We start from the raw sequence: 57671 nt of genomic DNA on the forward strand, positions 1-57671 counted from the left end.
ACGGGAGGACTCCGCGTGGTGACAAGCCTCTTACAATTTTGCAATTCTCTGAAGATCTACGTATATTTATGGATATGCATGATATTAAGAAAGCACATATCCTTGGTTTCTCTGATGGAGCAAATGTCGCAATTCGTTTCGCTATAGATCATCCAGAACGTGTTGATAAGCTCATACTTAACGGAGCGAATATCAGGTATAGAGCCCTTAGATTCACTGTTCGTATTGGAATTGAGCTGCTCGAACTCATCAACGCTACTTTTAGCGTAAGCCTTGAAAAGAGGAGGCTTAGAGCTGAGAGACTTAAATTAATGAAGAATGAACCAGTAGTAAGTGCCGATGAGCTGAAGGGGATAAAATCTAAAACTCTTGTTATTGCGGGTACATTTGACCTAATGTACGGAAGTCACACAAAGTTTATTGCTGAGCACATACCAGATGCCCAGCTTGAATTTATTCCTGGAAAGCACACCGTTGCACGTTGGAACTACAAGAAATTTAATAGCGCTTTAAGTGAATTTTTATCAAAAAATCCCACTGTAAAAGAGAAAACGAACAATTTATATGATAAGTTAGTATAGAAAGGATTAGTTCTGGCGCAGGTATAGTCGCTCATTGGATACTACAAGCAGGGAGGAACAATATGTTAAATAAGAAAAATGTCATCATCATATCAGTACTGCTCGCAATATCTGCTTGTATATATGGAATGCAGATTTTCATATTTAAAGATGTGAGAAATACAGAGTTCTATATATTCCAAGATATGGCATTCATACCTATAAGCATTGCAATTACAACAGTTGTTGTCGGTGAACTCCTTGATATAAATAATAAACGCGACAGTCGTAAAAAGACGCGAATGCTAACGAGCACATTTTTTAGCGATATAGGTTTCGAGCTTATGAGTATGCTTGCACTTATATCTAATATAGATGAAGAACTACTGTACACAATAAATGCCACAGAGCTACCTGAATCTGATAAAATCACCGCTATTAAGAGTAGCGGACTTACGGTCAATGCTAATATGGGGATGTATACAGTAATCAGCGATATAATCATAGCATCGAAGACAGATATCTTGATTCTTTCTTCAAATCCTATGCTATATGACCACGAGTGTTTCTCTGACCTGTTGTGGGAACTGCTACACCTAATGGATGAATTTAGATTACGAGGCAATTACGTTAAGCTCACACCAGATGATTTGACGGAGCTAAATAGTGATTTTGCCCAGGTATTGGAACTCTTACTTATAAACTGGGTAGTGAATGCTAAATATCTAAAAGAAACTTATCCAAATTTTTATAGGACAATAACGTCATTCTTAGACAATTAAATAATACATTGAGAAAATAATATAAAATCCACACGGTGCTGAATATTCCATAACCTTGGTATATCGCTTGCGTGTGGATTTTTTAGTGTTGATTTAAATCAAATGCTAGTTAAACAAAAAATATAGTAGTACAACGATTCCCAGCACTATTCTGTAGTAACCGAACACCTTGAAATCATGCTTCTTAATGTAGTTCATGAGCATTTTGATGATAAATAACGATACTACAAATGCTACTATCATTCCGACAAGCAGAACTATCAGTTCGTTTCCTCCAAAATCGAATCCGTATTTTAGAAGCTTTAGTAGGCTAGCTCCAAACATTACAGGAATTGCCATGAAGAATGTGAACTGCGCTGCAGTTTTACGGTTAACACCTATAACTAGTGCACCGAGAATTGTAGATCCCGAGCGTGATGTACCAGGAAATACAGCTGCCACGAGTTGAAATAATCCGATGATAAACGCCTGTTTATATGTCAGTTCATCCAGCGAATTAGTAGTAGGCTTTAGATGCTTATTGCGGTTCTCAGCAATGATAAAGAGAACACCTATTAATATGAGCATTATTGCTACTACCTTGTAGTTGTAAAAATGCTCTTCAATCGCATCATCCCACTTGAGACCGACGATTACAGCTGGTATACATGCCACGATGACTTTGAACCACATAGACCAAACATCCTTGCGGATATATTTTTGGGATTTGTCTGATGTAAAAGGCCATATGTCATTCCAAAATGTTATTACTACGGCTAGAATCGCCCCAAGCTGAATCACAACCAAGAACATACTCATAAAATCCTTATTGACTTGCATAGGCCAAATCTCGTTAACAAGAATCATATGACCAGTACTAGAAACTGGTAGCCATTCTGTAATGCCTTCAACAATACCAAAGAAAATCGCTTGCAAAATTACAGTCATTTTAAACTCCTTTTCTCAATAACCAATACATTATATCAAAAAATCTAGAGATTTGCTTAATTGATGTTAACGTTTGCTGGGGAAAAATTACAATTATAGTTGTTATAGCACAATTGCATTTTGTAATATTAATTAAAAATATTGGACTATAAAAGTAGACTTACAGTTATAATTTTAGTATAATTGTTAAAAATTGATTTAGTATGTATAATTCACTAAAGAAGGAAGACGTAGAAGGAGAGATTGAATGAATTCTAGAGGACTAAAAAGAGTTATGGCTGTGCTATTTTCTTTTGTTCTGTTTATGGTAGCAGGAATTTCTGTCTATGCGGCAACAAATGAGACGCAACCAGCAACTAGTTCTACAGCTGGAGTTGTAGCAACGGCGGGTAGCGGTGTAGCTAACGGCGTATCTCCTGGTGTATCAAATGAAAAAATTGATATCCCTCTTAAGGTAGAGTGGACGGGTAGAGATAGAGTTCCAGTTGATGTTACACTGTGGGCTAACGGTGTTAGAAAGCAGACTGTTTATCTAGACTATCAGAAACACTGGGAGCATACCTTTAGAAATATGCCTAAGTATGATGAAAATGGTGATGAGATTAAGTACACTGTAACTCAGCCTAATATAACTACATACGGAAGCTTCAAATATAAGACGACGATTTCAGGTGATGCGGCTACTGGTTTTGTTATTAAAAATTTTTCAATGATTGATATAACTGTCGGTAAGTCGTGGAACATGATACCTAATATTGTAATTCCAGGTACACCAAGTCCTGCGGCTCCGCCTACTATGTTTTTCGTGACAAATGTTTTGAGTGCCTTTGATGATGCTATGAGCTATTCCTTGGATACAAGCCTTGCTGCTGATTCAAATACAGAAGATGAAAATTACGATGACCCTGTCAATTCTTCTGATGATGGAGAGCAACCTGATGACAGAAGTAAATCAAAGGTTGCAGTTCCCGATTCTATCACAGTTAAGCTTTTAGCTGACGGCAGAGTAGTTGATACAATGCAGCTAACAAAGGATATGGATTGGACTGGCAAATTTGAAAATCTTCCAAGGTATGATGAGAGAGATAATCACGAGATACAATATACAATTGAGGAAACACCTGTACTCGGCTATAAGACAGAATATCTTCATACTAGTGTTATCGATGTAGTGATCAATAAATCCATAATAGACATTCCCGTAGAGAAGAAATGGGTAGGTAAGAAGAGCGGTCCAGTGGAAGTTAAGCTTTATAGGACCTGCAAGGTTACAAAGTATGACTATAATCTTAACAGGAATGTAACAACTACTATAGACGAAGAAGTAGATTCTGCAGTGCTTAACGATTCTAATAATTGGAAGCATACATTTAAGGATATGTATGAATTCTATATAGAAGATGGCGAAAATCCAGTTATCTATAAATACTACGTGAAGGAAGTAAATGTTGCCGGATATGACACGGATATTACTGGCGATCAAAACGAAGGATTTATTATAACAAATACCTCAACTGATAAAATTTCCATTCCTGTAGAGAAGAAGTGGGTAGGTGAGGCTGCGGATAGTGCAAAGGTTAAACTGTTTGCAGATGGTTCAGAAGTTGGTGAGGTAGAGCTTAACGAAGCGAACAACTGGAAACACGTATTTGCAAACCTACAGAAATACAACAATAGCAATAAAGAGATTAAATATACTGTAAAAGAAGTAGGTGAAGATGGAAATCTAATTAAGTTCGGTGGTAAATCATATAAGGTTATTTATAAGGGAAATGCTGAGGATGGATTTACTGTTACAAATGAGAAAGAAAATCCTCCATCGACGACAACACCAGCACCTAAAAAGCCTTCTGTTCCAAAGAAACATATTTCACCTAGAACAGGTGATGATAGCCATCTAGCGCTATATACATTGATGCTTGGGACAGCTGCTTCGGCGCTTGGGCTATTGGGCTATAGACGTGGAAAGAAAGCTAATTAATTTACTTTTAAAACAACTTCATTAATAATTGCCCTCATTGCTCAATTTGAGCGATGAGGGTATTATTGTGCCATAATACTGTAATGAGCTTCATAAGTAAGATATATAAATCTCTTATTGCAAATATTTAAAATTAAGTTAAAATATGCGAAGTAATAATTATTATTACCAGTAATGTAAAAAAAGAAGTCCGGGGATTTGCTAAAGCTCCCTCTTAAATAGGAGGTAATGCTATTTTTGAATTTATGAAAAGGAGCGACAGAGCTCTCAATATAACATCTGACAACTGTAAACCTAGAGACAGAGCTTATTTGCTTCAGTATGAAGAAGCACTTAACGGCGAGGCTCTCAAAGATCCAATACTGGTTCATATCAAATCTAGAGATGGACTAGTGCTCAAGGGACGGCTCTATAAGAAGCAAAAAAATAAGCCCAGGGCTGTTGTAATTGCTGTTCACGGCTTCCATAGCGGAGGTCTAAGAGATATGGGCAGATTCGCTGATATGTATTCAAGGAACGGATTTGATTATCTAATCATTTCTCAGAGGAGCCACTTTGATTCAGAAGGCGAATATCTAACTTTTGGTGCAAAGGAGTCCTATGATATCCTTAATTGGGTCGATATTGTACGCAAGATATATGCACCTGATATTCCGATAATTTTACACGGAGTATCAATGGGAGCGGCTACGGTTTTAATAGCTGCGGGCATATATGATAACCTTGTAGATGATAATAGCAAACCTAATATAATCTGCTGCATAGCAGATAGCCCATATGACAATATAATCGGCCAGATAGAGTATTTATTGGGAAAGAGGAGTAATATTACTAAAAAGATAGTAATAGGTCTATTTAAGGCAAATATGCGTCTTCGAGCAAAAGCCAATGCTAGTGACGCATCTCCGATTACATCTATGGCATATATAAAGCTTCCAGTCATGTTTGTACACGGAAAAGACGATAGATATGTACTACCTGATAATTCATCAAGACTATACGAATTATGTAAGTCAGATATTAAAGAATTACTTATAGTAGAAGAAGCAGGGCATGTGTGTTCGTTTGTTGTAAATCCAGATGAGTATGAGAAGGTGTTCGCATCATTTGTTGACAGAATATTAGAGTGACTACGTGAAAGAATTTTATAAGCAAGGTTACTGAATTTGAGCCGCATGATTTGTGCGGCTTTTAGTTTTGTCATAAATAAAAGAAATTAAAGACCCTCCCAATCGGGAGGGTCTTCGAGACTTTGATCATATAATTTATTATCTCTTTACGAGATTATAATCTTATTTTGCACCAAAGAAATCCTTGAACTGTCCATATACAATCATAGCCATGAAGAGAGGTCCAATCCATCTGATGCAGAAATTGTAGAAACCTCTAGTCTTGAATGTACGAGCTCCACCGTTTTCGATTTCTTCATCGAGTGAGTGAGGCACAACCCATCCAAGTAGGATAGCCATGATGAGACCTGTCAGTGGCATCAAGATACCTTCAGCTAGACAATCCCATACGCTGAGAACGTCAGCCTGTCCGAATAGGTGGAACCAGTTCATCTTAGGGTTTCCGCCTAGGCTGTCAGCAGTAGTTAGGAAGTTTCCGACGAATGCTGCAAGTGCCATGATAATCGAAACCTTAACTCTGCTTGCAGGCTTACCAGCCTTAACTCTGGAGTCTAGGATTGCAGAGATACCAGCTTCCATCATTCCGATTGAGGAAGATAGAGCTGCGAAGAATACTAGTAGCCAGAATGCTAGCTGGAAGAACTTTCCAGTAGTACCCATCGACTGGAATACAGTAGTCATCGAAACGAACAGTAGTCCAGGGCCACCGCTTGGCTTTAGACCGAATGCGAATACAGCTGGCATGATAGCCATTCCTGCGAGAACAGCTACTATGGAGTCACCTGCTGTGATGATAGCAGCGTTAGACTCGAGGTTCTCCTTCTTGCCGAGGTATGAACCGTAAGCGATGATACAGCCAGAAGCAAGTGACAGTGAGAAGAACATCTGTCCACCAGCAAGTCTTACTACTTCGAAGAAGTCAGTCTTCCACATTGTTAAATCAGGGTAGAAGAGGAACTTAAGTCCAGGACCAGCCCCAGGAAGTGTGCAAGATCTTATAACTACAGCTATTAGTAGGAAGAATAGTGCAGGCATAGCGATTTTACAGAACTTCTCGATACCTCCTGATACTCCTCCGAATACGATTACCATAGTGAGTAGAAGGAATCCAGTCATCCATGCTACAGAGTTTCCAACATTTCCGATCATGCCGCCGAATAGAGCACCAGGATCTCCAGTGTTGAGAACTGAATTCTTCATGAATAGAGCCTGAATTGACTCAAATAAGTATTTAGTGATGTATCCACCAAATGTGCAGTAGAAGCAGATTAGGAACCAAGGAACGATAGTCTGAAGAACACCGTTGAACTTAAATCTGTGATCAGCCTCTTTGTACGCTTCGATAGCAGCCTTCTGAGTCTTACGTCCAAGAGCAATCTCGGATAGCATCAGAGGATATCCTACTACGATAGCAAGAATTGTGTAAATAATTAGGAATGCGAATCCGCCGCCAAGTCCTAGCTTATAAGGGAAGGACCATAGGTTACCAAGACCTACAGCGGAACCAAGTGCAGCCATCAAAAATCCAAAATTGGAATTAAATTGACCTTTGTTGTTTTCCTGTTCCATGTTAAATAACCTCCATACATAGAATAATCAAAGTCCTATTACAAGTACAATTTGATTATAGAATTGGTATATTGTGTTGTCAATATGACTTCATCATCACAAATTCGACACTTTTTCACTGCGTATGGCAAAAGCCTTTTATTTCAAGCAATACAGAGATATTGATATAATTTTAATTATTAAAAATTTTTGTTACATCAATAAATATTTTAGAAAATAGATAGAATTTGTAACGACATTATTAATATAAAAGGTGAGGATAAAGTTGCTTCTATGTATAGAAAAAACAGCTTCGCAGTGTTTGCGGAGCTGTTTTTTATTAAGCAATTATTCCGTTATTATAAAATTTCAACAACTAATCCAGTCAAGCTTTATGCACCAGGGATGGTAGGTCCAGAATTAGTATTTGATGTTGACTGGCTGGTATCATCATCGGTATCATCATCCTCTTCATATTGATTCTGCTGAGGAGTAGGTTTAGGTTGCACATACGTGGAACGACCTTTTTCTGTACCCTTAGTGTAGTATTCACTTCCTACCTTTACGACATCGTTTGGCATTGATTTATACTTGCCATTCTTAGCGTTAGGCACCTGATTCATAATTCTACCCCATAGTCTTGCGGCCATACCAGACATGGATGAAAGCTTTATATTAACATCTGTACCAATCCACAGTGAAGCTGCGTAATTAGGTGTAAACCCATCGAACCAAATATCATAATTACTGTTAGTAGTACCGGTTTTACCTCCGGCCTGAACACCACTTATAGATGCTGCTCCGGCAATACCATTCGATACTACCGTTCTAAGCATATCAGTCATGATGAAAGCAACTCCTTCATCCATAACTTTCGTTTTCTTTGACTTGCTCTTTAGCAGAACCTTCCCGTGCCTATCTGTAACTTTAGTGTAAGCTATAGAGGACTGACGCACACCACCGTTTGGGAAGGTAGCATAAGCCTGAGCCATCTCGAGAGGGATTACACCATTTGTAAGACCGCCAAGAGCAAGAGCCGCTGAGTTCATATCACTGGTATCGCCTTTAGTAACAATTGTGGTTAATCCAAACTTCTTTAGCATGTCTGCAGAATATTCATTCCCAACCTGGAGCTGAATCTTGACAGCGACAGTGTTGATAGATTGCTGCAATCCTTTACGCATGGTTACTGGACCTGTGAAGCTGTTACTTGCATTTTTAGGCCATACCTTTCCGTTAAATGTCATCTGTTCATCGACAATAGTGGATGAGGCAGTTAGATAGCTACCGTAGCTCTTAACTCCTTGCTTATCATGCTTGTAGTCGACAAACGGCCATGTTTCACCTTTCTCGGCATAGTCAAAACTCTTCTGGAGTGCTGCACCGTATACTGAAAGTGGCTTTATTGATGAACCGGCCTGCCTTGGGTTAAGTGCTCGGTTATACAGTCTGCTGCCGGATTGACCACGACCACCAACCATAGCCTTTATCTTACCGCTTCCGACTTCTACTACAACCATTGCCGCTTGTGGCTGAATAGTCTTTTCATTTAAAGAGTATGCGTCTGGTTTAATGATCAATGTGTTTCCAGACTTTACCATAGCCTTAGGGAAGTCCTTGAAATAACTCTTATCAATAACCAGATTGTCGTCGCTATCTAATTTCTTATACTTGCTAGGCACATTTATAAATCCACCTGAATATATGTAGAATGTGCCGTTTTCTTGAACATATTGTTTCTTGAACTCAAGGCTATAATTTACTTTTCCACCAGCCTTTGTAGTGAATATATTTAGCCTTTTGTTGCGTTTAATAGTAACTGAACCATCTTTATTAATAGTTACTTCGTCACTCTTTAGTGTGAAATCACCATCAGAGTTAAAGCTATCGTTATAGTCATATAATAATATGGTTCCGTTTGCACCTATCACATTGCCAGAAGAATCCTTGCGGATACTTACTAGGGAAGGGAAGTTAGATCCCGTTTCAAATTCCTTGGTTATTACACTTTGTGCTGTAGAATCCATAGTGGAGTGTATCTGAAGTCCTCCAGTATAAATCATCCTCTCAGCTTCTTCTGGTGAAATATTATATTTCTTCTGTAGGTCATGAGATACTTCATCAATTACGTATTCATTGAAATATGAATTAACGCTCTTGTTACTTTTAACAGATGGGTTGATAAAGTTAATTAAGTCTTTATTATAAGCTGCTTTAAATTCTTTATCTGTTATATAGCCTTGTTCATGCATCAGCTTAAGGGCGGTGTCACGACGATTTTTAGATGTGTCATTAGCTATATAAGTATCTGGGTTACGAAGGATTATGTTGGTATTTCCTTCGGTTACAGAATCTTTACCCACGAGTTTAACTAGCGCATAAGTATCAGGCGCCTGAGGCAAGGCGGCAAGCGCTGCACACTCATCGAGAGTTAAATCCTTAGGATCCTTAGAGAAGTAAGCATGCGATGCTGAATATACACCATAACTTCCAAAACCTAGGTAAATTGTATTAAGATACGCCTCGATGATTTGTTTCTTCGATAAAGATCTTTCAATCTGACTAGCATAGTACATCTCGAGGATTTTACGCTTAATGCTTCGCTGACTCTTAATCTTTGGCAGGTATACATTACGTGCAAGTTGCTGCGTTATAGTACTTGTACCACTTATATGACCAGATCCTGTAAATGACTGAACTACGGCTCCCGCCATTCTTGTCCAGTTGAACCCGTGGTGCTTCCAGAAAGTCTTGTCCTCTAGTGCTACAAAGGCGTTAATCATATTTTTTGGCATATCTTTATAAGATATGAGCTGTCTGTCTTGGTTGTAAAAGACAGTTGAAACCTTTTTGTCTTGATCATCATAGATTACCGAGCTTTGGGCTACCGAATCATAGATATTCTCGGGATCTATCTTAGGAGCAGTACTGATTACAACGAATGTATAAAGGACTGCAATCACAAACAAGATGGCAAATAAAATTATAAGATCCTTCGCAATTTTTCCTTTGCTTAAAACTTTCGGTGTATTTTTTACTTTTTTTCCATTGACAACTACCGATGCGCCGAGACTTTTGTTATAGTAGGGATTTTCCTTAAGAAACAGCCTATCTTTGAGAGGCTCGCCATTTCCCTTAATTAATCGTGTAAGAAAAGAACCTCTATTGTTTTTAGAGCCTTTGGTTTTAGATTTATTTTTTTTGTTTCTTTTGCCGCCTTTATTAGACGATACATCTTCGGCATTAGCAGATGCCTGTGACGCATCATCGCTATCAAGCGCTTCGAACTTAGATAGAAATTCATCTATTTCACGTTCTTTATTAGAAATCTTGTCATTATCAGACTTCATTAGAAACCCTCCAGTTATAAATAATAAATATAAAGCAGATTATTACATTATATAATTCATATCATTATATCACATATATTCGTATGAAAAATATTAATAGAGGCTTAAATTAAATTATTATATAAAAACGCCTCTATTCTATCTGAAATTCATCAAATAGGGCAGAAGCGTTAAATTGTTTTTTTTAATAGAATTGTTTAAAATTACAGTCTATTACATGCTAATAAAATGCATTTTAAAAATTTATTAACCCAGATTTTGTATAAGAATTTACATAGTTCAGTATAGTATTCGTTACCTTTATACCTGCATCTGGATCATCGTCATTTAGGTTAATATGAGTAATATTAGCTTCGGACTGAACACTCTTAAGCAGTGACATGGTTGTAAATTTTTGGTCCCTGTCAATTGGAATAGCGATTGTCTGTGCTGCTTTATCATTTACATTTGAGTAAATAGAGCTGAGAGCACTAGAAAGCTTTTGGTCTTTATTTTCATATGCATCATATAGGTCATAGGTCTTAATTTCTAAACCAGATAGTGATGCTGCCGAGGCATTATCCTTCATTATTTGGTCACGATATGCATTTGTAACACCTGTCGTATTCATTTTAAGATGCATAATATCACCTTCTACATATAGTTCTTCCATTGTATTTGTCGCATATACATCACCCTTTGAATACTTATGAGGAATCTTATCCTCGTCACTGAACCTATAATTGCTATTTTTATCTATATAAAGATAAGTTGTTAAATACTCAATCGTGCTTTGAGATATTGCCGTATCGGGTAACTTTGATTCATCTGTGATGATAGAATAGGTCATCTTAGCATCTGGAAAATACTTCTTGTTTGCCTTCATGAATTTCTCAACTTGGCCGTCAAAGTACTCCTTTGTATCATCTAGGTTGTATGAATCTACAAGAAGTGTAAATTCAAGAGAACTAGGATACATATTGCCGTTATTTCCAACCTTCATATCAGCAATCTGGTATGATACAGATTTGTTTTTATATTTAGATACTATGGAACTAAATACATCAAATACATCTGGTTGTTGTGAGATGTATGAGCTAGGAACATCGGTTTTGATGCCAGTAATCTTAATTTTGATACCAGTGTTCTGTGTTCTCGCTTCTGTGGTATATGGGATTGATATGTCACTCATGCCACTTGCAAACGAATTATTTGATATATATAGTTTCTTTCCGCCGCTAACATATATAACATTAGAATTAGTTGGAATATATGATTTGTTTATATTCTTTGCTCCGACATGATCATTGTTTTCGTTATTCATAAAGATTGCTATTACACTGCCTCCATTTGTCTTGGATGTCGATACTTCATGGAGTGTAGCGAGTGAGTCAGCATCAATAGCCGCAGTCTTATAATTATAATCAGCGATAACAACGGTTGCAGGAGCTGTGACATCTGATGCTGTCTTGGTGATAATTATATTACCGTGTTCATCGGTTATAAATAAGACCTTATCTTTAGCGGTTTCACTTTCGATAAATTTCTGCAGTTCAGCATTAGATTTAAAATCTTTTGATTTTGATAAGAGCTGCTCGCGAAAACTCATGTAGTTTTCCTTATTAACAAGTCGAGTCTTCGTCATTTTATAATATGCGATAATGCCGACAAATGCTAAAACAATTACGAGCACAATAGCTGTGGTTTTTTTATTAGAATTACGCATGGAAATCCTTTCAGTTTTTTATATCTTATATAGATTTCATTATACAGAGTAAGTGTGAAGATTAGAACAAGAAAATCTACTATTATGATACTTAATTATTTTCTAAATTTATCTTATAAACATAGATAAAATAAAAGTTGAATTTGGTAGTAGTATTGTTATAATTAAATGAATAGAAAAATGATAACAAAACCCTTGCACCTAGTGCAATTGTTGTGTTATAATTTTCATCGCGTTACTAGTGAATGCAACTATATTAACTGCAAGGAGGTGCGGCAAATGTCCAGAAAATGTGAAGTTTGCGGTAAGGGTCAGACTTCGGGAAACGCTGTTTCTCATTCTAACAGACATTCGAAGAGAAAGTGGAATGCTAATATTCAGTCTGTAAGGATTAGCGAGAACGGTACGGTCAGAAAGGCAAACGTTTGCACGAGTTGCCTGAGATCTGGCAAAGTAGACCGTGCCATTTAGTCTATATACCCGATTTCTTGTCTTAAACGGCTAGCCGTTTAAGGCTTTTTTTATTGAATATAATCGAGATATAATCGCTATTAATTAAATAATCGGATATAATCTTAAATATAGATTCACGGAAGAAATGGTAGTTAATGCGATGCGGAGGATATCATGCAGGTGCTTAATAAATCTCATTATGGAGCTATAAACATCAGTAAACAAGTTATGAATAAACTTGTCCTTGATGAATTACTTAAATATGAAGATATTGTATTCCCATGTAGCCATACAGGAAAACCCTTAAAAAAAGGATTCTTTTCCGGCATAAATGAGCTGCTTTCTTCTATTGAGATTCACGAGGTGGCTGATGGGACTTACATATTTTTCTATATTATAGTAAAGTTTGGTGAAAGTATTAATGAGATTTGCAATGCTATTTTTGATAGTATAGAGCGTGACTTCGAGATGTTTTCTCTCGTCAAACCTGTAGAGATAAAGGCTTGCGTTAAAGGTGTACAAGCTGAGCATCTTACGAGAAGAGATTTTGAAGTGATTAGGACGAATAAATAGAATATGAGATTAAGTGATAGTATAACGACAATCAAGGGTGTGGGTGCTAAAAAGCAAATACTGCTTGAGGCTATGGGAATATTCACTATATACGACTTACTTGAACATAAGCCGTTTAGATATCAGAACAGACTGAGTAGGGCGCCTTTTATGGATGTTCCTGAAGGTAAAGATGTTTTGATAGGTGGCATATTAATTAATAAGAGGCTTAGGTCTATAGGAAAAGGTCGAACAATGCTTGAATGTGCGCTCCGAGATGAGAGCGGTATCTTTCACGCAATTTTTTTTAATATGCCTTTTCTTGAAAAGAATTTAAGATTGGGCACTGATTACACATTGTTTGGTAAGATGAAGTGGAGAAATGGGGCAAAGACTATTGTCAATCCTGAAATGTATCCTGCGAATAGTCCTCGAGACATTCGTGGCATAATTCCTGTCTATAGGCGCTCTGCAGGAATAACCTCTAATGAATTATCTAAACTGATTCGAAGTGTACTGGAAAGGCTAGATGAATCCTGCGAGTGGTTGGGCGATGAGATTATCGATAAAAATAATCTTGCTCCCGAGGACTATGCATATAGGAATATTCATTTTCCAGAAAGTGGATCAGCCTACAACAGGGCAAAATTTAGGCTAATATATGATAAACTGCTGGCATTTCAATATTCCGTTTTGTATAACCGTAGACTACTTGATGAAGAATGTGAAAACTCAAAGATTGCTCAAGTAGATATAAGCAAATTCTTGGAGTCACTTCCTTTTAGTCTTACTGAAGGACAGCAGAGTGCAATAGATGATATAGAACATGACTTGATGAATAAAAGAGCCATGAACAGGCTAGTGCAAGGCGATGTTGGCTGCGGAAAAACTGTCGTCGCTGAAACAGCTATCTTTCATGCTGTTAGTGCGGGGTGGCAATCTGCGTTTATGGCGCCAACTGAAATTTTAGCTAGACAGCACTTTGCTAAGCTAAGTGTGGATTTTGCAAAGTTCGGAATGAAAACAGCACTTCTTGTTAGTGGACTTAAAGCAGCTGAGAGAAGAGAAATTCTTGAAGGTATTTCTAGCGGTGATATTGATATAATTGTAGGGACACATGCTCTCATTCAGTCTGATGTACAGTTTGCAAAGCTAGGTCTAGTTATAACCGATGAGCAGCATAGATTTGGTGTTAACCAGCGGAAGATTTTGTCAGAAAAGTCAGAAGCCGTTAATGTACTGGTAATGTCGGCAACTCCAATTCCCAGAACGCTCGCGGCTACAGTCTTTGGTGATATGGATTTTTCTGTAATAAAGAGTAAACCATCGAATCGCAAGGATATAATAACAAGATATGCTACCGAAAAATCTCGAGAACGTGTGTATGCAAATGTTTATAAAGAGGTAAAGAGCGGTAATAGAGCGTATATTGTGGCACCGTCAATCGAGGATAATGAAGAAAGCGATTTAATATCTGCGGAAGCGCTGTATGAAGAACTGAAATTAAAATTCAAGGGTTTAAATGTAGGGCTTATTCATGGAAAACTTGATAAATTAGAAAAAGAGCGAATAATGAATGAATTTGCTGATGGGTCTATCAATGTGCTTGTATCGACTGTTGTAATTGAAGTTGGTATAGATGTTCCTGAAGCAACTGTCATAGTAATTGAAAATGCAGAAAGATTCGGTTTAGCTCAGCTACATCAACTTAGGGGAAGAGTCGGAAGAAATGATTTGCAGTCGTTTTGCTATCTAATTTGTTATAGTGATTCTGAGAATGCAATAGCACGAATGAATGCCATGGTAGAGATGAGCGATGGATTTGAGATTAGCGAAGAAGATTATAGGCTGCGTGGTGCGGGTGATTTGATGGGGACTATGCAGCACGGGTATTCAGGTAATAGTTTTTATGACTTATTTGGATATGATAAAATATTAAAACTTGCAACTTCTGACGCAGAACAGATTCTGTCTAAGGATCAAAGTGAGATTAAAGAGCTCGTAGACATAGAGCAGCTGCAGCTTAGAACAAACAATATCATGATGCAAGATAATAGTAATATAATATAGTAGGAAATAGCAAAGGAGATATCAATGAGGATTAATTCCGGCAGGTTCAAATACAGAAAATTGGAGATTCCTGAGTGCGCTAGACCCACTACAGAGAAAGTTAGAGAAGCGGTCTTCAGCATGCTTATAAATAGGGTAGAAGGAGCGACTGTGCTTGATTTGTTTGCAGGCTCGGGATCATTAGGACTCGAAGCTCTATCAAGAGGGGCAGAGTTCTGCGTTTTTAACGAAGGTGATAGAAAAAACTATAAGATTCTAAAAAATAATATTACAAATTGTAAGGCTGAAGAAATTTCTTCAACATATAATAATGATTTTAGAAAGGCTCTTACACTTGCAAATAGAGAGTTTGATATAATATTTGTAGACCCTCCTTACCGTGAAGGGTATTATGGTGAAGTCTTTGAACTCGTTGAGGAATATGGGCTTTTGGCAGATGGTGGAGTGATCGTAGCCGAGCATTTAAACGATAATGAATTATCCGACAACATACTTGGCTTCTCTAAAATTAAGCATAAAAGGTATGGAACTATAGGTGTAGACTTCTTTGAAAGAGCTTAAAGCCTTGCAAATACAATATCTGTTTGTTAAAATACGTTGAGAGATGGTGATAAAAATGAAGAGAACTGCAATTTATGCGGGTTCTTTTGATCCGATAACCAATGGTCATTTGGATATAATTGAACGCGCAGCTAATATGTTCGATAGTTTGACTGTCGGCATAGCCGTTAACAGTTCTAAGACTCCGCTCTTTACCTTGGATGAACGCAAGAGGATAATTTCCAAGGTGACGGAACACATACCTAATATTGAAATCGATGTATTCGATGGACTGCTCGCAGAGTATGTTAACAAGCACGGTTTTGAAGCGGTTGTTAGGGGGCTTAGAGCAACTACTGATTTTGAATATGAAATTCAGATGGCGCAGATGAATGCTCGCTTATACACGGGTGGGACAGAGACTGTTTTCTTGATGACAGACCCTCGGTATTCGTTCATTAGTTCATCTCTCATCAAAGAAGTGGTATCTTATGGTGGCGATGTAGATGGGTTGCTACCAGACTATGCAAACGAAATGATTAAAACAAAAGTTGATAATCAATAAACTAGGAGGAAATCGTTATGAGCGACGCATCAATTAGAGTTATGACACTACTTGACGATCTCGAGGAAATTCTGGCTAATGCATCTAAGGTTCCTTTTTCGGAGAAGGCAATTGTAGATAGCGATGAAATTAGGAGTATTGTTGATGATATCAGGCTCAGTATGCCTAAGGACATTCAGCAGGCAAAGTGGGTTAAGGACGAGCAGGACAGAATTCTTAACGAAGCAAGAGGCGAGTACGATAAGGTAATCATCGCGGCAAAAAAGCAGGCTGAATATCTTGTTGAGAATGATATTATCAAGAAGGAAGCTGAAAAGAGGGCAGATGCTCTTATCTCTGAGGCTGAAAATCATAGCAGATATATTAAGCTTCGTTCTTATGAGTATGTAGATAAACTTCTTTTCGACATGCAGAATGACATTGCGAAGGTTGCTACAGAGTACATTCAGCCAATGAATGATTACTTTACTGATATGCTCGGCGAGATGAATGGAAGAGTAAATGGAAACCGTCAGGAGATGAAAGCACTTGCTGAACGAATTCAAGGCGGAGCCTCATATAGCGAAGGTCAGCAGACAGCTCCTGAAGCAGAAGAAGAGGAGCAATAATTACCCGATGAAAGTTTTGGGAATTGTTGCTGAATACAATCCTCTTCATAATGGACATTTGTATCATATCAATAAGGCAAAGCAAGAAACTGGTGCTGATGCAGTAATAGTCGCTTTAAGCGGAGATTATGTGCAGCGCGGTGAACTTGCTGTGACTAACAAGTGGGTTAGAGCAGAGTCCGCAATTAAGAATGGAATAGACGCAGTGTTTGAGATACCTGTTTATGCATGTCTCGGCAATGCGTCTGTTTATGCTTCTACGGCAATTAAACTTCTCTCTGCAACTGGTTTTATAGACGTTATATCATTTGGTAGCGAATCGGGTAATTTAGAAAAATTGACAGAGACTGCCTCTAATCTGAATGACATAAGGATAGGCGAGAGGATTAATGAACTGTCAAAAGACGGACACAGTTATCCAAAGGCGCGTTTAATTGCGTACGAGGAGCTATTTGGTGATAGTTCTAATGAAATTTTAAGTAGACCAAATGATACACTTGCACTTGAGTATATCAAAGCAAATGCAGTCCTTAAGAACTCAAATATTGATCTTCATACTGTAAAACGCGAGTCATCTGGGTATTCAGCAGCCTTTGATAATCGTATGAAATTTCAAAGTTCATCTGGAATTAGAAAAGCCATTCGAAATAATATTGATGTATCTGATTTTATGCCTGAAGATTCAGTGAAGTACATGAAAAATAAATCTGCTCTCACTAGAGACAGAATAGATGATAATCTATTTAACCTAGTGAGATATGCCCTTTTAAATCTTTCGTCTGATGAAATTGACGAGTTTCCACAGGGTGGAGAAGGTATAGGAGCAAAGCTTCTGGATTCAATTAACAAATGTAAGTCGGCAGATGAACTTATTATGGCGGCAAAGAGCAAGAGGTATACATATACCCGCATTTCAAGGCTTTTGATGCAGGTTTTACTAGGGATTAAACGCACCGAGTTTGATGGAATGAATCCAGGATACCTTAGGCTGCTTGCTGCTAATGAGATGGGGAGAAAGCTTGTTAGAATGGCAAAGAACGAAGAGTTAAATATGCTGCCCATATTGACAAATATCAACAGGGAAGCTCAGAATCTACCAATATTTGCTAAGAATCAATTGCTTCTTGACATTAAGGCTGCGGATACTTACAATATTGTAGCAATGAATGATATGTACAAAGAATCGGATCGTGTAAAAAGTCCGACAATGCTTTAAATTTCATTGACATAGATAGATGTTACGTATATAATATTGACTTGTAATGCGTGAAACGTAATTTCAATATTTGAGATAATCACATTTGTAAGGAGGTGTCGACAATGGCAGTACCAAAGAGGAAAACATCGAAAGCAAAGACTGCTAGCAGAAAGGCTGCTAACATGAAGATGGGCGCTCCAGGACTTTCAACTTGTCCTCAGTGTCATGAGCCAAAGCTTCCACACAGAGTTTGCCCAACATGCGGATTTTATGATGGAAAAGACGTCGTAAATAACGCTGAATAGTTAAGACAAGCCCATGATCCGAGATATCTCGGGTCTTTTTCTTTTTTTGCAAATATACTTTACAAATAGTATAATTAAAGGAATGTAAAATGTATAAACACGAATTGGGGAATTATGGCAGAGGATAAGAAAAAACGTGGTCCAGGTAGACCGCCCGGAAGTAAGAATAAGTCAAAGAAATCTGCATCTGCTTCTAATAACAAAAGAAGTAGCAGTAATGCGGAGAATGCTGAACAGAAGCAGATTCGTGAGATGCAGGAAAAAAGGAATTCACATAGAAAGCTTATTGATGAGATATGGGGAATTGCCATATTTGCAATAGGTGTTTTTTTGATATTTACGATGAAGAGTGATAGTACTGGAAGCTTCGGTCACGGAATACACAACATTTTACGAGGTCTATTCGGCGGGATGTCTTATGTGCTTCCATATTTTTTGATATTGGTTGCAATTTGCTTATTCCTTCAGAAGTTACAGCATTTAAATGCTAGGACAGCATCATTAACTACACTCATATATTTTATGATGTGTGCACTTAATGGATACAGATTTGTAGACTCTAGTAACATCAAATTCGGATTTGGTGACATATTGATTTTTTATCGAGATGGCGTAAAAGGGTATAATGCCGGAGCTGTCGGGATGGAGTTAGCAAATGTTCTTGTTAAGCTTATCGGAAAACCAGGATTGATCATCCTCGGTTTAGCTTTGATTGTTATATCTGTGCTCTTAGTCGCAAATACTCCTATTTCTAAACAAATACACGCATTTAGAGAAGCTAGAGAAGAGAAACGCCTAATAAGGGAATTTGAGCGTTCAGGTGGGACTATTGGACCGTCATCAAGTTTTGGAGTGAATAAAACAAATGATGCAGGGGTTACTTCTGATAGAACTGATAAAAATGAACAAATGAAGTTTGGAGAGGACGAGCAAGTAGGCGTGAGCACTACCTCTGCAGCCTCTTCAGCCGTAACTGATTATAACTTCGCTGGAAATACGAGTCATGTCTATAATGATGAATTGGAAGAAGAACCAACATCAGGTTTATTTGGTAGAATGCTTGCCAAACACCTTAATTCTAGGAAAGAAAGAGATCAGGCGAATGATATCGGAGCTACTAGTATAAAACCTGTAAAAGATAGCTTAAGTAATGGTGATTCTCAGAGCGGTGAGTCAAGTGGAAAGAAAACTGCCGCAGGATTTCCTGACGAGTCTACTAGGAGAGAATTGGCGAATATGCTCGATAATGGATCTGACTTTGGTGGAGATGAAAGTGGAGCCTATGAGGGATATAGAGGGAAGGATGTAAGCGATATTGGTCGCGGTCTTGGTACTGGAGATGATTTATCATCGCGAGGGCAAGCTGGCTATGGGCTTGATGGTGCTATAGAATCATCATCTTCAGGATCGACTGGTCTTTGTGGATATGATGGAATAAGTGATGATAGAAGCATTTCTCCTAAGTCGGGATTAGGGCTTGATGATTCAAACGCAGGAAAAACTTCAAGGTCTAGAATTGCAACTTATCGTGGCCCAGGGACACCTGAATTTGATGGATTAAAGGCACAGGAATCCGCATTGAAATCCGGTCTTGGTGCAAGTGCAGGAATAGGCGCGGCAACAGCTGCTGGAAATCTTGTATCTGGAAAATCTACAGAAGATGCCGTATATAATCAAAAAGAAGATACTAGACCGACTAAGGCTGACCATGACGAAATTGTAAAGCAGGTGGAAGAAGGTCAAGCAAAGAAGGAAAGCAAATATGTATTCCCTTCGGTAGATTTACTAAGTAGGCCTAAGCCTAATAACAATATGATGAGTGGCAATCAACTTGAAGAACGAGCTCGATTGTTAGAACAGACCTTGAATGATTTTAATGTAGAAGCGAAGGTCCTAAATGTTACACAAGGTGCGTCTGTTACGAGATATGAAGTTCAACCGGCTACAGGCGTTAAAGTTAGCAAGATTACAGGGCTTGCTGATGATATTGCTCTTAATATGAGGGCAAAGAGCATTAGAATAGAGGCTCCAATCCCTGGTAAAGCAGCTGTTGGAATAGAAGTCGAGAACGAAAAAGCAGCACCTGTACTTATTAGAGAGCTAATCGAATCTAATGAGTTTAAGCATGCAAAGTCTAAGATAAGCTTTGTCGTTGGAAAAGATGTTTCGGGAAGGAATGTCATTGCAGATCTTCACAGCATGCCTCATATGCTTATAGCAGGTGCAACTGGTTCTGGTAAGAGTGTGTGTATAAACACCATAATTACAAGTTTTCTTTACAAAGCTTCGCCAGATGAAGTTAAACTTGTACTTATCGACCCTAAGGTGGTTGAACTAGGGAGCTATAATGGAATACCGCACATGTTAATACCAGTTGTTACAGATCCCAAGAAAGCAGCTGCTGCGCTTAACTGGGCAGTAAACGAGATGCAACAACGATATAACAAGTTTGCTGAGATTGGAGCTAAGGATCTCGCATCATATAATCATTCTGTTTCTAACTCTGGAGATGCAGAAAAGGTTATGCCTCAGATTGTTATCGTCATAGATGAACTTGCAGACCTCATGATGGCGGCGTCATCTCAGGTTGAAGAAGCTATATGTAGACTAGCACAGAAGGCAAGAGCCGCTGGTATGCATCTCATAGTAGCTACTCAGAGACCATCTGTTGATGTTGTAACTGGTCTGATTAAGGCAAATATTCCTTCAAGAATTGCATTTAGTGTATCATCGCAGTTTGACTCACGTACAATTATCGATACTGCTGGAGCTGAAAAACTTCTCGGTAAGGGTGATATGCTCTTCTCACCGGTTGAGGCTAACAAGCCTATCAGAATTCAGGGTCCATACATATCAGAGACGGAGAGTGCTGCGGTAATTGACTTCGTAAAATCGCAAAGCGAAACGGAATACCGAGAAGATGTGATTCAGAGCATTGAAGTAACAGACAAGCCTGTTGCACAGGAGTCAGCAGAAGATGAACTAACTGAAGATGCAATAGAATTTATTTTAAAGCAAAAGCAAGCATCGGTTTCTATGCTGCAGCGTAGATTTAGAATTGGATATAATCGTGCAGCTCGCATCATTGATGAGATAGAAGATATGGGCATAATTGGTCCGTCTGATGGTTCAAGACCTAGACAAGTGTTAATGACCGAGGAGGAGTATTATGGACCAGCTGATCAAACGACCTTTGATAGCGGAGCACAAAATGACGATTTGGATCCTAAAGACGATGAAGTGGTAAATAGTAACGGAGATTTTTAATGACAAATACGAACAAGACGTTCTATATTGATACCTTAGGGTGTGCGAAGAACGACTATGATTCGCAGGTTTTAGCAGCTGAACTCATGAGTAGAGGGTGTACACTTTCAGATTCTCCAGAATCGGCAGATATTCTGATTGTAAATACTTGTGGTTTTATTGAATCGGCGAAGATTGAATCAATTGAACATATATTCAGTATGGCAGCTATTAAAGGAGAGACTAAGAAGCTTGTAGTAACAGGCTGTCTTTCAGAACGTTATCATGAAGATTTGGTAAAAGAGATTCCTGAGGTTGACATTTTTACAGGTGTTAATGACTACGACGAACTTCCTGAACTACTGCTATCAGCTGAAGAAGTGATGGCAGACAGTGTTAAGGGGAATGTTGGTAGAGTTCTGCCATATAAAGAAAGGATTCTTCCGAAGAATTCGTATTCTGGCGTTCTTAAAATTGCTGAAGGCTGTAATAACACATGCGCATTTTGCGCTATCCCTAAAATTCGCGGACCATACCGAAGTAAAAAAATTGAGGATGTAGTTCGAGAAGCGGAAGTTATGGCTGAGCAGGGAATTAAAGAACTAACCATTATAGCACAGGATACATCTTATTACGGTAAAGACCTTTATGGCAAAGCTATGCTGCCAAAACTCCTAGAAGAGCTATGTAATATAGATGGTATCAATTGGATTAGAATCATGTACGTTTACGATGATGGGATTACGGATGAGCTTATCGATACAATTGCTGCAAATGAAAAAATATGCAATTACTTAGATATACCAATCCAACATATTTCAGATAACGTGCTTAGTCGGATGAGGAGAAATTCAACAGGAGATTCCATCAGGGATACATTCAAAAAATTGCGCGATAATATCCCAGGGGTACATATCAGAACCACTTTGCTTGTAGGATTTCCGGGAGAGAGCGAAGAAGATTTTGATGAACTTGTAGAATTCGTAAAAGAGGCTAAAATCGATAGATTAGGTGTATTTGCATTTTCTGATGAAGAGGGTACTCTATCTCATAGACTTGATGGAAAGCTACCAGAAGAAGTAAAAGAAAATCGCAGAAATACTATAATGGAGCTACAGGTTGGTATAAGTGAGGAGCTCAATCGAAATAAAATCGGAAATATTTTCGAGGTAATGGTCGATGAAGTTCAATCTGATGGTGAATACATAGGTAGAACAAGATATGATGCACAAGAGATTGATAATGAGGTTACTTTCACTAGTAAGCTTGCTCATATGTCAGGGGATATTGTAAAGGTTAAGATTACAGAGGCTTATGAATATGATCTCATAGGTGAGGAGGTTTAGATGAATTTACCTAACAAACTTACAGTTGGCAGAATGATTGCTGTTCCATTTTTTGTCGCTGCATTCATGTTGCAGTATTACATGATAGCATTCATTATATTTATTGCTGCTTCGTTTACTGATTTATTGGACGGGAAGATTGCTCGAGCAAGAGGTCTTGTTACTAACTTTGGGAAGATAATGGATCCGCTAGCGGATAAAATATTGGTATATTCAGCGCTTTGTCTTTTAATAGGCGAAGGAACGATTCCGGCATGGTCGCTTATTGTTATTCTAGCTAGAGAGTTTGCAGTAAGTGGAATGAGAACAGTTGCAGCCTCAGAAGGACGAGTAGTTGCCGCTGGAATGAGTGGTAAGATTAAGACAGTTCTTCAGATGTTGGCAGTCCCTACACTAATTCTTGCGCTCACGCTTGATTCAGTATACGTGCTGATGACAATAGGTATGGCGCTCTTTTGGGCGTCTTTAGCAGCAACTATTTATTCAGGGTGCGAATATATAATCAAAAATAAAGACGTATTCTCAATGTAAATTTTGCTTTTCAAATATATTGCAAAATGTCAGTAGTATTAGTATAAAAATATAAATTTAATATATTAAACTTACTCGGGGTGCTCAGGTACGCCGAGTAATTGCGTAGAGGGGTAATAAGGGGTAATTAAGATGAACGTCTCGATAATAGCGGTTGGAACTGAATTACTTTTTGGTCAGACTGTAAATACAAATGCGACATATATTTCAAATCAATTGAACCTGATGGGGTTTAATGTCATGTATCACCATGTAGTAGGTGATAATCCTGGAAGGTTAAAAGAGTTAATTCAGTCTTCCTTTGTTGAAAGCGACATGATTATACTGACAGGTGGACTAGGACCAACTCAGGATGATCTTACCAAGGAAATAGTTGCAGAGGCTATGGGTGTAGATCTGTATTTTGATGAAAGATGCTATAGGGAAGTAAAATCTTATTTTGATGATAGAAATCGAATTATGGCTGAAAATAATCGCAAGCAAGCATATATACCTGTAGGCGCGGAAGTATTTCATAATGAAGCTGGAACGGCACCGGCTTTTGGCATTGAGAAGAACGGGAAATGTGCAATTTGTCTACCCGGTCCACCACGTGAGATGAAATGGTTATTTGAAAACTGTGTAGTAGATTATTTAAAAAGATTTTCAAGTAAGCAAATGTATTATAGGGTTATTAGGACTATCGGGATAGGTGAATCTGACCTAGAGACGAAGCTTCTTCCAATCATCGATAATCAGAAGGATCCTACGATAGCAACGTATGCAAAAGAAGGTGAGTGTACACTGCGTGTAGCTTCACAGCGAGAAACGATGACAGAAGCTCAATTAGCTGTGGAGAACATGATTCGTGAGATCGACAAGTTAATTGGGAAGTATATATACAGTTATAATGATGAGGAACTTGCTGAGGTTGTCGTTAGGAAGCTTAGAGAAAACAAATTATCTTTATCATCTGCAGAATCATGTACGGGAGGCATGTTCGCATCTTGTATAACTGATGTGCCAGGTGCATCTAATGTTTTTTCACACGGATTTGTCACGTATAGTGAGACTGCGAAAGCTGGAGTTTTGGGCGTTGATAGTAAAATTATAAAAGAATGCTCTGTCGTTAGTTCAGAAGTTGCTATTTTAATGGCAAAAGGAGCACAAAAGTCTTCTAATAGCGATATTGCAATCTCAATAACAGGATACGCTGGACCAGAAGCTGATGAAGGACGTGAAAATGGAAATGCTTTCATCGGGTATGCCTGTGGCAATAAACTAGGTAACAAGAGCGGTTTTATTGAGATTAACACCAAGAGAAACGATAGGAAATGGAATCGTAACTTCTTCAAACTTAGGATGCTTTTAGTTGTTTATAATATCATCAATGACGCAATTTAAGTAATTAATAAAAAGTGATCTAAATATTAAATCGATAATAGATAATGCTAGATTTCTATGTAATCTCATGAATATTGGTAAAATGTATTATAGTGTGAAAATTTACTTAAATAGTGGTTATAATATTGATTTATATCGATATTTAATTTGACCGTTATCATGCAAAGAATATATAATCTTGACAAACAAAAGAAGATTATATACAATACGAACAGATGTTCGAAATATACAGGAGGGACTATGGCAGTTAAGTCAAGTAAAGACAAGAGTTTAATCGGTAATGTTAGTGATAAAGAAAAGGCTCTTGAACATGCTCTAGATGAGATTCAGAAAGCGTTTGGCAAAGGTGCAGTTATGAAGCTTGGAGATGAAGGTCTTCATAACAATATTGAAGGGATTTCCACGGGCTCTATATCACTAGATGTTGCTACTGGTATCGGTGGTGTTCCCCGCGGCCGTATTGTTGAGATTTATGGACCTGAATCATCAGGAAAGACAACTCTTACATTGCACTGCATCGCAGAGGCTCAGAAGGCTGGCGGTAAGGCAGCGTTTATCGACGCTGAACATGCGCTAGATCCTGTTTATGCTAAGAATCTAGGTGTAGATGTAGATGATTTATTAGTGTCGCAGCCTGATACTGGAGAACAAGCGCTAGAGATTTGCGATATGCTTGCACGAAGTGGAGCTATTGATCTTATTGTTATAGACTCTGTGGCTGCACTAGTTCCAAAGGCTGAAATTCAGGGTGATATGGGGGACTCTCACGTTGGACTTCAGGCCAGACTTATGTCACAAGCCCTCAGAAAGATTGCAGGAACCGTTAACAAGACTAATACTTGTGTTATTTTTATCAACCAGCTTCGTGAGAAAATCGGAATCATGTTTGGTAATCCAGAGACGACAACTGGTGGCAGAGCACTCAAATTCTATGCTAGCATGCGACTTGACGTAAGACGTGCTGATTCTATCAAGCGTGGTGATGAGACCATTGGTAATAGAACCAAGGTTAAAATTGTAAAAAATAAAGTAGCACCTCCATTTAAAATTGCTGAGTTCGATATAATGTATGGAGAAGGTATTTCTATTGCAGGTGATGTGCTAGATACTGCTACAGCTATGAAATTCATTGATAAAGCGGGTTCGTGGTATAGCTATGAGGGTGAAAGAATAGGGCAAGGTCGTGAGAATGTAAAAGAATTTCTTGTTTCTCATCCTGAGATTCTTGAGACTCTTAAGACTAAAATCATGGATGCAATTCACGGTAATGATGAAGAAGAGCTTAAAGTTGACGAAGATGGAGTAGTAATCGAATAATAATGATTTATAATGTTCTGGGATTTGACATAAGTCCTGGAACATGTTATATTTAGACGGTTAGCCGCACAGAATGGGTTTTTAAGCGTAGCACCCGCAATTCTGGCGAGTCTGGTTTGAGGAGGAATTAATATGTACGCAATTATTAAAACAGGCGGTAAGCAGTATAGAGTACAGGAGAATGACGTACTTAAGGTTGAAAAGCTTAACGCGGCAGTTGGAGAGACAGTTACCTTTGATGAGGTTGTAGCTGTTGGAGGAGACAAACTTCAGGTAGGTACACCATTTGTTGAAGGTTGTGCAGTTCAGGCTGAGGTACTCGAGCAGGGTAAGAACGAAAAAGTTATTATCTTTAAGTACAAGGCTAAGAAGGACTACAGAAGAAAGAATGGTCACAGACAGCCATACACTCTAGTTAAGGTTACAGGCATTGGCGCAGCAGCTAAGAAGGCAGCTCCAGCTAAGGCTAAGCCTACAGAGAAGGCAGAGAAGTCTGAAGTAAAGGCTTCGCTATCAATGAAGAAGGAAGAGCTTCTAGAGATTGCTAAGAATCTTGGAGTTGAGGTTCCTTCAAAGGCTACTAAGGCTGATATTCTTTCAGCAATTGAATCTAAGTAATTAAGAATTTCAATATAGGAGGTGACTAGTCATGTCAAGTAAAAAAGGAGTAGGTAGTTCCAAGAACGGTCGTGATTCCGAGTCCAAACGCTTGGGACTTAAGATAGGTGCGGGACAGTATGTAAGTGCTGGAAGCATTCTTGTTAGACAGAGAGGAACAAAGTTCCACCCTGGTAACAATGTTGGTATCGGTGGAGATGACACTCTATTTGCAAAGATCGATGGCAACGTTAAGTTTGAGAGATTTGACAAGAAGAGAAAGCAGATCAGCGTATACAGCGAAGAAGCTTAAACTTATTGACCCCTTATTTCAAGGGGTCATTTTTAATATATTGGAGAAATAAATGTTCGTAGATAGAGCTGAAATAATTATTACATCTGGAAAAGGTGGAGATGGAGCCGTAACCTTTAGACGAGAGCCATACGTTCCAGAAGGTGGTCCAGATGGAGGCGATGGAGGCGATGGAGGTAATATTATATTTGTTGCCGACAATAACCTCCGCACACTTATGGATTTTAAATACAAGCGTAAGTATGAAGCTGAAAATGGTCAAAACGGTATGCGTCGTAAGAAATACGGTAAGCGTGGGGAGGATTTGGAGATAAGAGTTCCTGTTGGAACCATGATTATTGATAAAGAATCAGGACTTCTGATGAAGGATATGGCGCATAACGGGGATACACTTGTCGCAGCAAAAGGTGGTAAAGGTGGAAAGGGTAACGTTCATTTTAAGAATTCCATCAGACAAGCACCTAATTTTGCTGAGGCTGGTGAATTACCTAAAGTTAGAACTGTAATTCTGGAGCTTAAACTCATCGCTGATGTAGGACTCGTTGGTTTCCCTAATGTTGGAAAATCAACGTTACTTTCCGTTTCTACATGTGCTAAACCTAAAGTTGCAAATTATCACTTCACGACTATAGATCCCAATCTTGGGGTAGTTGATTTATATGACAAAAGCTTTGTGATGGCAGATATTGCGGGAATTATAGAAGGTGCACATGAAGGTATGGGGCTCGGAATTAAGTTCCTGAAGCATATTGAGCGCACAAAGGTTCTTATTCATGTAGTTGATGTTTCTGGCAGTGAAGGCAGAGACCCAATAGATGATTATAAGAAGATAATTGATGAGCTAAAAAAGTACGATGAAAGGCTGCTGGCAAAGCCTATGCTTGTAGCTGCAAACAAGATAGATGCCGTTTGCGACGAGGGAAAGCTCACAGAATTTATTGAATTTGTTGAAAATGAAGGTAAAAGAGTATTCAAAATTTCTGCTGTGGCTAGACAAGGTATACAAGAACTTCTTAATGCTACAATCAATGAGCTAGATAATTATATTGAACCAGAAGAGGAAGAAGTTGAATACTTTGATTTTGAGAAGGATGAGCTTGACGAAGACTTCAAGAAACTTAAGGCCTATAGATCGTATGACGGCGCTTTTGTTCTCGAAGGTAAGCAGCTTTCTAAAATCTTTAGATCCACTAATTTTACTGATATTGGTTCAATGCGCTATTTGTACAAATTTATTGTGGATAGAGGGGGCATTAAAATGCTAAAGAAGATTGGTTTGAAAGAGGGAGATACGGTTAGAATAGAAGACTATGAGTTTGAATATTACGATGACTAGGTAATTAATTTTCTTTCAAGTTTCTAAATCTTTCATGTGGCTAAAATTATATCTAGACACTACATGATGTATTTAATACATTGTAAGCAAAAATAGGTGGATACATAATTGCATTATTTGCAGCATGTATTCACCTATTTTACATTAAAAACCTATATAAAAAATATTTAATACTGTATTGCCAATCTAGAGTGCATTGATTTATATGGGATTTTATGTTGTAAAATAATTATAAATAATATATATTTACATGTTCCTGACTTTCTGATAGACTGTTGCAAAATAATTTTCTAAATTGTATTATCTATGTAGTTGAATCTACCCCCGGAAGGGGTAATATATGAAAAAAACAAATAATGACCTGATAAATCACTTAATTGATTGTATTAGATTCCAATTTGCGAAGGATAGAAAGCTTAAATACAAGGTTGCACTTGTTGTTATTATCTTCATTGGAGCTACAGGAATACATATGAAATCTAGCAATGCTGATACTATCAAGCTTGATAAGCCAGAAAAAGTCAAGGAAAAGGAACGACCTCAAGCAGTAGATGAATTTTACATAGATATAAGTGGCGCAGTTAATTCACCTGGAGTATATAAGGTCAAGAAAAAAACTAGAGTTTTTGAACTTATTGAAAAAGCAGGTGGTCTAAAATCAGATGCTAATCTGGACGCATTAAATCAAGCAGAGTTTGTTCAAGATGGTCAGAAAATCGTTATACCGAGCAATGGAGGTGGGGATATAACTAGAGAAAATGAGGATAAATCGAACAATGATGGTGGGATGATTAATATTAATTTGGCAGATAAGTCTAAACTCATGAGCCTCCCTGGCGTTGGGGATGCGATTGCACAGAGGATTATTGATTATCGAAAGGACCATAGGTTTTCAAAGGTTGAAGATTTGAAGCAAGTTAAAGGTATTGGAGACGCTACATTTGAGAAGTTAAAAAATATGATTACTGTTTAATGCTTAAGTGTGTGCATTAATATTAATGAAAGAGGGAATTATTATTATGGATAACAAGCATGATTCGATAAAAAATTTTTATTCTACTAAAAATAATGAATCTATATCATTTGACGCAGAAGATGCGTTATCGTTAGTGTTTGCTTCTTGTTTAAATCATGATTGTGAAGTTAGCAAGTGTACATCATTAAACTATTTCAGAGATTTGAAACTAAGAATTTTGTATGCTGAAATTAAAAAGATAATTAAATACATGGATGAAGGCGATTATGATCTAAGTCAGTTAGTAGATGATCACATCTTGAGAAGTGCATTTGCTGGTTCTGTTTTTATGAAAGATGGAATGGGGGCAAGTTATTTAATAGAAGCAGTCATAATATGTAAGCAACTGTTAGCACGTCAAAACGTTATTATTGCTGGAGAGATATATCGACAAGTTGCAGAGCGATTTCATGTATCTCCTGAGGCTGTGGAAAAGGCTATTCGATACTTTACAAAAGAATTATGGATGGTTTGTAAAGATAAAACTAAATGTCTAGCTATTTATAATTTTGTGTTTCCTAGTTTAAATTCGCCACCGACAAATAAAGAAACCATTGTTTTTATGGCTATTAAAATGCTCGAAATACAGAAACTATTAGAGGCTGTAGCTATATAAAGTACAATCTTTAGAACCTTTTATTTCGTTGAATGCACTATTGAATCGTGATAAACTGTAAATATTATATTAATTGTTCAACTTGCTATTAGTACATGAAAGTAAAGGTATGTAAGTATGAGTAGAGTAAAAAGGGTTAAAAAGACTATGGATGGCAACACGGCTGCGGCCCATGTTGCTTATGCTTTCTCTGAAGTTTCTGCGATTTACCCAATAACACCATCTTCTGTTATGGCTGAGGTAATTGATAAATGGGCTTCTGAAGGTAGAAAAAATTTATTTGGGGAAAAGGTTCGTGTTGTAGAGATGCAATCTGAGGGTGGAGCTGCTGGAGCAGTTCATGGTTCACTTAATGCGGGCGCTTTGACCAGCACCTATACAGCATCTCAGGGTCTTCTTCTGATGATTCCTAATATGTATAAGATTGCTGGAGAACGATTACCAGGTGTTTTTCACGTTGCTGCTAGAGCTGTTTCGACGCATGCACTTTCTATTTTTGGTGATCATTCTGATGTTATGGCTGCAAGGGCAACTGGCGTAGGTATGATTGCTGCAAATAGCCCACAGGAGGTTATGGATTTAGCTGCTGTATCGCACCTAGCTTCTATTAAAGCGAGCCTGCCAATTGTACATTTCTTTGATGGGTTTAGGACAAGTCATGAACAGCAAAAGATTGAAGTGTGGGATTATGAAACACTTGAATCGATGCTCGATCATGATGCTGTAGATAAATTCAAGAAGCATGCTAACAACCCATGTCATCCACATCTGATGGGATCTGCTGAACAGCCAGAGACATTTTTCCAGCATAATGAAGCTAGAAATATATTCTATGATGAATCTGTAGATATAATTAAAGGCGTAATGGATCAGGTTAATGAGAACATTGGCACTGAATACAAGCCATTTAACTATTATGGTGCAAAAGATGCTACTGATATAATCATTGCTATGGGCTCTGTCTGTGAAACTGCTGCTGAAGTGGTTGACTATCTAAATGAAAATGGTAGAAAAGTTGGCTTAATAAAGGTTAGGCTATTTAGACCATTCTCTAGCAAGTATTTACTAGAGGAGATTCCTAGAACTGTAAAAAATATCGCAGTTCTTGATAGGACTAAGGAACCTGGCTCAAATGGAGAGCCGCTTTACCTCGATGTTGTGTCTGCACTTGCAGATTCGGATGATTTAAATCCTAGATTAACAAGAGGTCGCTATGGACTTGGATCGAAAGATACTCAGCCAGGTGACATTATCGCTGTTTATGACAATATGGCTGCTGATAATCCAAAGAAAGAATTCACTATTTCTATCAACGACGACGTTACCAATCTTTCTCTAGAGAGAACTTCAAATCCGATTGTTTCTGCAAAAGGAACAGTTGCATGTAAATTCTGGGGACTCGGTGCTGATGGAACAGTTGGCGCTAATAAGAATAGCGTTAAAATTATTGGAGATCATACCGATAAGTATGTTCAGGCTTATTTCCAATATGATTCTAAAAAATCTGGTGGTGTAACAATATCTCATCTAAGATTTGGAGATGAACCTATTAGATCAACTTACTATGTGAATTCTGCAGATTTCATAGCCTGCCACAGTGCAGCGTACATGCATAAGTATGATATTGTTCAAGACGTTAATCCAGGTGGTAAATTCCTTCTTAATTGCAGTTGGACAGATGAAGAGTTAGAATCACATCTTCCTGATGCAGCAAAGAAATATATTGCTGAGAATAATATTGAATTCTACACTTGTGATGCAGTTAAACTTGCTAATCAGGTTGGGCTCGGCTCGAGAAGAACTAACACTGTACTGCAGGCCGCTTTCTTTAAGATTGCTAATATAATGCCTATTGATGCAGCTATAGAGTACATGAAGTCTGCTATCAAGAAGAGCTACATGAATAAAGGTGAAGATATTGTTAATATGAACTGTAACGCTGTAGATGCTGGGGTTACTCATGTTCATAAAGTTAAAGTCCCAGAGAGATGGAAGACTATTACAGTTTCAACGAATAAAGAACAGCTTCAGTCAGACAGATTAGACCTTAAGAAGTATCTCAATGACATTTTAACAACTGATGCTGCGATGAAGGGTGATGAGATTCCAACCTCAAAATTCCTAGATGTTGCAGATGGAATGATTCCAGCAGGAACTGCAGCATACGAAAAGCGTGGGATTGCCATAGATGTTCCTCTATGGATTTCTGAAAACTGTATTCAGTGTAACTTGTGCGCATATTCTTGTCCGCATGGAGTTATTAGAGCATTTGCTTTAAGCGAAGCCGACGCAGAGGCAGCGCAGGCAACAACTTTAAAATCAAAAGCTAACCCAGATCATAAATTTATGATTTCCATATCTACAGTGAACTGTACGGGCTGTGGGTCGTGTGTTCAGGTGTGCCCAGCTAAGGAAAAAGCTCTTAAGATGATACCTTATGAAGATGAGAGGTCAGCGGAACAGCAGAGGGTGTTTGATTATGCTAATGACCATACCGATGAAAATGTATTAGATGGCAATGTAGATACTCCTCGTAATGTAAGCTTTATTAAGCCACTACTTGAATTCTCAGGTGCTTGTCCAGGCTGTGGTGAGACGCCATATGCTAGATTGGTAACACAGCTATTCGGTGATAGAATGTTTATCGCAAATGCGACGGGATGTTCTTCAATTTGGGGTGGTAGTGCACCAAGCACCCCTTACACTATAAACCGTGAAGGAAGAGGTCCAGCTTGGTCCAATTCATTATTCGAAGACAATGCAGAGTTTGGGCTTGGAATGGCTGTTTCGATGAATACTCGCCGTAAAGAAATGAAGTCGGCTGTAAAAAGGCTCTCAGAGAAGAATGAATTTTACGATGTAGCAATGGATTGGCTCGATGGAATGGAAGATAGTCGTAAAGCTGAAAGTGCTGCTAAAAAGCTAATAGAGGCTTGCAAAGACAGTGAAGATGCTGATGCTAAATTTGTTACAAAAAATGCCGATCTCCTTCCAAAACCTTCTATATGGATATTCGGTGGAGACGGATGGGCTTATGATATCGGATACGGTGGTCTCGACCATGTAATCGCTTCCGGTGAAAATGTAAATATCCTCGTATTTGATACTGAAGTATACTCGAATACTGGAGGGCAAGCTTCTAAGTCTACTCCGGCCGGTGCTATAGCACAGTTTGCTGCAGCCGGTAAAACTGTAGGTAAAAAGAACCTTGCGGAAATTGCGATGGCTTATGGTTATGTGTATGTTGCGCAAGTTGCAATGGGTGCTAATCCTACGCAGACCTTGACTGCTCTAAAAGAAGCAGAAGCATACGATGGACCTTCCATTGTAATTGCTTATTCACCTTGTATAAATCACGGAATTAGAGCCGGAATGAATTGCTCTATGAACGAGATGAAGAAAGCTGTTCAGTCTGGTTATTGGAACCTCTTCAGATTTGATCCAAGAAAGGCTATTGAGGGTGATGGAAATCCGTTCACTCTTGATAGTAAAAAACCAACTCTTGATTATAAAGAGTTTTTAGATGGAGAAGTTCGATACAGGGCATTAGAGCAATCGAATCCAGAAAGAGCAAAGAAGCTATTTGACGAGGCAGCTAAACAAGCTGAAGCGAGATACGAAGATTTTGTGAAACGAAGCAAGGGGTTTAAGTAAATAGTTTAAACAAGTTGCATGTCATACTCGCTATGCGGGTATGACATGTTTATCTAATTAGAAAAAAAGAAAAGGTGCATGATGAAAAAAGAAAAAATTGATAGAATTAATGAGCTCGCAAAAAAAAGCAAGAGCGAAGGTTTAACAGTTGAAGAGACGTTGGAACAAGCAGAGCTCCGTAAGGAATTTTTGGCTGATATTAAAAAAGATGTAAAAAGTCAACTTGAATGCATAGAAATTGTTGATTAATTATAATTCTTAATGCTCTAATTACTTGTGAATATCGATATTTCAGTATAAAATATAAGCATTGTATATAAAGGGAGATTTTTTTTAAATGGAAAAACTTGGTCTTAATGAAATAAGAGATTTATTCCGTGATTTCTTTGTTAGTAAGGGTCACTATGCAGCGGGAAGCGCATCTTTAATTCCCAAAAATGATAAAAGTTTGCTTATTATTAATTCTGGCATGGCACCATTAAAGGCATATTTTGCAGGAGTGGAGACACCACCATCTAAGCGGATGACGACTTGCCAGAAATGTATAAGAACTGGAGATATCGATAATGTTGGAAAGACTGCACGTCATGGCACATTCTTTGAGATGTTAGGAAACTTTAGCTTTGGAGATTATTTTAAAGAAGAGTCATTAACATGGGGATGGGAGTTTATTACAGAACATCTGAATATGCCTAAGGATAAACTTTGGGCTACTATATATCAGGATGACGATGAAGCATACGATATATGGATAAAACTAGGCATGCCTGCTGAAAGGATAGTAAGGCTTGGAAAAGAAGATAACTTCTGGGAAATCGGTCTTGGTCCATGTGGACCTTGTTCCGAGATTTACTATGATCGAGGTGAAGCATATGGATGTGGTGCACCTGACTGTAAACCAGGATGTGAGTGTGACAGGTATATAGAATTCTGGAATCATGTATTTTCACAGTTTTCTAAGGAAGAAGATGGATCATATTCAAATTTAGCGCATCCTAATATTGATACTGGAATGGGACTTGAAAGACTTGCCTGCATTATGCAAGATGTAGATTCCATATTTGATATAGATACTATCAGGAAGATACTGGACTCAGTTGCACAGATGGCAGGAGTTGACTACCAAGCTGGAAATGAACAGAATGATGTTAGTTTGAGAATAATTACTGATCATTTGCGATCTATGGTATTTATGATCGCAGATGGAATTATGCCAAGCAACGAAGGACGAGGATACGTTTTAAGGCGTCTTATCAGAAGGGCGGCTAGACATGGAAGAATCTTAGGAATTGAAGAGAATAATTTTCTAGCTAAGCTTATGGATTCTGTGGTAGAAGTTTCTGGCGGAGCGTATCCTGAGCTAGTCGAAAAGCATGACTATATTAAGAAGCTTATAGCTATCGAGGAAGAGCAATTTGCAAAGACCATGGATAATGGCATGGGAATTCTTGAAGAATACATTGCAAAGCTGGATAAAAACGATAAGATGGTATTAGATGGTGTAGATGCATTCAAACTTTATGATACCTACGGATTCCCTGTAGAGATGACTGAAGAGATTTTGGCTGAGAGAGGGATTACCGTTGATATGGATGGTTTCAAGGAAAACATGGACCGCCAGAAGGAACTCGCGCGTCAGGGACAGAAATCCACAGAAGATGTAGCATGGAAGGATGCAGCTGATTACGATAAATTGCCAAAGAGTAAATTCCTCGGCTATACGGAATTTAATGCCGACGCTGAAGTTTTATACGTTAACAGTAGCGAGGGCAAGAATCTGCTTATTTTCGACAGGACTCCCTTCTACGCTACAAGCGGTGGCCAGCTTCATGATATAGGAGTGATTATCATAGCTGATAAGGAATATCACGTAAATGATGTAACTAAAGAAAATGATATCTTTTTACACTTTGTTGATGAATCAGTTGATAATGTAAACGTCGGAGATACTGCAGAGCTAAAGGTTGATGTAGCAAATAGAAATAGAACAGCTAGAGGGCACAGTGCAACACATATTCTTCAGCAAGCTTTAAAGGATGTCCTTGGAGAGCACGTATCACAGGCTGGTTCTTATGTTGATAATCACTATCTTAGATTTGATTTTAATCACTTCGAGGCTATGACTCATGATCAGATAAAAGAGGTAGAAGATATCGTTAACGATAAGATTGACGCATTCCTTCCGATTCTCATGCAGGAAATGCCAATCGAGAAAGCTCAGAAGATGGGCGCTACTGCTATCTTTGGTGAAAAGTATGGGGATATCGTCCGCGTTGTAAGCATGGGTGATTATAGCGTAGAATTCTGTGGTGGTACTCATATCGACAATACTGGTAAAATCGGTGCATTCAAGATTATTTCTGAAGCTGGTATTGCATCTGGTATCAGAAGAATTGAAGCAATTACTGGAACTCAGGTTATCGGTTATACTGAAGACAAAGAGTCAGTAATTTCTAATGTATGTGCAACACTTAAGTCTAATGCTAGTGATATTGAAAAGAAAGCAGCTCAGCTCGTTTCCGACAATAAGGAACTTGAGAAGACAATTAAATCTTTAAAGGCAGATGAAATCGCAGGTTCACTTGATGAAATCATCGCATCTGGTTCTGATATAAATGGTATCAAGTTAATAACTAAGAGGTTTGACAATACAGATGTTGCTCAACTTAGAGAGATGGCAGATGCTGTAAAGTCCAGCGAGACTAAGTCTATTTTCGTTGCTGCATCTGTAAATGATGGTAAGATTGCAATTCTTGTTTCTGTAAGCGATGAGCTTGTTAGCGAAGGCTTCCATGCTGGAAAGCTAGTTAAGGAAATCGCGCAGGTTGCCGGCGGTAATGGAGGCGGAAAGGCTGGAATGGCGCAGGCTGGAGCAAAGGATGAAAGCAAGTTAGAAGAAGCATTCGAATTAGCAAAGACTCTAGTTGCAAATAAATAAGTTAGGTAGATAATAGGTGAGTGGCTTATAATTCACCTATTATAACTAAATATATCTCGCTAAATTCTATAAAATAGGAGGAAGATATGAGCAAGGATACAATTTTGTTCGAAAGTGCAAAGATCAAACAGATTTCCAACAAAGAAGCGATGCATCAGATTTATTCATCTCTTCAGGAGAGGGGATACAATGCTATCGATCAGATGGTTGGATACTTAACATCTGGAGACCCATCTTATATAACAAGCCATAATGATGCGAGAAACCTCATTCTTAAGATTGATAGAGATGAGCTACTCGAGGAGATTTTAAAGTCTTATCTAGAGCTTGATAAGTAGGTTTTATATTAGATGAGAAAAATAGGACTTGATGTCGGTGAAAAAACTATAGGTGTTGCGGTAAGCGATTTACTAGATATTACAGCACAGGGAGTCACTACAATTGAGCGTGTTGGTATTAGAAAGGATACTACCAAGGTGCTTGATTTAGTGCGCGAATATGAGTGTGATACAGTTGTAGTCGGGCTTCCTCTAAGCCTTGATGGAACCGATAGCGTACAGACTCAAAAGGTACGTGATTTCCGTACTATGCTTGAAAATAAATTAAGAAGCTCCGGTCTTGCTCATGTAAATATCGAGTGGCAGGATGAGAGATTTACGACGAAGTTAGCAGAAAATATCCTTATTGCAGGTGATGTAAAAAGAAGTAATCGCAAGAAGGTTATTGACAAGCAGGCAGCAATTTTAATATTACAAAGTTATTTAGACAGGGTGAGTAATGAATAAGACACAAATTAATGAACTTAGTTTTCTCGCTTCTAATGACTATTGGGGCAGGGGCATCCTTATTGGAAAAACATCAAATAAGATTGCCGTTGCCTATTTTATAATGGGAAGAAGTGAAAATAGTCGAAATAGAATTTTTTATAAGGAAGATGATCGAGTAGCAATTGCACCATACGATAAGGAGGCAGATATTGACCCAACTCTCATCATCTATTATCCAATTAAGACAAATGGCAAGAATTTAATTGTAACGAATGGAGATCAGACGGATACAGTCGAGGAGTTCCTTAACAAAGGCCTTACATTTGAGGATGCTTTGAGAACTAGATGTTTCGAACCTGATGCGCCTCATTTTACACCGAGAATTAGTGGCATTTTAAGCCTTGTAGATGGTTCATATAAACTGAGTATTCTCAAGGATTCTGATGGACAGGGGACAGATTGTCATAGATATTTCTACGAATATCCTTCGCGTCCAAACTACGCACATTTTATACACACATATGAGGGTAACGATACACCTCTTCCAACATTTGAAGGTGAGCCTAAGCTATTTAAAATTCCAGATACTATAGAAGAGTTTACTGATACTATATGGAATAGCCTTAATGATGATAATAAAATTTCTCTATGCACTATGATGATCAATCCGGAGACTCTAGAAAGAGAAGTTAATATTTATAACAAGAGAATGGGGGATTAATGGAAACCAATAGATTGCAGTATATGTCGCCACTATCTTCTAGATACGCGAGCAAGGAGATGAAGTATATATTCTCCGAAAAGAAGAAATTTACAACATGGCATGAGCTATGGATAGCTCTAGCAAAGGCTGAAAAAGAACTTGGTCTTGATATCACTGATGAACAGATCCAGGAAATGATTGATAACAAGGACATCGTTGATTTTGAGGTAGCAGAAGCTAGGGAAAAAGAAGTGCGTCACGACGTAATGAGCCATGTCTATGCATATGGAAAGCGTTGCCCTAAAGCAGAGGCGATAATTCACCTCGGGGCTACATCGTGCTATGTTGGTGACAATACAGATGTTATTTTGATGAAGGAAGCTCTTGAACTTATCATCGAGAAGACAGTTCAGGTCCTTGTAAATCTAAAGAAGTTTTCAAGAGAATATAAGTCCATGCCTTGCCTTGGATACACACATTTGCAGCCAGCACAGCTAACTACTGTAGGTAAGAGAGCATCGCTGTGGATGTATGAACTCGCGCTCGATGTAATCGAACTTGAAAGAAGACTCGAAGATCTCAAAATGCTTGGTTCAAAGGGCACAACAGGTACTCAGGCAAGCTTTATGGACCTCTTCAACAACGATGAGTCTAAGGTCAAGAAGCTTGATGAGATTATTGCAAAAGAATTCGGAGTATCTGGTTGTGTTCCGGTATCTGGACAGACCTATTCTCGTAAAGTGGACGCTAATATATTATCGTCGCTTTCTGGAGTTGCACAGAGTGCCTCTAAGTTTTCAAACGACCTTAGAATCCTTCAGTCATTTGGAGAGATGGAAGAGCCTTTTGAAAAGAATCAAATTGGTTCTTCTGCTATGCCATACAAAAGAAATCCAATGAGATCCGAGCGTATTACATCTCTTGCTAGATATGTAATCGTTGACTCACTTAACCCAGCGATTACGGCTGCAACGCAGTGGTTCGAGAGAACACTGGATGACTCTGCAAATAAGAGAATTTCCGTTCCTGAGGCTTTTTTAGCACTAGATGGTATTCTTAACCTGTATATAAATATAACAAGTGATATGGTGGTATATCCTAAGGTTATAAATGCCCGTACTATGGAGAAGCTCCCGTTCATCGCAACTGAGAATATAATGATGGAAGCAGTTAAGAAGGGTGGAAATAGACAGGATTTACATGAACAGATAAGAGTTCATTCTCATGAGGCAACTTTAAGAGTAAAGAGAGATGGACTTAATAATGATCTCGTCGATAGAATTGCTGCCGATAAGACATTTGGACTTTCTAAAGAAGAGATTCTATCAGCTATGGATCCAATTCTATATGTAGGAAGAAGCCCATCTCAGGTTGAAGAATTGATTACTGAGGTTATTGATCCAATTATCGAACGTCATCCTCAGAAAAATATCGAAACTGAGATTAACCTATAGAGGTTATTAATTTCATATTTATTTAATTAATGCAATATATAAGATGAGAGGCTGTTTTAATAGCCTCTTATCTCGATTATAAGAGTAAGAATTGTCGCGTAGTTACGAGTGGTGAATGAAATGAAAAAAATCGAATTAAAATACGGATGTAACCCAAATCAAAAGCCAGCTTCTGTGTATATGGAAGACGGGTCAGAGTTACCTTTTGAGGTTTTAAATGGCAAACCTGGATATATTAACCTTCTAGATGCTTTAAATGGATGGCAGCTGGTAAGTGAAATAAAGGAGGCGACTGGTAAAGCTGCAGCAGCTTCTTTTAAGCATGTAAGTCCTTCGTCTGCTGCTGTTGGGAGAGTTATGAGCGATAAGCTTAAAAAAGCTTGCTTTGTAGATGATATCGTTGGCCTAGATGAATCTCCGATTGCAACAGCATATGCGAGGGCTCGTGGGACTGACCGTATGTCATCATTTGGCGATTTCATTTCTTTGAGTGATACTTGTGACGAAACATGCGCGAAGCTAATTAAGAGAGAAGTTTCTGATGGTGTAATTGCTCCAGAGTTTACTGACGCAGCACTAGAGGTATTGAAACAGAAGAAAAATGGAAATTATCTGATTCTCAAAGTGAATGAGAAGTTCAGAGCACCTGAAGTTGAGACAAAGCAGGTATTTGGCGTTACTTTTGAACAGAAGCATAATGATATAAAAATAGACAAGACTTGCCTTAATGATGTAGTGACTGAAATAAAGGATATTCCAGAGGATGCTAAGGATGATTTGATAATTGCCTTAATAACACTTAAGTATACACAGTCAAACTCTGTTGCATATGCAGCAGATGGTCAGACAATTGGAGTAGGAGCTGGTCAGCAGTCGAGAGTTCACTGCACTCGTCTTGCTGGCTCAAAGGCTGATAATTGGCATCTCAGACAATCTGAAAAGGTACTCAATCTACCTTTTAAGGAAGGTACAAAGAGACCTAGCAAGGATAACTTTATAGATAGATATATAGCTATGGAAGATACGCCTGAAGCTAGAGGGGATTTTGACTGGGAGGAATTATTCTCGGAGAAGCCTGAAGTCTTTACAGTTGAAGAAAAAAGACAGATTCTTGATGCGATTACAGGCGTATCAGTAGCATCAGATGCATTCTTTCCATTTAGCGATAATATCGACAGAGCTCATGAAAGTGGTGTATCGTATATTGCCCAGCCTGGAGGCTCGACCCGCGATGATCTAGTTATTGATTCTTGTAACAAGTATGGAATAGCTATGGCGTTTACAGGATTCAGACTGTTTCATCACTAAATTTAATCTTTTTTAATACTAAATTTGGTGATTCGGATGATTAAAGAAAAAGCACTTGTTACGCTAAAGAATGATATAGAGGTAGAATATCCGTTTTCGGATGATTTACCCATGATCTTCTTAGGTGAAATCTCTAATATGCCGGAGCATGGAATCTTTATCGGAAGGTCTGGAAAAAGCTATTTTGGATATCATATAGATAGCTTTAGAGAACTTAACGAGGAAGAAATATGAATCATTTGATAGCATATCCTTTGACTTGGGATGATATTGAACTAAGAGCAAATAATACTGTTGGAATATATAAGATAAAGAATAAAATCGCAGTGCTTAGCTGTGTATCTTATACTGCTCATGTAGATGATTCAAAAGATTATATGCAGGGATTTATACTTACAAATTTTTCTACTGATTTTACGAATCATGGACAGATTCGTCTTATGGATCTAGACGACATATCGGCTCTCGATTGCGAGCTTAACGAGAAAGATGGGAGATTCATAATTAATACAAAGAAATATAAGGGATATCGCAAGTCCTTAGAAAAGTTGATAGAAGTCACTGATGAAGAACTAAAAGTGATAGGGGATGCGCCTACCCCTTTAGATAATATCTATAGTGACGGCAAGGTATATTGCTTCGGAAATATAGAGGTTTATATGCATTCAGCCTTTATAATGGCATGTCGGGAGGCTGATTCAGGTAAAGTTATTTGGAAGACTAAACTGGGTGCATATCTTTATACAGATGTTGATGAGAAAGATGGTATATTGTATTTCGGAACGGATGGAATGGGCGGAAAGTTCTTTGCTGTGAACTTGTCTGATGGAAGTATAAAGTATAGCTATAACACAAAGGGAACATCTAATTTTCTATATTACAAAGATTATGTACTTCTGTCGAATGAGAAAAACAAACCTGTTTTGATAAATAGAAATGACGGTACCCTATATAAGAAGCTCGAGTTTGATAAATTCGAAATAACAGTATATCAGCAAATGATAATAGATAATGATAAGCTTTATGCTATTGCGGCAAAGGGAAACACAGCCTATGCTGTGTGCACGGATCTATAGTAAGTATTGAAATTTATATTTTATATAAAACAAGTTTGAAAACATCAAAATTCCTGAGCATAGCAGTTATACCTCACATAGAGCTGGCGGCTTTGATTATAAGAAAAGGCATATGAAGGTAATAAATTCATATTAGAAGAAGGTAGAGTTTATTGCGATGCTTACCTTGGAGTAATGAATGCCTGGGGGAATGAAAGGAGTAATATGGAAAAGCTGCAACCATCAATTGAATGGAAGAAAAGGTATGAAGCGGTCAAGAACCAGCTTACATCACCGGTAAACTATGCAAAGTGCTTTGACATGAAGGAAATTCAGGGCAAGGAGGTATTCATTTTGGATATGGGTGAAATTGAATTTCCTACAGGAGACATACTCGTAAGGGATCCATTAGTATGGCTAAACAGAGATGAAAAAGCATATTTAACATCTGTGCCGAGGGGAAAATATAGAATTGAAACGTTAGTTGTAAAATTAGAAGAAGATCACTACAGGTACGCACTAAGCAGAGTGAGATTTACAGAAAGCGTCCCGAAGATTTATTACGAGGCACTTAAGGGTGATGAAAACCTAGATGATGTAGATGGTGATAGCATATTTGGATTTAATGTAGATGCTGGTCTTGCAACTATAGTTGATGTAGCGACAAGGAACGCATACTGTGATTTTAAAGATAAATGGTATGCAGAGAATCCTGACAAGAATATATATGATGATTTTTTTGCTGAGGTTTTTGCAAAGAATGCTGAGGACAATCCAGATTATCAAAGAGAGGGTGGAGACTGGATAAACTTTAAAATACCAAATTCAGAACTCTCAATTCCCATGATACAATCAGGATTTGGGGACGGAAGATATCCTGTCTATTTTGGTTATGACGAAAACGGAAAGCTTTGTGATTTAGTTGTTGAATATATATATATTTAGCATAATGAGGTGTATTATGAATGACCTTCAAATAGATTATTTTATGGCCGTAGCCACTAATTCGAGCTTTACCAAGACATCGGAAGAACTCTTTGTATCACAGCCTGCAATTTCCAAGCAAATTGCACTTCTAGAAAGAGAGCTTGGGGTTAAGCTATTTATTAGAAATAATAGGAGAACAGAACTTACAGAGGCTGGTAAGAGATATTTTGATTTTTTTAGCCGATACAAGACTGAAATGGGCAATATTAAACACGAAGTATCTGAATTAGATGGCATTACTGCTCAGACAATAACCATCGGGATACTTGAAGGTTGGGATTTTGCATCATGGCTTACTAACGCTATAAAAAAGTATAGAGATTCACATGGTTATGTAGATATATTGATTAATTATGTCGGTGCCAAGGAAGTATCAACGCTGCTCCTTACGGATGAGATTGACATTGCAATTTCGCTAAAAAATACTTTTGACACATTCGCAGAGATAGAATCTCGGAATATACTCGAAACCAGAAAGAAACTCGTATATAACAAGCAAAATATGTTAGCTATGAAAGGAAATCTAAGTCCAACAGATTTTGCTAATGAAAAATTTTTTGCGCCCTGGAGCATCATGGATGATACAGTTACAAAGAGTATTAACATGTATATGCAGCCATATGGCATCAGGCCAAAGATTCAGTTCGTAAATAATTTCGAATCGATGATTAATTGTGTAAGATATAACCTTGGTGTTGCAATTTGCGATGAATTTACGGGATATCTCAATGATAAGAATTTAGAATCAATTGATTTACAGGAAAAAGAATTTATCTGTGCTGGAATGATTAAGAACAGCACTAATGATGAGGTTAGGGAATTATATGATCTGATTATAACTTATTCTGCTGATTCATAACAACGCGGTTATGTAGAGCATACCTAATATTCAATTATACAAAGGGACCTTGTTTGTTTAAAATATAGACAAACAAGGTCGTTTCGATTTTAACGATTTTGAGCTATGAATTGTTTTTATTATGGATGGAGGGTATTACAATGCCAAAGAGTAAGAAACTAACTGCAGTATATGCACTCATTATGGATTTACCACTCAGCATCGTTGTTACTATGGTAGCACTTGCACTAGGTGGTAATCTGACAATCGAAAGATTTATTCCGAGCTTCTGCTTAGCTTATGTACTTACATTTTTTATTAATTTTCTGCCTGTTGGTATGATAGGTTTTAAATTCGCAAGTAAATACGCAGAAGATAATACATTCAAGTTTGGACTTCTTGCAAATGTTGTCATAGCTTTTTTCTTTGTAGTTATCTTGGATTTAGTGATGACAGCTTTTGGTGTGTTCATAGCTGGTAATGGAACGATGAATGACTATTTGTTTGCTGTTGTTGCTGGCTTTATACCATGTTATATTCCAACACTAATTATAGCGATGATATGGTATCCCGTAGCAGACAAGGCTTCAAGAGCAATTTGTCATGAATAAATAGGAGGTGTTAGTATGAATAGACCAGAATTCTATCCAGTCAGGAGTCTAATATACGTTGATCTTGCCCATGAGGATTATAGGATAAAGCTTGAAAATTGGTTATACAGGTATCATATTCCAGATAGCATTTCGCAATTTGGGCCGTATGTGTCAAAGTATGCATTTTATCAGGCTCTTCCGACACCTCCAGGTGGTGAAAGATTTGGTACTGTAAGAATGCAGATGACAGAGCACTACTGGCTAGCAAATCCAAATGATATTAGAAATTTCGTACATCATAAGGCACTGACAGAGTATTTTCCTAAGGATGTACTAATATGGCAAAATAATATGCCTGATGAGGGGAACTCTCATAAAATTAATAAATCCGAAGAGGTTAATTTTGAAGGTGATGATGCGAGAGCTACAAAAGGGAGCGAAGAATTAGGAACAGTTCCATTTATATTTGCATTTATCCCGGTATGGTGGGAAGAAGATTTCAAGGGTGAAGGCAGAACTGTTGAAGATGGACCAAACTATAGATGGCAGTTTATGGTTCATTACCCTGAGGGTGTTACTCTTGAAGAAGGAGATAAGTGGCTTAAGGAAGAATTCTTACCAGCCTATACAGAACAGGATGAAGTAATTAGATGTTTATCTAGCAAGATAATAAAGGAAATAAATGGCTGTGATTTTGATCGCGTTGTTGAAATGTGGTTCCCATGTCAGTCCGCGTGGGTAGCAGCGACAGAAAAGGCTGCTAAAAAAGTAAAAAAGCCATCCTGGGCTGAGACTACGGATTTCCCATACCTCAAAAAGTCATATGGAATCTCGGGAATTTTCTTATCAGATATAGCAAGATCAGATAATATGACTGGTTATCATGGTTATATTACAATGAGGTAAGAACGGAACTAATATGAGTAGAAGGGAAAACCTTAATCGCGACGGCAGCAAGGGTAAGTATAAAGAGGTGCTTACCCTTGCTCTCTTAGTTGGAATTCTTCCTCCAACATGGGCAGTAATAAGCCCATATATAGGAGTTCACGTTGGACCTATAGCACTTATAGCTGCCGGCATATATGGTGCAAATGGCAATAAGTCCGAAGACTCCTTTAAAATAGCTGCCGGATATATCGCTGGAGATATATGGTCATTAATTGCTACAATCGTAATGCAAAAATCACCAATTAACGCGAATATTACACTTTGGTCTACTTTATTTATACTGGGATTTATTGCAGTCATAATATCTGCAAAGTTCCCCAGTTTGGTATATCTGCCAAGCTTTCTAGCAGGATGGGCGATAGCGATGTTATCGATGAATCTAGATTCAACAACTCCATTAATAAGGATGACAATTGAAATCGGAGTAGCGATGGTTGTGGGTGTCTATTACGTCGGGGCTTTGATAGATAAGATACATAAGATGGTAAATAATAAATAGAGATAATAAGTGAGAATTTTAGTCAATAATGACTATGAGATGCTTCGTAATATAATAAATGTTTCTGTATTGATATGTTGTGAATGATAAGGAAACTCCCTGAATGATTTAGTTTAGGTAGTTTTTTATTAAAAAAATAATTAAAAGACATTTAAAAAATATAAAGGTATTATCACAGTGAAGCAAATAAGTATCGATGGGGACATGAATCTAATGAGATACAACTATTCCTAAAATCATAATTTTGGGAATAGTTATAAAACAAGAAATATGGCTGCCACGGAGGCAGCCTCGTAAATGGAGCTTTATGTATTTGACAACAAGTGATGTAACACTGTACCAATACCTATGTAATAATAAGGAATATATACTCTGTATTCGAATATCTACCGTAACACGGAGGGGTCATATACCCTTATCTCATAAAAAACGCCTCTAAGGCGAAATTTTGGCCTCGCTTTTTTACGACTCTACTGGAACTAGAATAGTATCTCCTGTTTTTACATCAGAAGCAGATATACCATTAAGTTCACATATCTTGTTAACTGTGCTGCGAGGATCAACGTACTTGCCACTATACTTATTAGCAATAGACCAAAGTGTATCGTTCTGTTTAACTTCAACTTGTCTATATGTATCTGAAGTACCAGCTTCAGTTGTAGCGAAACCTAGTAAGCTGTACACGAGCATAGTCATGCTTAATACTGTTACTAGGACAAATATAAAAAATCTAACTGGCGAAACGATTTTGTATTTCTTTTTCATAATGATTACCTCCGTATATATGATACTAATAGCTTATAGCTATGGTATTAACTATCAATGAATTAAAAAGAACAAATGTTCTATTTGGATGTTCATAGTATAACCCCTTACATATTTAAAGTCAATAAGAAAAAGAACAAATGTTTGAAAAAATATAAAAAGATGCTGTAATTCTGTATTTACAGCATCTTAAGGATGATAAGTTGTTCGAAATATTAATAGTTTTTTCTTGTTTTATTGCTTGGAAAGAATAGATATGGTAGGTATTGTATGAGTTTTAGATGACTATGCTGTTATATCTGCAAAAGACGCATCAATAAACTCAGCTAGTTTTTCTCCATTAATTATTATCTGGGCTCCCCTCTTTCCTGCCGAGATATATATATGATCATATAGTATTGCAGTTTCATCGATGAAGGTCGGAAAATGTTTTTTCATTCCTATTGGAGAGCACCCACCTCTAACATAGCCTGTTAGCGGAAGTAGCTCTTTTACATGAATCATCTCTATCTTCTTTGCACCTGCTACAGACGCTGCTTTTTTAAGATTTAACTCAGATGCAACTGGAATTACAAATACGAAATATTCTCCAGTATTTGAATGAGTTACCAATGTTTTAAAAATTTCTTCTTCAGATATTCCTAGTGCTGCAGCAACATGCTCTCCAGAGAGATCAGATTCATCATAATCATACTCACTTATATCATGGTCAATACCAGCGCTATCTAGCTGCCTCATCGCATTAGTTTTTTCAATTTTTTCTTTTTTAGCCATAATCTAAACCTCTAAACTATCTTCAGAATCTTCATAAGAGTCAATAAATTTAAGTAATAAATCGCGTTTTATATAACAAAATAGCATAATAATAATGCTAACAATAATCAAGAAAGCAATACCAAGGTAATTTCTATGTGCTAAAAACATTCCGAATAACAAGCTTTCAAGAATTCCCGGAGACCTGCCGAGTATCGAAATAAATATAAATGGTTTGATTTTTATATTTGAAATACCAGCAATATAGCTGGTGAAGTCTTTCGGAATACCAGGTATTAAGTATATGAGAAATATTATCACATAAGCGCGTCTACTATTAAGTTTTCTCACATATGATTTAACTTTTTCTTCGCCGAATATAACATGAAGAGCGTCATTTCCAAGGACTTTTGCAAGGTAGTAAGTGATTACTGTCCCAATGAAAGCTCCCGCTAGTGATATTAAGAAACCACCTAGTACCCCATATAAGTAACTTGATGCGAACTGTATCGGTTGACCTGGTATGATACATATGACGATTTGAATAATTTGCAGTAATATTAGAGGAATAAATGCAAAACCTTTAAAGTCATCAAGTCTATTTGATATATTTGACAAATAATCCTTATTGAACAACGTATCTTTATATAAGAGATATAACACGAGTGGAACAACAATTAATATAGCAAAAAGCAAAAATAGCTTACCAAAGGCGATTAACCGTTTAGAAATAGTGATATTACGTGTATTTGCACGTACATCTTGTTTTAAATCAGTTATTGTTGCTTTCGCTGTACATTCAATATTATTTTCTGTTTTCTCCTTGTGCTTTGTTGACATCTATTAAGCCTCTATTTACTAGCTCCTGCAAGCTTTTTATGATACCGAATCGAGCATGTTCATAAGTAAGACCGCCCTGATAGTAAGCAATATAAGGCTCTCTGAGCGGAGCATCTGCACTTAATTCAATGGAAGAACCTTGTACAAAGGCGCCAGCTGCCATAATCACTTGGTCATCATAACCCGGCATATCCCAGGGAATTGGGGTAACGTATGCGTCGATTGGTGCAGCAGACTGAATCGCCTGAATAAATGCTATCGCTAAGTCTGGATTCCTGAATTTGATTGCCTCTACTATGTCACTTCTCTCTGAAGAAACTGGCGGGCACACCTCATATCCGAGCATATCGTAAACAGTACCGCATAACATAGCTCCCTTTAGCGCTGCATTTACAACCTTGGGTGCAAGGAAAATTCCTTGAAGAACGGAACGATTTTGTCCAAAAGTTAATCCGCATTCAGAACCAATGCCTGGACACGTTAGGCGATATGAGATTCTCTCTATTAAATCTTTTCTTCCGCAGATATATCCACCAGAAAGCGCTAGTCCACCACCTGGATTCTTGATAAGAGAACCTGCAATTACATCCACTCCAAAATCAGTCGGCTCCTCTGCACTTACGAATTCACCATAGCAATTATCTACCATAACTATGATATCCGGGCGAATTTTGTGTATAAGATCAGTGACTTTACGGATGCTGTCCAAGGTTATCGCTGGTCTCCAGTCGTACCCTGTTGAACGCTGCATTGCAACTACCCGCGTATTCTCGTGGAGAGAATTTTTTATTGCCTCTAGGTCAACATCCAAGTTATCATTTAACTCAACTTCGCTGTACTCTATACCATAATCCGTCAAAGTTCCCATATAATCATGGTCATTAATGCCGATGACCGTCTGTAAGGTATCATATGGTCGACCTGTCACGTAAATCAGTTCTTCACCTGGTTTTAGTATGCCAAAAAGCGTCGTTGAGAGTGCATGTGTGCCATTGACTATATTTGGTCTTACAAGTGCTGCCTCTGTATTGAAGATGCTAGCATACACCTTTTCAACGGCTTCACGACCTGCATCGTCATATCCATATCCAGTGTTCCATGCGAAGTGTGAATCACTAATTTTATTATCCTGAAATGCACCGAGAACTTTGAGCTGGTTAATAGCACATATATCCTCTAGTTCAGTAAACTGTTTTTTTAACTGTTCCTCTGCCCTATCTACGATGTCTAGAACAGCAGGCTTAATACCAAAATTCTTTATGAGATGCTCATTATAGATAGTCATTAATCGTTGTCCTTTCTCTCTATCTCCCACTCCATATCTTTCACCAAATCTCGCTTTACATTCATCTTATGTGAAGCATAAAGCTGAGTTGTCGTTACTTGCTCGTGATCAAGTAGAGCTTGTACATCATAGATAGAGTTTCCACGACCTATGAGACTAGTGGCTGCTGTTGCGCGTAGCTTGTGCGGGCTATAACCGTTGTGTTTTGTAGTGTTAAGCGCGATTGCAGTATATTTTTTTACTAGCTCCCTTATCGACCTTGATGTCATACGTCTTCCTTGTAAAGACAGAAATAACGCATCCTCGTCGGCTTCCGTTTCTTCAGCAATCGAAGAACGTTCGTTGTTGATATAATCCTGAACAGTCATTTGTACTGACTGATTAATCGGCATGCTTGATTCTTTACCTCTTTTGCGATAAATGATAAATTCGCCACGAGAGAAATTAAATGAAGAAATGTTGAGCTGCTGAAGTTCTGAAAGCCTAAGACCATAGGTTAAGAAAAGAATTAGAATTGCTTTATCACGAAGCTTCGTCTTCTCCCAGTACTTGCGCTCATGTGGAGTCATGTTTGAACCAGTGCTTACCGCGTCAAGCATAATCATTACCTCATCATCCTGAAGTGCCTTTATCTCACGCTCACCAGGTTTCGGAACTTTTATTGGATCAAATCCATCAGTTATGTTGTTTTCAATAAATCCATCGCGATAAAGCTGTTTAAACATGACGGATACAGAAGATTTTTTGCGTGCGAGAGTTTTGTTATTATTCTCATAAATAATAATCTTATCGCCATCATCTACAGTGTACTTGCGGCAGAAATCAATAAATAGATTGACATCCATAGATGTTAGTTCGCGAATTTCTTCAAGTTTTATATTTTTTGGAACATCAGCATCTGTGAGCGAAGTATTACTAATGAGATAATCGAAGAAAAAACGCAAATCCTGCAGGTATGCAAGTCTAGACATGGGAAGAACATTTCCTTTTAGGTACACAAAATATGAACGCAAAAAACTAGGTAGTTCACGTTCAATTGCCTCACACTTCATGTATATTTCGTTTTCTTTTTCAATCACATTATCTGGTTTATCAGATTTATTGTGAATTTTGAGCCGCTTTGCATCGCTGCCAGCGGCTCCGATAGTTCTTTTGATAGTCATAGTCCAAATTATTTACTAGCTTCTAGAATTTCATCGACTACATTGCCAACCATCTGCCCCTTTTGTATCTCAATCCAGTGAGCATTTTCGTAGCGCTTAAACCATGTCAATTGACGTTTTGCATAGTGTCGTGTATTCGTTTTAATATTATTCACAGCTTCTTCAAGTGTAGCTTTACCATCAAGGTACAATAAGAGTTCTTTGTATCCGATACCTTTCATCGCTGGTGTTTCGCTATTATATCCCATAGAAAGAAGGTGCTTTACCTCTTTGAGTAGTCCCTCCTCCATTAGCTTATCAACACGTCTATTTATACGAGTGTAAAGCCATTCACGTTCCATATTAACTATATTAATCTTGAAATCATATTTAGTATTAGGTTCGAGTTTATCCATTGATTCCAATTTTGAGCCTAGTTCATAAGCTTCTATTGCCCGTATAATCTTCCTAATGTTATTAGGGTGAATTCTTGCGGCTGCATCAGGGTCTACTGCAGACAGAAGCTCAAATAGATATTCATTACCTCTTACCTCTGCAAGATGTTCTAATTCATCTCTACGCTTTAGGTTTATTGGCTTAGCTGCAAATGACATCTTGTATATAAGTGAGTTAAGATATAGTCCAGTTCCACCTACAACTATTGGCGTATTGCCACGTGCTAATATCTCGTCTATCTTCTCAAAAGCGAGCTTCTGATACTGTGCTACTGTTATATCATCAGACGGATCAACGAAACCATATAGATGATGAGGAATGGCTTTCATATCCTTTTGAGAAGGTTTAGCACTTCCTATATCCATATACTTATAAAGCTGAACAGAATCACAGTTTACAATTTCTCCCTTAACTCTCTTGGCGAGATAAAGTGCTACAATGCTTTTTCCAGCAGCAGTCGGTCCACCAATTATATAAACTTTTTTATTACCTATGGTCATAACGATTCCCCTTCTATATATTGTTAACGCTTAAATGCGCGCGAAATTTCTGATAATGTAAACCTAATGAATGTAGGCCTCCCGTGAGGACAACTAAATGGATTTACACAGTTTGACAATTGCTCGATAAGTTCCTCAATCTCCATCGTACTAAGCTTATTATTTCCTTTTACAGCGGCTTTGCACGAGCGCATGATAAGTTTATCGATAACGGTCGTATTCCCTCTATCAGATCTTGATTCTGTGTCCTCTATGTATGTGTGGAGAAATAGCTCTGCCTCACCTCTATCCATGTAGGTCGGAATGCCTCTAACGATGAATGTATTATTTCCAAAATCGTCGATATCGAAGCCTAGTCTAGCGAGATCATCCATCCAGAATCTTTCGGCAGCATATACATCGCTCGAAGTCTCAATGGAAAAAGGCATGAGCATTGGTTGAGATACGTGTTCCGAGTCATTATACACAGTGATAAAACGCTCGTACATGATACGCTCGTGTGCAGCGTGTTGATCAATTAAATATGCTATATCAGTTGATTGCATGATAATGTATGTATCAAATAAGTATCCCTTATATACTAGTGAATCAAAATCAAATGTCTGGACATTAGGTGCTTTAATTGCAATCTGCTTTTTAATTATAGCATCATCTTTAACATTATCGTTGATTTTAACATCATTATTATATGCATTTGATGCGTTATTATTATGATTAGCTTCTTCAAAACCACCCTTTACAGAATCTGTATCAGTGTAATTTTGTGCAGGTTCAGCTAATCCATCAGGTGTATATGTATCAGTGATATCTGAAACCCTCGTTTTAGATGCAAGAAATGACTTTATATCAACCTGTGTACTCTTTTCATCGGATTTTAGCGAATTGTCTTGATAGGTCTCTGAAGAGAGTCTTTCAGCGTTTGAAGTGGTAATATCCACTGCTGAAGAGGCTTTTGTATCAGAAGTGCCTTCAGACCTAAGACCAATTGCTGAAGGAATCGTATTCTCTGAGTTAATTACACGTTTGATAGCGTTTTCTATGTCTTTAACAATATCTTCTTCGTGTAGAAATTTTATTTCCTTCTTATTAGGATGTATATTTACATCTATAGTCTCCGGGTTAACTTCAAGAAATAAGATGCAGATCGGATGACCGGAGAATATTCTGTCTCCGTATCCTTTTATAATGCCCTTTTCAATAGTAGAGCTACTGATATATCTGCCGTTTACGAAGAATATCTGCCCTCTTTTGTTGCTCTTTGTGCTTCCTGGATCTGAAATAAATCCATGAACATAGTCACCGTGAATTTCTATTAGTTGGCGGTAAGATGGATATATTGACTGAATTGTAGTGAGGATATCACCAGTGCCAGGTGTTGCAATAACAGTCTGTTTGTTGTTAATGAGTCTGAAAGCAATGTGGGAATAGTATATGGCAATCTTTTGAATCATATCGATGATCACTGTTGCTTCTGCAGCATCGCTCTTCATAAATTTTCGTCTTGCAGGAGTGTTGTAAAATACGTCCTCAACCACCATGGTAGTACCAGTATTCATACCAGTCTTTTCTATGCTTACAGTTGTTCCTCCTTGCATCTTGAGCTTAGTGCCCAGTTCAGAATCAGCAGTCTTGGAATAGACTGTAATTCTTGAGATTGCAGTTATACTAGCTAGTGCTTCACCTCTGAACCCAAGAGTATTTATATGATCTAGGTCGCTGAGTTTTGATATTTTACCTGTTGCGTGTCTTTCAAATGCCAGTTCAATCTCATCGCTAACTATTCCAGACCCATTATCTGTTACCCTTATGTATGACTTACCACCATTTTTGATTTCAATTACTATCTGCGAGGAGCCAGCGTCAATAGAGTTCTCAATCAACTCTTTGACAATAGAAAGTGGGCGTTCAATGACTTCACCTGCAGCTATTTTATCTGCTATAAACTCATCGAGAATTCTAATCATAGTAACTCCTTCTATTTAACTTTATCCTGGATTTCCTTCAGTTTTAACATTGCTTCCATCGGGGTGATGTTATTAAGGTTTATATCCTTTATTTCATCGACAATTTCTTCATATTCGTTATCGCCATCTGCTATGATACTCTGTCCAAAGAATGATATCTGATCACTCGAAAGTGGTGATGAACTAGAACCAGACTCAAGTTCTCTGAGCTTTGAAGCAGCCCTTTTACGGATTTCAGAAGGAACCCCGGCGATTTTTGCAACATGAATACCGTAGCTTTTACTAGCAGGTTGCTCATATATCTTGTGGAGAAATACAATATCACTTCCCTGCTCACTTACGGCAACAGATAGGTTTTTAACGTTTGCGTATTTACTTTCGAGAACGGTTAGCTCGTGGTAGTGAGTAGCGAACATGGTCCTAATACAATTTCCTGGTTTTGACAAAAACTCAATAGTAGCCCATGCAATTGAAAGGCCATCGAAGGTACTAGTACCCCTACCGATTTCATCAAGTATGATTAGACTACGCTCAGTCGCATTTCTAAGGATATTTGCTAGTTCACTCATCTCAATGTAGAAAGTCGATTGACCGTGAGATAAATTGTCGGAAGCACCTATTCTAGTGAACACTCTATCAACCGCTCCAATATGAGCATGTTCACAAGGAACAAATGACCCAATCTGTGCCATCAGCACTATAATGGCTGTTTGTCGCATGTAAGTGGATTTGCCAGACATATTAGGACCTGTGATAATCAGCATACTGCGTGATACTGTGTCAAGTAGCGTACTATTCGATACGAATAAACCTTCTCCTATCATCTGCTCAACTGCTGGGTGGCGACCTTCCTTAATGTCTATTACATTAGAATCATCTACAATTGGCTTTACGTATCCATATCTTGAAGCGACATCGGCAAGAGAAGTCAGGACGTCGAGAAGAGCTACTGAGGCAGATGCTCTTTGAAGCCTTGCAAAATATGGTTCGATAGAGGCTCGAACTTCTTTAAAAATCTCATATTCTATATTATTAATTTTAGCCTCAGCTGATAAGACAAGGCTCTCCTTCTCCTTCAGTTCTGGTGTTATATATCTCTCATTGTTGACGAGTGTTTGCTTTCTTATGTAGTCATCTGGAACGAGAGGAAGATTAGATTTACTAATATCGATATAGTATCCAAATACCTTGTTGAATCCAACCTTTAAATTCTTAATACCTGTACGCTCTTTTTCTCTAGTCTCAAGACCTGTAATCCATTCTTTTGCATCTTTGATCGATAATTTTAGACTATCAAGTTCTTCGGAGTAACCTGGTTTAATGAGATCTCCATCCGTGATTGTAAATGGAGGTTCTTCAACAATAGAATTCTCGATAAGATCCTCTAGCTCCGAAAAATCGTCAAGAGATGAATAGATTTCGTTTAAAAGAGGCGTATCTATATTGCATAACTCATCTTTTATTGAGGGTAGCTCTCTAAGAGTAGTCTTAAGTGCTATGAGGTCTTTTCCATTAGCTCTCATGCTCGCTATCCTGGCTGTTAGACGCTCAAAATCATATACGTGTTTTAGTGACGATACTATATTCGCTCTATTAACTGGCAGATCAACTAGTGTTTCAACCGCATCCAGCCTCTTATTGATCGCATCGCTATCCTTTAGAGGTTCTTTAATAAACCTTCTGATAAGTCTTCCACCCATTGCTGTATGTGTCTTATCTAAAACGTCAAGCAACGAGCCCTTCTGGCTCTGATTATATTGCGTCTCTAGCAGTTCTAGATTGCGCATAGTAGACCTATCTAGAATCATATTTAGGCCAGATTCCTTTAGAATTAAATGCTTAATCTGTGGAGATGCATGCTTTTCGGTTTCCATTAGATACAGAAGAAGCGATCCTGAGGCAATTGTTACTTCCCTCTTATCCTGTATATCTAGAGGAATAAGAGAAGTTACTTCAAATTGAGACAAGAGTATATCTTCGCAAGACGAATATTTAAAATATGATTCATCTATTGTATTTATATATGTGCCAGGTGATGTCTTAGAGTATGTTTCGATAAAATCTGAAGAGGTTTCATCAAAGTAAATGATTTCTTTAGGAGATATTCTTACAAGCTCAGAAATCAACAGCTCGTTGTCATGATTATCACGGACTTCAAGTGCTGTAAATTCACCGGTAGTGATATCAGTGTATGCTATCCCGCTAGTCTTTTTAGTAATGTATACAGAGGCTAAATATAAATTGTCTTTCGCATTTGTGGACTCATCTATATCAATTGTTCCAGGAGTAATAATTCTTATTACTTCTCTCTTCACAATGCCTTTAGCCTCTTTTGGGTCTTCAATCTGTTCACAAATAGCAACTTTAAATCCTTTTGCTACTAGTTTAGCAATATATGAATTCGCTGCATGAAAAGGAACACCACACATAGGTGCCCTTTCTTCTAAACCGCAATTTCTGCCGGTTAACGTAAGTTCCAATTCACGAGATGTTATCAGAGCGTCGTCAAAAAAAAGCTCATAAAAATCACCTAGCCTATACATTAACAAGCAGTCCTTGTATTGCTCTTTTATGTCGAAGTATTGCTTCATCATCGGTGAAAGGCCCATAATCTCCCCCTTTGTATGTTATTAATAATCGAGCTCGCCGTGAGCTATATTCACAACCTCTTGTGGCGAGATTTTCTCAGATGATTCTGTTTTCCTGAGATATAGTAGATATTCAATATTACCCTTAGTTCCTTTGACAGGAGAATAATCTAACCCATGTGGATATAGTCCGTTATCAGATGCATAGACGATGACATTCTCTATCACCTCCACGTGGACTTTACTATCACGAACTATGCCTTTTTTCCCCACCTGCTCTCTACCTGCTTCAAATTGCGGCTTAATGAGACACATAACCGCTCCTGTATCCTTGAGAATTTTTGATGCAACAGGAAACATATGCCTTAATGAAATAAATGAAACATCGATGGATATGAAATCGATCGGCTCTTCAATAAGGGTTGTATCGAGATAACGAATGTTAGTTTTCTCCATGTTGATCACCCTAGGGTCTACACGTAGCTTGTAGTCGAGCTGGCCATAACCAACATCTAGAGCGTAAACTTTTAGTGCTCCGTTCATGAGCATGCAGTCGGTAAAACCGCCAGTAGAAGCTCCCATATCAACAGCATAGCAACCATTTAGTTTGATATTAAATGATTGTATAGCCTTTTCCAACTTTAGACCGCCACGACTAACATATTTAAGAAGCTTGTCTTTAACTTTAAATTCACTATCTACATCGAATTTTTGACCAGATTTAGTCTCAACAATTCCGTCAACTGTTACAAGACCAGCCATTATTGTACGCTTTGCGTTATCCCGTGATGAGGCAAGTCCATTATTCACGAGTATGACATCAAGCCTTTCTTTCAAAGTACTCAGTTGCTCCTTTCACTATATCATTCGCTGTCATTCTGCATTCAATACGAAGCTGTTCTATAGAGCCTTGTTCTATAAATTTATCAGGAACTCCAAAGTTAATTAACCCATAATTATTTCCTGTTTTAATCGCTTTGGCAGCAAGTATTTCTCCAAAACCTCCGCGAATAACATTATCCTCTAAAGTAATCACAAGTTTAGTATCTATTTTAGTCAGGTCTTCTTCAAACGGACTTACTACACATACGTTTGTTACACCAACGTCATACCCCTTTGACATGAGTTCTCGTGCAGCATCAAGTGCAGTGTCGAGCATATTTCCAACTGCAAAAATAGTAATATCAGCACCATCAGAAAGCTTTATATTTGTACCTGTAAATGCCTTTAATTTGAGATGATTAAATTTGGAAGAACCACGAGGGTATCTTATAGCTACAGGGGAATTCATATTCTTTACAGCATATTCGAACATCTCTTCAAGCTGCGCTCCATCCGCAGGTGCAAACACTGTCATATTAGGAATACTTGAAAGATAGCTAAGATCAAATACACCGTGATGTGTTTCACCGTCTGCACCTACCAGTCCAGCTCTATCAACTCCAAAAATGACATGCTGATTTTGTATACATACATCTTCAATGATTTGGTCATATGCCCTCTGAAGAAATGAAGAGTAGATTGGCGCAACTGGAATCATGCCTGCTTTTGCAAGTCCTGCAGCAAATAGTACAGCATGTTGTTCAGCAATACCGACATCAAAGAAACGATTTGGAAGCTCATCGCAAAATGGACCTAGCCCGGTAGCGGTTCCCATGGC

At 37.9% G+C, this 57671-nt stretch carries 50 protein-coding genes and 1 pseudogene (2 of these 51 cut by a window edge); 37 read left to right on the forward strand and 14 right to left on the reverse strand.

The window, feature by feature from the left end:
• Both Q7O90_RS01055 and Q7O90_RS01060 read left to right on the forward strand, forming a co-directional pair.
• Window positions 1–581 carry the 3' portion of an alpha/beta fold hydrolase gene (locus tag Q7O90_RS01055; RefSeq protein ID WP_304126397.1) on the forward strand. Its footprint begins 97 nt before the window's first position, so 581 of the gene's 678 nt are visible here — the last part of the coding sequence; its start codon lies beyond the left edge, outside the window; it ends in the stop codon at window positions 579–581.
• 62 nt (window positions 582–643) lie between these two features.
• Complete coding sequence (locus Q7O90_RS01060) at window positions 644–1342, forward strand: hypothetical protein (RefSeq protein WP_304126399.1); 699 nt, start codon at window positions 644–646, stop codon at window positions 1340–1342.
• A 105-nt stretch (window positions 1343–1447) separates the two neighbouring features.
• Here the strand turns inward: Q7O90_RS01060 and Q7O90_RS01065 are convergent, their stop codons facing one another.
• A complete protein-coding gene (locus Q7O90_RS01065; protein WP_304126401.1) occupies window positions 1448–2269 on the reverse strand; it encodes an undecaprenyl-diphosphate phosphatase in 822 nt (273 codons plus the stop codon).
• A gap of 247 nt (window positions 2270–2516) precedes the next feature.
• Between Q7O90_RS01065 and Q7O90_RS01070 the strand changes: the two genes are divergently transcribed.
• A complete protein-coding gene (locus Q7O90_RS01070; RefSeq protein ID WP_304126404.1) occupies window positions 2517–4250 on the forward strand; it encodes a Cna B-type domain-containing protein in 1734 nt (577 codons plus the stop codon).
• Between the two features lie 245 nt (window positions 4251–4495).
• Window positions 4496–5380 (forward strand): alpha/beta hydrolase, encoded by an 885-nt coding sequence (locus tag Q7O90_RS01075; protein ID WP_304126406.1) that lies wholly within the window; start codon window positions 4496–4498, stop codon window positions 5378–5380.
• Between the two features lie 162 nt (window positions 5381–5542).
• On the opposite strand, the gene Q7O90_RS01080 is transcribed toward Q7O90_RS01075, so the two are convergent.
• The 3 genes from Q7O90_RS01080 to Q7O90_RS01090 form a co-directional block, all read right to left on the reverse strand.
• Window positions 5543–6949, reverse strand: a complete 1407-nt coding sequence (locus Q7O90_RS01080; RefSeq protein WP_304126409.1) for a sodium-dependent transporter — start codon at window positions 6947–6949, stop codon at window positions 5543–5545.
• A gap of 371 nt (window positions 6950–7320) precedes the next feature.
• On the reverse strand, window positions 7321–10278 hold the full coding sequence (locus tag Q7O90_RS01085; protein WP_304126412.1) for a transglycosylase domain-containing protein: 2958 nt from the start codon (window positions 10276–10278) through the stop codon (window positions 7321–7323).
• A gap of 235 nt (window positions 10279–10513) precedes the next feature.
• Window positions 10514–11866: a hypothetical protein gene (locus Q7O90_RS01090; RefSeq protein WP_304126414.1), complete on the reverse strand. Its 1353-nt coding sequence runs from the start codon at window positions 11864–11866 to the stop codon at window positions 10514–10516.
• A gap of 396 nt (window positions 11867–12262) precedes the next feature.
• Between Q7O90_RS01090 and rpmB the strand changes: the two genes are divergently transcribed.
• The 33 genes and pseudogenes from rpmB to Q7O90_RS01255 all read left to right on the forward strand — a co-directional run bounded on the left by rpmB (window position 12263) and on the right by Q7O90_RS01255 (window position 45718).
• A complete protein-coding gene (rpmB, locus tag Q7O90_RS01095) occupies window positions 12263–12454 on the forward strand; it encodes a 50S ribosomal protein L28 (RefSeq protein WP_273068058.1) in 192 nt (63 codons plus the stop codon).
• Window positions 12455–12610: 156 nt separating this feature from the next.
• Window positions 12611–13009 (forward strand): Asp23/Gls24 family envelope stress response protein, encoded by a 399-nt coding sequence (locus Q7O90_RS01100; protein WP_304126418.1) that lies wholly within the window; start codon window positions 12611–12613, stop codon window positions 13007–13009.
• 3 nt (window positions 13010–13012) lie between these two features.
• Window positions 13013–15058, forward strand: a complete 2046-nt coding sequence (recG, locus tag Q7O90_RS01105) for an ATP-dependent DNA helicase RecG (protein WP_304126421.1) — start codon at window positions 13013–13015, stop codon at window positions 15056–15058.
• Window positions 15059–15082: 24 nt separating this feature from the next.
• Entirely contained in the window at window positions 15083–15619 is a 537-nt protein-coding gene (gene rsmD / locus Q7O90_RS01110; protein WP_304126424.1) for a 16S rRNA (guanine(966)-N(2))-methyltransferase RsmD, read from the forward strand.
• Between the two features lie 55 nt (window positions 15620–15674).
• Window positions 15675–16163 (forward strand): pantetheine-phosphate adenylyltransferase, encoded by a 489-nt coding sequence (coaD, locus tag Q7O90_RS01115; RefSeq protein ID WP_273068051.1) that lies wholly within the window; start codon window positions 15675–15677, stop codon window positions 16161–16163.
• A 17-nt stretch (window positions 16164–16180) separates the two neighbouring features.
• Window positions 16181–16771 carry a hypothetical protein gene (locus tag Q7O90_RS01120; RefSeq protein WP_304126426.1) on the forward strand — a complete coding sequence of 197 codons (591 nt, stop codon included), beginning with the start codon at window positions 16181–16183 and terminating at the stop codon, window positions 16769–16771.
• Window positions 16692–17987, forward strand: coding sequence for a tRNA(Met) cytidine acetate ligase (locus Q7O90_RS01125; protein WP_304126429.1), 1296 nt, complete (start codon window positions 16692–16694; stop codon window positions 17985–17987). The genes Q7O90_RS01120 and Q7O90_RS01125 overlap by 80 nt, the downstream gene beginning before the upstream one ends.
• 104 nt (window positions 17988–18091) lie before the next feature.
• Window positions 18092–18274, forward strand: coding sequence for a 50S ribosomal protein L32 (rpmF, locus tag Q7O90_RS01130; protein WP_094234218.1), 183 nt, complete (start codon window positions 18092–18094; stop codon window positions 18272–18274).
• Window positions 18275–18388: 114 nt separating this feature from the next.
• Window positions 18389–21541, forward strand: a complete 3153-nt coding sequence (locus tag Q7O90_RS01135) for an FtsK/SpoIIIE family DNA translocase (RefSeq protein ID WP_304126433.1) — start codon at window positions 18389–18391, stop codon at window positions 21539–21541.
• The gene (gene rimO, locus Q7O90_RS01140; RefSeq protein WP_304126435.1) at window positions 21541–22866 is read left to right on the forward strand and encodes a 30S ribosomal protein S12 methylthiotransferase RimO; all 1326 of its coding nucleotides are present in this window, start codon (window positions 21541–21543) and stop codon (window positions 22864–22866) included. Before Q7O90_RS01135 ends, rimO begins: the two co-directional genes overlap by 1 nt.
• Complete coding sequence (gene pgsA, locus Q7O90_RS01145) at window positions 22867–23397, forward strand: CDP-diacylglycerol--glycerol-3-phosphate 3-phosphatidyltransferase (protein ID WP_304126438.1); 531 nt, start codon at window positions 22867–22869, stop codon at window positions 23395–23397. It abuts the gene before it with no gap.
• Window positions 23398–23529: 132 nt separating this feature from the next.
• Entirely contained in the window at window positions 23530–24780 is a 1251-nt protein-coding gene (locus Q7O90_RS01150; protein ID WP_304126440.1) for a competence/damage-inducible protein A, read from the forward strand.
• A 240-nt stretch (window positions 24781–25020) separates the two neighbouring features.
• Window positions 25021–26097 (forward strand): recombinase RecA, encoded by a 1077-nt coding sequence (gene recA, locus Q7O90_RS01155; protein WP_304126441.1) that lies wholly within the window; start codon window positions 25021–25023, stop codon window positions 26095–26097.
• A 132-nt stretch (window positions 26098–26229) separates the two neighbouring features.
• A pseudogene (gene rplU / locus Q7O90_RS01160) lies at window positions 26230–26535 on the forward strand (50S ribosomal protein L21); the annotation flags it as partial.
• 211 nt (window positions 26536–26746) lie between these two features.
• Entirely contained in the window at window positions 26747–27007 is a 261-nt protein-coding gene (gene rpmA / locus Q7O90_RS01165; protein WP_106056863.1) for a 50S ribosomal protein L27, read from the forward strand.
• A gap of 52 nt (window positions 27008–27059) precedes the next feature.
• Window positions 27060–28343 (forward strand): GTPase ObgE, encoded by a 1284-nt coding sequence (gene obgE, locus Q7O90_RS01170; RefSeq protein ID WP_304126443.1) that lies wholly within the window; start codon window positions 27060–27062, stop codon window positions 28341–28343.
• Window positions 28344–28683: 340 nt separating this feature from the next.
• The gene (locus tag Q7O90_RS01175; RefSeq protein ID WP_304126444.1) at window positions 28684–29316 is read left to right on the forward strand and encodes a helix-hairpin-helix domain-containing protein; all 633 of its coding nucleotides are present in this window, start codon (window positions 28684–28686) and stop codon (window positions 29314–29316) included.
• A 46-nt stretch (window positions 29317–29362) separates the two neighbouring features.
• Window positions 29363–29974: a sporulation initiation factor Spo0A C-terminal domain-containing protein gene (locus Q7O90_RS01180; protein WP_304126446.1), complete on the forward strand. Its 612-nt coding sequence runs from the start codon at window positions 29363–29365 to the stop codon at window positions 29972–29974.
• 117 nt (window positions 29975–30091) lie between these two features.
• On the forward strand, window positions 30092–33628 hold the full coding sequence (gene nifJ / locus Q7O90_RS01185) for a pyruvate:ferredoxin (flavodoxin) oxidoreductase (protein ID WP_304126449.1): 3537 nt from the start codon (window positions 30092–30094) through the stop codon (window positions 33626–33628).
• 78 nt (window positions 33629–33706) lie between these two features.
• Window positions 33707–33877, forward strand: coding sequence for a DUF896 domain-containing protein (locus tag Q7O90_RS01190; protein WP_273452122.1), 171 nt, complete (start codon window positions 33707–33709; stop codon window positions 33875–33877).
• A gap of 88 nt (window positions 33878–33965) precedes the next feature.
• Window positions 33966–36566 (forward strand): alanine--tRNA ligase, encoded by a 2601-nt coding sequence (alaS, locus tag Q7O90_RS01195; RefSeq protein WP_304126453.1) that lies wholly within the window; start codon window positions 33966–33968, stop codon window positions 36564–36566.
• A gap of 86 nt (window positions 36567–36652) precedes the next feature.
• Window positions 36653–36904 carry an IreB family regulatory phosphoprotein gene (locus Q7O90_RS01200; protein ID WP_094234230.1) on the forward strand — a complete coding sequence of 84 codons (252 nt, stop codon included), beginning with the start codon at window positions 36653–36655 and terminating at the stop codon, window positions 36902–36904.
• A 12-nt stretch (window positions 36905–36916) separates the two neighbouring features.
• Window positions 36917–37351 carry a Holliday junction resolvase RuvX gene (ruvX, locus tag Q7O90_RS01205; RefSeq protein ID WP_304126457.1) on the forward strand — a complete coding sequence of 145 codons (435 nt, stop codon included), beginning with the start codon at window positions 36917–36919 and terminating at the stop codon, window positions 37349–37351.
• Window positions 37344–38054 (forward strand): IMP cyclohydrolase, encoded by a 711-nt coding sequence (locus Q7O90_RS01210; protein ID WP_304126460.1) that lies wholly within the window; start codon window positions 37344–37346, stop codon window positions 38052–38054. The genes ruvX and Q7O90_RS01210 overlap by 8 nt, the downstream gene beginning before the upstream one ends.
• Window positions 38054–39490, forward strand: a complete 1437-nt coding sequence (purB, locus tag Q7O90_RS01215) for an adenylosuccinate lyase (protein WP_304126461.1) — start codon at window positions 38054–38056, stop codon at window positions 39488–39490. The genes Q7O90_RS01210 and purB overlap by 1 nt, the downstream gene beginning before the upstream one ends.
• 120 nt (window positions 39491–39610) lie before the next feature.
• Window positions 39611–40798, forward strand: a complete 1188-nt coding sequence (locus Q7O90_RS01220; RefSeq protein ID WP_304126463.1) for a phosphoribosylaminoimidazolecarboxamide formyltransferase — start codon at window positions 39611–39613, stop codon at window positions 40796–40798.
• 36 nt (window positions 40799–40834) lie between these two features.
• Window positions 40835–41032 carry a hypothetical protein gene (locus Q7O90_RS01225; RefSeq protein WP_205764001.1) on the forward strand — a complete coding sequence of 66 codons (198 nt, stop codon included), beginning with the start codon at window positions 40835–40837 and terminating at the stop codon, window positions 41030–41032.
• A complete protein-coding gene (locus Q7O90_RS01230) occupies window positions 41029–41874 on the forward strand; it encodes a PQQ-binding-like beta-propeller repeat protein (RefSeq protein WP_304126466.1) in 846 nt (281 codons plus the stop codon). Before Q7O90_RS01225 ends, Q7O90_RS01230 begins: the two co-directional genes overlap by 4 nt.
• 204 nt (window positions 41875–42078) lie before the next feature.
• Window positions 42079–42798, forward strand: a complete 720-nt coding sequence (locus Q7O90_RS01235; RefSeq protein WP_304126467.1) for a DUF4241 domain-containing protein — start codon at window positions 42079–42081, stop codon at window positions 42796–42798.
• A gap of 16 nt (window positions 42799–42814) precedes the next feature.
• The gene (locus tag Q7O90_RS01240; RefSeq protein WP_304126470.1) at window positions 42815–43699 is read left to right on the forward strand and encodes a LysR family transcriptional regulator; all 885 of its coding nucleotides are present in this window, start codon (window positions 42815–42817) and stop codon (window positions 43697–43699) included.
• Between the two features lie 140 nt (window positions 43700–43839).
• Window positions 43840–44289, forward strand: a complete 450-nt coding sequence (locus Q7O90_RS01245) for a hypothetical protein (RefSeq protein ID WP_304126471.1) — start codon at window positions 43840–43842, stop codon at window positions 44287–44289.
• 15 nt (window positions 44290–44304) lie between these two features.
• Window positions 44305–45177 (forward strand): acetyl-CoA hydrolase, encoded by an 873-nt coding sequence (locus Q7O90_RS01250; protein ID WP_304126473.1) that lies wholly within the window; start codon window positions 44305–44307, stop codon window positions 45175–45177.
• A gap of 13 nt (window positions 45178–45190) precedes the next feature.
• Window positions 45191–45718 (forward strand): DUF1097 domain-containing protein, encoded by a 528-nt coding sequence (locus tag Q7O90_RS01255; RefSeq protein ID WP_304126475.1) that lies wholly within the window; start codon window positions 45191–45193, stop codon window positions 45716–45718.
• A 462-nt stretch (window positions 45719–46180) separates the two neighbouring features.
• Here the strand turns inward: Q7O90_RS01255 and yneA are convergent, their stop codons facing one another.
• From yneA to dxs, 10 genes are all read right to left on the reverse strand, one after another.
• Window positions 46181–46483: a cell division suppressor protein YneA gene (yneA, locus tag Q7O90_RS01260; RefSeq protein WP_304126478.1), complete on the reverse strand. Its 303-nt coding sequence runs from the start codon at window positions 46481–46483 to the stop codon at window positions 46181–46183.
• A gap of 285 nt (window positions 46484–46768) precedes the next feature.
• Complete coding sequence (ybaK, locus tag Q7O90_RS01265; RefSeq protein ID WP_106056881.1) at window positions 46769–47257, reverse strand: Cys-tRNA(Pro) deacylase; 489 nt, start codon at window positions 47255–47257, stop codon at window positions 46769–46771.
• 3 nt (window positions 47258–47260) lie between these two features.
• On the reverse strand, window positions 47261–48076 hold the full coding sequence (locus tag Q7O90_RS01270) for a TVP38/TMEM64 family protein (RefSeq protein ID WP_106056882.1): 816 nt from the start codon (window positions 48074–48076) through the stop codon (window positions 47261–47263).
• Window positions 48042–49361 carry a methionine gamma-lyase family protein gene (locus Q7O90_RS01275; protein ID WP_304126483.1) on the reverse strand — a complete coding sequence of 440 codons (1320 nt, stop codon included), beginning with the start codon at window positions 49359–49361 and terminating at the stop codon, window positions 48042–48044. The genes Q7O90_RS01270 and Q7O90_RS01275 overlap by 35 nt, the downstream gene beginning before the upstream one ends.
• Complete coding sequence (locus tag Q7O90_RS01280; protein ID WP_304126486.1) at window positions 49361–50524, reverse strand: tyrosine-type recombinase/integrase; 1164 nt, start codon at window positions 50522–50524, stop codon at window positions 49361–49363. Before Q7O90_RS01280 ends, Q7O90_RS01275 begins: the two co-directional genes overlap by 1 nt.
• A gap of 8 nt (window positions 50525–50532) precedes the next feature.
• Entirely contained in the window at window positions 50533–51459 is a 927-nt protein-coding gene (gene miaA / locus Q7O90_RS01285; RefSeq protein WP_304126488.1) for a tRNA (adenosine(37)-N6)-dimethylallyltransferase MiaA, read from the reverse strand.
• 23 nt (window positions 51460–51482) lie between these two features.
• Window positions 51483–53423: a DNA mismatch repair endonuclease MutL gene (gene mutL, locus Q7O90_RS01290; protein ID WP_304126491.1), complete on the reverse strand. Its 1941-nt coding sequence runs from the start codon at window positions 53421–53423 to the stop codon at window positions 51483–51485.
• Window positions 53424–53434: 11 nt separating this feature from the next.
• A complete protein-coding gene (gene mutS, locus Q7O90_RS01295; RefSeq protein WP_304126493.1) occupies window positions 53435–56032 on the reverse strand; it encodes a DNA mismatch repair protein MutS in 2598 nt (865 codons plus the stop codon).
• Window positions 56033–56053: 21 nt separating this feature from the next.
• Window positions 56054–56848, reverse strand: a complete 795-nt coding sequence (locus Q7O90_RS01300) for a TlyA family RNA methyltransferase (protein WP_304126497.1) — start codon at window positions 56846–56848, stop codon at window positions 56054–56056.
• Window positions 56832–57671, reverse strand: the final stretch of a protein-coding gene (dxs, locus tag Q7O90_RS01305) for a 1-deoxy-D-xylulose-5-phosphate synthase (RefSeq protein WP_304126498.1). Its footprint extends 1038 nt past the window's final position; the window shows 840 of its 1878 coding nt (coding positions 1039–1878); the start codon falls outside the window, past its right edge; the stop codon is at window positions 56832–56834. Before dxs ends, Q7O90_RS01300 begins: the two co-directional genes overlap by 17 nt.

The sequence above is a fragment of the Mogibacterium diversum genome (genome assembly GCF_938028775.1).
Taxonomy (GTDB): Bacteria; Bacillota; Clostridia; order Peptostreptococcales; family Anaerovoracaceae; genus Mogibacterium; species Mogibacterium diversum_A.

Excerpts from the sequence above, each read along its gene's own strand:
- Q7O90_RS01060 (WP_304126399.1), top strand. The coding sequence starts at position 644 with ATGTTAAATAAGAAAAATGTCATCATCATATCAGTACTGCTCGCAATA.
- Q7O90_RS01065 (WP_304126401.1), bottom strand. The coding sequence starts at position 2,269 with ATGACTGTAATTTTGCAAGCGATTTTCTTTGGTATTGTTGAAGGCATT.
- Q7O90_RS01070 (WP_304126404.1), top strand. The coding sequence starts at position 2,517 with ATGAATTCTAGAGGACTAAAAAGAGTTATGGCTGTGCTATTTTCTTTT.
- Q7O90_RS01075 (WP_304126406.1), top strand. The coding sequence starts at position 4,496 with ATGAAAAGGAGCGACAGAGCTCTCAATATAACATCTGACAACTGTAAA.
- Q7O90_RS01080 (WP_304126409.1), bottom strand. The coding sequence starts at position 6,949 with ATGGAACAGGAAAACAACAAAGGTCAATTTAATTCCAATTTTGGATTT.
- Q7O90_RS01085 (WP_304126412.1), bottom strand. The coding sequence starts at position 10,278 with ATGAAGTCTGATAATGACAAGATTTCTAATAAAGAACGTGAAATAGAT.
- Q7O90_RS01090 (WP_304126414.1), bottom strand. The coding sequence starts at position 11,866 with ATGAGTTTTCGCGAGCAGCTCTTATCAAAATCAAAAGATTTTAAATCT.
- rpmB (WP_273068058.1), top strand. The coding sequence starts at position 12,263 with ATGTCCAGAAAATGTGAAGTTTGCGGTAAGGGTCAGACTTCGGGAAAC.
- Q7O90_RS01100 (WP_304126418.1), top strand. The coding sequence starts at position 12,611 with ATGCAGGTGCTTAATAAATCTCATTATGGAGCTATAAACATCAGTAAA.
- recG (WP_304126421.1), top strand. The coding sequence starts at position 13,013 with ATGAGATTAAGTGATAGTATAACGACAATCAAGGGTGTGGGTGCTAAA.
- rsmD (WP_304126424.1), top strand. The coding sequence starts at position 15,083 with ATGAGGATTAATTCCGGCAGGTTCAAATACAGAAAATTGGAGATTCCT.
- coaD (WP_273068051.1), top strand. The coding sequence starts at position 15,675 with ATGAAGAGAACTGCAATTTATGCGGGTTCTTTTGATCCGATAACCAAT.
- Q7O90_RS01120 (WP_304126426.1), top strand. The coding sequence starts at position 16,181 with ATGAGCGACGCATCAATTAGAGTTATGACACTACTTGACGATCTCGAG.
- rpmF (WP_094234218.1), top strand. The coding sequence starts at position 18,092 with ATGGCAGTACCAAAGAGGAAAACATCGAAAGCAAAGACTGCTAGCAGA.
- Q7O90_RS01135 (WP_304126433.1), top strand. The coding sequence starts at position 18,389 with ATGGCAGAGGATAAGAAAAAACGTGGTCCAGGTAGACCGCCCGGAAGT.
- rimO (WP_304126435.1), top strand. The coding sequence starts at position 21,541 with ATGACAAATACGAACAAGACGTTCTATATTGATACCTTAGGGTGTGCG.
- pgsA (WP_304126438.1), top strand. The coding sequence starts at position 22,867 with ATGAATTTACCTAACAAACTTACAGTTGGCAGAATGATTGCTGTTCCA.
- Q7O90_RS01150 (WP_304126440.1), top strand. The coding sequence starts at position 23,530 with ATGAACGTCTCGATAATAGCGGTTGGAACTGAATTACTTTTTGGTCAG.
- recA (WP_304126441.1), top strand. The coding sequence starts at position 25,021 with ATGGCAGTTAAGTCAAGTAAAGACAAGAGTTTAATCGGTAATGTTAGT.
- rpmA (WP_106056863.1), top strand. The coding sequence starts at position 26,747 with ATGTCAAGTAAAAAAGGAGTAGGTAGTTCCAAGAACGGTCGTGATTCC.
- obgE (WP_304126443.1), top strand. The coding sequence starts at position 27,060 with ATGTTCGTAGATAGAGCTGAAATAATTATTACATCTGGAAAAGGTGGA.
- Q7O90_RS01175 (WP_304126444.1), top strand. The coding sequence starts at position 28,684 with ATGAAAAAAACAAATAATGACCTGATAAATCACTTAATTGATTGTATT.
- Q7O90_RS01180 (WP_304126446.1), top strand. The coding sequence starts at position 29,363 with ATGGATAACAAGCATGATTCGATAAAAAATTTTTATTCTACTAAAAAT.
- nifJ (WP_304126449.1), top strand. The coding sequence starts at position 30,092 with ATGAGTAGAGTAAAAAGGGTTAAAAAGACTATGGATGGCAACACGGCT.
- Q7O90_RS01190 (WP_273452122.1), top strand. The coding sequence starts at position 33,707 with ATGATGAAAAAAGAAAAAATTGATAGAATTAATGAGCTCGCAAAAAAA.
- alaS (WP_304126453.1), top strand. The coding sequence starts at position 33,966 with ATGGAAAAACTTGGTCTTAATGAAATAAGAGATTTATTCCGTGATTTC.
- Q7O90_RS01200 (WP_094234230.1), top strand. The coding sequence starts at position 36,653 with ATGAGCAAGGATACAATTTTGTTCGAAAGTGCAAAGATCAAACAGATT.
- ruvX (WP_304126457.1), top strand. The coding sequence starts at position 36,917 with ATGAGAAAAATAGGACTTGATGTCGGTGAAAAAACTATAGGTGTTGCG.
- Q7O90_RS01210 (WP_304126460.1), top strand. The coding sequence starts at position 37,344 with ATGAATAAGACACAAATTAATGAACTTAGTTTTCTCGCTTCTAATGAC.
- purB (WP_304126461.1), top strand. The coding sequence starts at position 38,054 with ATGGAAACCAATAGATTGCAGTATATGTCGCCACTATCTTCTAGATAC.
- Q7O90_RS01220 (WP_304126463.1), top strand. The coding sequence starts at position 39,611 with ATGAAAAAAATCGAATTAAAATACGGATGTAACCCAAATCAAAAGCCA.
- Q7O90_RS01225 (WP_205764001.1), top strand. The coding sequence starts at position 40,835 with ATGATTAAAGAAAAAGCACTTGTTACGCTAAAGAATGATATAGAGGTA.
- Q7O90_RS01230 (WP_304126466.1), top strand. The coding sequence starts at position 41,029 with ATGAATCATTTGATAGCATATCCTTTGACTTGGGATGATATTGAACTA.
- Q7O90_RS01235 (WP_304126467.1), top strand. The coding sequence starts at position 42,079 with ATGGAAAAGCTGCAACCATCAATTGAATGGAAGAAAAGGTATGAAGCG.
- Q7O90_RS01240 (WP_304126470.1), top strand. The coding sequence starts at position 42,815 with ATGAATGACCTTCAAATAGATTATTTTATGGCCGTAGCCACTAATTCG.
- Q7O90_RS01245 (WP_304126471.1), top strand. The coding sequence starts at position 43,840 with ATGCCAAAGAGTAAGAAACTAACTGCAGTATATGCACTCATTATGGAT.
- Q7O90_RS01250 (WP_304126473.1), top strand. The coding sequence starts at position 44,305 with ATGAATAGACCAGAATTCTATCCAGTCAGGAGTCTAATATACGTTGAT.
- Q7O90_RS01255 (WP_304126475.1), top strand. The coding sequence starts at position 45,191 with ATGAGTAGAAGGGAAAACCTTAATCGCGACGGCAGCAAGGGTAAGTAT.
- yneA (WP_304126478.1), bottom strand. The coding sequence starts at position 46,483 with ATGAAAAAGAAATACAAAATCGTTTCGCCAGTTAGATTTTTTATATTT.
- ybaK (WP_106056881.1), bottom strand. The coding sequence starts at position 47,257 with ATGGCTAAAAAAGAAAAAATTGAAAAAACTAATGCGATGAGGCAGCTA.
- Q7O90_RS01270 (WP_106056882.1), bottom strand. The coding sequence starts at position 48,076 with ATGTCAACAAAGCACAAGGAGAAAACAGAAAATAATATTGAATGTACA.
- Q7O90_RS01275 (WP_304126483.1), bottom strand. The coding sequence starts at position 49,361 with ATGACTATCTATAATGAGCATCTCATAAAGAATTTTGGTATTAAGCCT.
- Q7O90_RS01280 (WP_304126486.1), bottom strand. The coding sequence starts at position 50,524 with ATGACTATCAAAAGAACTATCGGAGCCGCTGGCAGCGATGCAAAGCGG.
- miaA (WP_304126488.1), bottom strand. The coding sequence starts at position 51,459 with ATGACCATAGGTAATAAAAAAGTTTATATAATTGGTGGACCGACTGCT.
- mutL (WP_304126491.1), bottom strand. The coding sequence starts at position 53,423 with ATGATTAGAATTCTCGATGAGTTTATAGCAGATAAAATAGCTGCAGGT.
- mutS (WP_304126493.1), bottom strand. The coding sequence starts at position 56,032 with ATGGGCCTTTCACCGATGATGAAGCAATACTTCGACATAAAAGAGCAA.